This is a genomic window from Dechloromonas denitrificans (assembly GCF_020510685.1).
GTDB classification, from domain to species: domain Bacteria; phylum Pseudomonadota; class Gammaproteobacteria; order Burkholderiales; family Rhodocyclaceae; genus Azonexus; species Azonexus denitrificans_A.
Genome location: NZ_CP075185.1, coordinates 1,538,389 through 1,592,395, shown reverse-complemented (window position 1 = coordinate 1,592,395; position 54,007 = coordinate 1,538,389). Strand labels below are relative to the sequence as shown.

Here is a 54,007-nt window from a genome sequence, read left to right as displayed (position 1 = left end):
CCCTTTCATCGCTGTCAATTGCGGCGCCCTGACCCGGGAACTGCTGGCCAGCGAATTGTTCGGCTATAGCGAAGGCGCCTTCACCGGCGCCCGGCGCGGCGGCCTGCCCGGCAAGTTCGAGCAGGCCGACCACGGCACCCTCTTCCTCGACGAAATCGGCGAAATGCCGCTCGACATGCAGCCGCACCTACTGCGCGTCCTCCAGGACGGCATTGTGGTCAGGCTGGGCGACACCAGGGAACGCAAGGTCGCGGTCCGCATCATTGCGGCGACCAATCGCGATCTGAAGGCAGACGCGGAGGCCGGCCGCTTCCGGGAAGATCTCTTTCACCGGCTCTGTGTCGTCAGCCTTAATTTGCCGCCCCTGCGCGACCGGCCGGCCGATACGGAGGCGATCATCGGCCGCCTCAACCAGCGCCTGGCGCAAAAATATGGCTGCCCGCCGAAAAGCCTGGCGCCGGACGTCCTGCACCACCTGCTGCGGTATCGCTGGCCGGGCAACATCCGCGAATTGCAGAATGTCTTCGAAGCGATGTTCGCGCTCAGTGACGGCGATTACATCGATGGTTCGCTGCTTCCCCCGCATATCGCCGCCAACGCCATCGATGCCGCCCTGCCGCCTGACGAAATCCGGCCGGCGATGACGGCTGGGCGACTGGCCGAAATGGAGCGCAGCGCAATCAACGCCGCCGTCGCCAGCGCCCACGGCAATCTCTCGATGGCGGCACGGACCCTGGGGATTTCGCGCAGCACGCTCTACGTCAAATTGGCCGCAATGCGGACGTGAAGAAAATGGTCGGCGGCGAATGAGCGGCGCCCGATAACGGACTGCGCACAAAAAAAGCCCCGGAATTGCTTCCGGGGCTAACCGAGGTTACTACAGAGAGAACGGTTTGCCGTCAGGCGTAAGTCGGGGCGAATGCGGCTTCCGGGTTGGCAGCCGGGCCCTTATCGGTCCAGTACGGCGAAAGTTTGCGCAGTTGGGCGATGATCGGCGGCACGGCGGCGATCACGCGGTCGACTTCGGCTTCGGTGTTGTAACGGGACAGCGAGAAGCGGATCGTGCCGTGCGCCGCGGTGTAGGGAATGCCCATCGCCCGCATGACATGCGACGGTTCGAGCGAGCCCGAGGTACAGGCCGAGCCGGAACTGCCGGCGATGCCCATCTTGTTCAACAGCAACAGGATGGCCTCGCCCTCGATGTACTCGAAGGCGATGTTGCAGGTATTGGGCAGGCGGTTACTCACGTCGCCGGTCGCGAAACAATGGGTGATCTGGCTTAGCAGGCCTTTTTCCAGCTTGTCGCGCAGCGCCTTGACCGAGGTGTTTTCCTCGGCCATGTGCTCCATGGCCAGTTCGCACGCCTTGCCAAGACCGACGATGGACGCCGAGTTCTCGGTGCCGGCGCGGCGACCGCGTTCCTGATGGCCGCCACGGAGCAGCGGGCGGAAACGGCAGCCGCGGCGCAGGTAGAGGACGCCGATACCTTTCGGGGCATGCAGCTTGTGGCCGGACAGCGACAGCATGTCGATCTTGGTGTTCTTCAGGTCGATGGGAATCTTGCCGACCGCCTGCACCGCATCGGTATGGAACATGATGCCCTTGGCCGAAGCCAGTTCGGCCATTTCCTCGACCGGGAAGATGGTCCCGGTCTCGTTGTTGGCCCACATCACCGAAACGATGGCGACCCGGTCGTTCAACAGGGACTTGTATTCGTCCATATCGAGCCGGCCCTTCTTGTCCACCTTCAGCTTGTGGACGATGTAGCCCTCCTTCTCCAGCCACTCGCACAGCGTCAGGATGGCCGGGTGCTCGACGACGGTGGTGATCACCGTGTTGCGCTCCGGCTGGGCCTTGATGGCGGACAGGATGGCGGTGGAGTCGGACTCGGTGCCGCAGGAATTGAAGATGATTTCCGAGTCATGCTCGGCGCCGAGCAGCGCCTGGACCTGACTGCGGGCCTTCTTCAGCGCCTTGCCGACTTCACTGCCGAAGGCGTGAATCGACGAGGCGTTGCCGAAATGCTCGGTGAAGAACGGAAGCATCGCTTCCACCACGGCGGGGTCGCAGCGCGTGGTGGCATTGTTGTCGAGATAGATCGGTTCCATGGCGGTTCCTTTAGCTGTTAGTTATTAGCTATCAGGATCGAGCAAAACCCAGCCCACTCGATCCTAATAGCTCGATCCTCGATCCTAGACTTCCGCCGGCATGTGCGAGGACGGCAAGACCTGCACCAGTTCGCCGAGGGCCTCGATCATCTTCTGCTGGATGCCGCCAAGGGTTGCCGCTTCCATCATGCAACCGGAGCAGGCGCCCTTCAGATGGACAAAGATCTTCTTGCCCTGGACGTCGGCCAGTTCCACGTCGCCGTGGTCGCGCTGCAGCATCGGCCGGACGGACTCGAGAATTTCCTCGATCTTCTTGATCTTCTGGACCAGCGTCAGCTTGGCGCTCGGCGGCTTGGGGGCTTCCGGCGTCGCCGGGCAGGCTACCGGCGGCGAGGTTTCGCCGGAACCCGGGCGGGCCGCCTTGACCTTGGCCAGGATTTCCTCGATGCCTTCATGACAGGAAGCGCAACCGCCGCCGGCCTTGGTATAGAAGGTGACTTCCTCGACCGTGTGCAGATCGTTGGCCTTGACCACGTCTTCGATCATCACCGCATCGATGGCGAAGCACTTGCAGATCAGCGCGCCTTCTTCGTGATCGTCGTTCCACACTTCGCCCCGGTAGTTGGCGATGGCGGCTTGCAGCGCCTCGCGGCCCATTACCGAGCAGTGCATCTTTTCCGGCGGCAGGCCGTCGAGGAAATCGGCGATGTTCTGGTTGGAGATTTCCAGCGCCTGGTCGAGCGTCTTGCCCTTGACCATTTCGGTCAGCGCCGACGACGAGGCGATGGCCGAGCCGCAGCCGAAGGTCTGGAAGTGCGCGTCCTCGATGATCTCGGTTTCCGGGTCAACCTTGAGCATCAGGCGCAGCGCGTCGCCGCACTGGATCGAGCCGACATCGCCGATGCCGTTGGCTTCTTCAAGCGGGCCGGAGTTGCGCGGGTTGAAGAAGTGCTCGCGAACCTTGTCAGAATATTCCCACATGCTATCTGCTCCTTAGACCGAGAACGACGAGCCGCAGGAACACTGCGCGCTGGCATTCGGATTGTCGAATTTGAAACCGGTGTGGGTCAGCGTATCGACGAAATCGACGGTGACGTTGTCGATCATCGGCATGGTCAGCGCATCGACCAGGACCTTGACGCCTTCGACTTCCAGCTCCCAGTCGTCTTCGGCCTTGTCGGTTTCCAGCTTCATGCCGTATTGCAGTCCGGAGCAACCGCCCCCCGAGATGGTCAGGCGCAGACCGATCACGGGCGTTTCGGAACCGCGGATAAAGCGTTGAACAGCTTTGATGGCAGCAGGTGTCAGATTGATCATGGCGATTCTCCCAGAGTAGATGAGCACTTCATTGCAAGCCCTGTGCCATGCCGGAATAAATCGCTAAACAATTGAATATATTGGATTGTTGCGGCAAACGGCTTTGTCGTTTTTGCGACAATCAACCGAGAACGTGTTCGTAAGCCCGGCGCAGCAGGTTGCGCTCGACCTCGCTCAAGTGCCGCGATTCGGTAATCGCGATGAAGCGGCCGCCGGTCCGTTCGGCCGCGGCGAACGGCGGATCGATGCCGACGAACGAGGCGAGCAGCACCGGCACATCGCCGGTCGGCGTATCGACCCAGGCGCTGAACTCGGGCACCGGCTCGATGGCATCTTCCGGCAGGCCGAGATGGATTTCGGCTTCGCGAAGCAGCGCCGTCGGGTGAAACTGGATGGTCGGCGAGTAGTCTTCATCGCGCAGCGCCGACAGCGGCGGCAAGGGATGAAAAGCGACAATCCCCGAACTCAGGCACAAAAACCGGACACGGCCGCTGGTGCCGTGTTTGTGCAGCAGGACGAGACGCGGCTGGAGCGGCATAGCTTAGCGGGAGAACTCGGCGAGCACGGCATCACCGCGCAATTTCTCGGGAAGCCCCCAAACCTGCACGGCTTCGACATAGCTGCCCTCCTTCGCGGGATGCGGCAGCAAGACCTGATATTCAGCGAAAATCCGGCGATCGGGAAAAATCGTCACCGTGCCGTAGCGCGCCTGGCCACGCCAGGTCCCGATCAGGTTGATTTCCTGCGAATACGGATCGACCGTCTCGACGAAGGTCGCCTGGGCCCAGACCGGCTCGTCGCCGATCGACAGGCCGAGTTTTTCCACCTGCCGGCGCAAGGCGGCACAAACGATATCGCCGAGCGCCGGATCGGGCAGAGCCGCCATGTTCAGGCCGGCGCGTAGGTGTAGCAGTTCTTCGGACAGACGCGGCCGCAGGAACCGCAGCCGATGCAGTCGGCGGCATTGGCCAGCGACATGACCATCATGTTGTCGTCTTCGTTGTCATCGTCGTCATCGAGTTCGCGCTCGACCAGATCGAGGACATTGCGCGGACAGACCTTGTAACAGCGGCCGCAACCGATGCACTTGGATTGATCGAGGCTGGTGGCGAATTGCGGCGTCCATTCGGCGCCGCCACGGGTGAGTCCGGTAATCATGCAGGTTGTCCTTTCTGGGCGGCGGCCAGGCGGGCCGTCGCGTCGGCCCAGGCCTGGCAGGCCTCGTAAGTCGATTGGGAAAGCCCGGGAATCTCCTGGTAGCCCGCCGGCAGGCGGTCTTCCACGAGGTCGTGCATTTGCGAAGCCCATTCGGAGGCGATGCGCTTCAGTTTCCTGACCTCTTTGTCGAGGGCGGCGATTTCTTCGTCAGTCATGCTGCCCCCGCCGCTTACAGTCCGGCGACGGCCGGGTACTGGCCGATACGCTCGAGTGCGATGCCGAGCAACTTGTCGGCGTCATCCTTCATTTTCGACAGACTGGGGAAGCCGAAGCGATGCACATCGCGCAAGGTCTTTTCGACGGCGACCAGCTTGCCGACGGTGATGATCGCCCGGCCGAAACCTTCGTGCGTCAGATGGACCAGCGGCACGGCCAGCAGCTTGCATTCCTTCTCGATCAGCACGGCGATGGCGTTGTAGAACGCCTTGACGCGCGAAATCGTTTCGTCGTCCGGGTCGCCGATCAAGGGAATGGTCGCCTTGCGCTCCTTGGTCAGGATGTAGGGATCAAGGATCTTTTCGACGGTCCACCCGGTATAGGTGCCGTAGGTGTCCAGGGCGCGCATCTGGCGGGCCATTTCCTTGACGAAATCGGTTTCGAAGATGGGATCAGCGCTCATGGTTAAACTCCTGTTGTGAAACATTGGTTTGGTTTGATACGGGAATAAGTTGCGGGGCGGGCGACAGGCCGGGGGTGTAGTCGATCGCGATGCGGGCGACGACCAGCGAGCCGGCGAAACCAGCCGCCCCGCCGAGCGCCATCGCCGCATCGCTGCCGGCGATGGAAGCGCCGGCAGCGATGCCGACCAGCGTCGCCAGTGCTGGAAAGAGATAGCCGAGCAGTGCGGCCAGCGACAGGCCGGATTCCGGCAGGCCGATGTTCACGAAGTCGCCCTCCTTCAAGCCATTGGCCGCCGGCAGGTTGAGCATGGCGGCCAGCCCGCCGTTGGCCGCCTTGCAGATGCAGCAATGGCCGCCATGGCCGCAAACACCGCAGGCCGTGGTCTCGACGACGATGGTCGCGCGACCGTCGTCGATGCGCTTGACCATGCCCCAGTGTTCGATCAGTTTGGCGCTCATCCTTCCCACCCCTCTTCTTCCATGGTGCTGAAGCGGTCGTCGGCTTTGGCCTTGGCCTGAGCCGCCAGGGCGCGGTCGATCCAGGCGACGCCGCCCTCGCTCATGGCGCGGGAAATTTCGCCGAGCAGATCGTCCACCGCATCGACCTCGTTGATGCGGATCGGCTGAACGCCCTTGGCCATCAGCTTCTTGATCGCCGAGGCGCCGATTGCCATGACATAGACCGCGGCGCAGCCCGCGAGGAAATCGACCTTGGCGGCCAGCTTGTCCTCGTTGCCGTCCATCGCCTCTTCGGCGAATTCGGCAACGCCGACCAGCGTCGCCTTGTCCGGCGTCACTTCATAGACGGCGAAACCCTCGGCGGCGCCGAAGTGCTGATTGACGCGGGTCCGGTCGGTGGAGGCGAAGGCGACCTTGATCACGGCTTCCGGCTCCTGCTTAATGGACCAGACCAGCTGTAGCCGACGCGATGACATGTTGTTCAGCGGGGCGGGTATCGGCCCAGTAGATTGATCGATAGGGTTCGAGTTCATGGTGTTGTCCCAGCATCAGGTTGGCGAGATCGAACAGGGCTTGCCGCGTGCCGCGGTAGCCCACCCAGGTGCGGGCATAACCGCCCACGTGGTCGTACTGCGGAAAACCGGCGCGCAGCAACGGCAAGCCGAGCCGGCGGGCCGTTTCGGCGGCGTGCGAGTTGGCGACGATGAACTGCGCAGCGCCGGCCCGCGCCTCTTTTTCCATGTCTTCCAGATCGCCGATGATGACTTTGGCGATCGGCAGACTGCTCAGGCTGTCGTGCTTGTGCGGACTGACCGCGCTGACGATCTCGGCGCCCATGCCGGTCAGGAAGCGGGCCTGCATGCCGAGCAGGTCGGGATCGGCGGCCAGCGCGACGCGGGCGAAACCGATCATGAAATGGCTGTCGACCATCGCGTCCTGCAACTGGGCGCGGTGGCGCTCGATCTTCTCGGGCACCGGCTTGCCGGAAATTTCGGCGAGCGCTTCGGTGAAGTCGTCGCAGTCCTCCAGCCCGAGCAGCCCGGCGAAACGGTAGTCGGGCACCGCGGTGCGGCTCTTCAGGATGTCGGCCGCCTTGTGCAGCGAGGGGCCGATGACCAGCGTTGCAATCGACTCGCCCATGATCTCGATTTCCGAGCGCGGCGTGCCACCGATGGTCAGCGACGAGGTTTCCGCCTCGGTCAGGTGGCCGTCCAGCGAATCGCCGATGTCCGGCAGGACGATGGGGCGCAGGCCGAACGCCTCGATCCACTCCTTGATCGCTTCGATATCGCCCGGCGTCAGCATCGCCGAAGCCAGCACATTGACCTGCTTCGGCCGCTTGCCGACGCTGCTGCTTTGCGGGACCAGCGTCTCGATCAGCGATTCGATGGCCAGCGCATAACCGCTTTCCAGACAGCCGACGTAGTCCGGCGTATTGACCGGGACCACGGCGACATGGGCGAATTCGGGATGGGCCGTGCGAAAATCGCGAACCGCCCGGCGAATGTCGGTACCCTGCGTTTCCGACAGGCCGGTGGTCACCAGGCCGATGATGTCCGGCTTGCTCTTGTCGGACAGCGTACGCAAGGCCTCAATGATGTTCTCGTCGGCGCCCATGATGGTCGACACCTGATCCATCGCCGTCGTCTGCAGCGGAATCGGCTCGCGGAAGTGGCGCACGAAGAAGACTTTGCCGAACGCCGTGCAACCTTGCGAACCATGCATCAGCGGCAGGCTGCGGGCGAGACCGAGAAAGGCCAGCGAGGCGCCGATCGGCTGGCTGACCTTCAGCGGATTAACCGCCAGTGCCTTCTTGGAATGGATGATTTCGGTCATTTGGACATCGCCCGGTTGAGAACACCCACTTCTCAGCAAGGAACGCGCCAAGCGACTATTCAAATAAAATCAGTTACTTGCAAAAACCGCACTGTGTAGCAAAGACAACAAATGCCAACCGAAGGCGAATGACACAGGCGATGCGGCGGCAATACACGAAATTCGGCATAGCCATCCGCCGCGCTTTGGTGCGATGCTTGAGCCAGCCGCTCCTACCATGTCATGCGAATGATCGGCAGGGCGCCCCGCATATCAACCCGATGAGCTTGCCGTGACCACCGCTGCCAACGCCTCCCCCCTCGCCGACCATCGTCGTCTGGTGCTCAATCTGCAGAGCCCGGCGGCCTTCGACCAGCCGGTCGAGGACATCGCCTGCATCGAGACGCACATCTCCTCGGTGGTGCTGGCCGGTCAGCATGCCTACAAACTGAAGAAACCGCTCGACCTCGGCTTTCTCGATTTCACCACGCTGGCCAAGCGCCAGGCGGCCTGCGCCGAGGAAGTCAGGCTGAACCGACGGACGGCGCCCGACCTGTATCTTGACGTCGTGCCGATCACCGGCAGCCTGGCGGCGCCGCATATCGGCGGCAGCGGCGAAGCCATCGACTACGCCGTGCGCATGCGGCGCTTCGCCCAATCCTGCCTGCTCACCGAGGTTTTGGCGGATCGGGGGCTGGCGCCGGAATTGATTGATCGCCTGGCCCACCACGTCGCCGCGTTCCATGACCAAGCGGCGGTCGCCCGGCGCGGCGACGGTTTTGGCGATGCGGCAGCGGTGCATTTCCCGGTCCGCCAGAACTTCAGGCAATTGCCTGAACTGGTCGACGACGCGGCACTGCTCGCCCTGGCCAAGCGCGTCGAGAACTGGAGCGAGGCCCGCTTCGCCGACCTACAGGCAGTATTCGAGCGCCGCCTCGACCAGGGCCGGGTACGGGAATGCCACGGCGACCTGCATCTCGGCAACCTGATCCTGATCGACGGCGAACCGCAATTGTTCGACGCCATCGAGTTCAATCCGGCCCTGCGCTGGATCGACGTGGCGGCCGACATCGCCTTTCTCTGCATGGATTTGCAGAAACGCGGCTGCGCCTGGCTCGCCCACCGCTTCCTGAATGCCTGGCTGGAGCGCAGCGGCGATTACGACAGCCTGCTCGTCCTGCCCTACTACATCGCCTACCGGGCGATGGTGCGGGCCAAGATTGCCGCCATCCGCCTGAACCAGTTGGACGGCGCGGCGCGCGCCGCCGGCCTGGCCGAATGCCGCGACCATGTCGCGCTGGCGGCGGCGCAGATGCAGACGCCACGGCCTTTCCTGGCGATCACCTGCGGCCTCTCGGGGAGCGGCAAAACCAGTCAGTCGCAAGCCTTGCTCGAAGCGCGCGGCATCATCCGGCTGCGCGCCGATGTCGAGCGCAAGCGGTTATTCGGGCTGGCCCCGGAAGCGGCCAGCCATTCGCCGCCAAACGCCGGGCTGTATTCGGCCGAAGCCGGCAGCCGCACTTATGCCCGGCTCGGCGAACTGGCCCGCAGCGTCGTCGCCGCCGGCTATCCGGTACTGATCGATGCGACTTTCCTGAAACGCGCCCAGCGCGCTGCTTTCGCCGCGCTGGCCGGCGAATTGTCGCTGCCTTTTGTCATCCTGGCCTTCGCCGCGCCGCCCGCCGTGCTGCGCCAGCGCGTCCGGCAACGCATCGCGGCCGGCCGCGATGCTTCCGAGGCCGACGAAGCCATTCTCGACTACCAACTGGCGCACCACGAGATGCCCGGCACCGACGAAGCCAGCCGGACGCTGTCGATCGATTCAAGCGCGGCACCGGACTGGAACGTCCTGCTGCCGCAATTCGACGAGCTGGCCGGCGACCTCGCGTCGCCGGGTGATTAGTGCATTTTCTGCGGCGGCCAGGCGGGAATCTTCCAGCCGCGCGCCACGGCCAGCAAGCGCAAGCCGGTGATGATGCAGATGCCGGCGCCGGTCGAGATTTGCGGCGCGACATCCAGCGCATGCAAGCCGAGGAAAACCGGGCAGCCGATGAAGATGCACAGCGTGTAAGGCCGGTGGTCATGGAAGACCTTGGGGATCTCGTTGCACAGCACGTCGCGCAATACGCCGCCGAAGACGGCGGTGATCGCCCCCATCAACACCGCGATGATCGCCGGCATGCCGGCGACCAGGGCGAGCGAGGCGCCGGAAATGGCGAACAGCCCGAGGCCGAAGGCGTCAGCCACCTCGGTCAGCTTGTCCACCAGCTGATGCCGGCGCGCCTGCAACAACAGCGGGGCGGTCAGGGTCAGGGCCAGGACCAGCCAGACGTATTCCTGGTGCTGCACCCAAAACAGCGGCCGTCGGTCGAGCAGCACGTCGCGCAGCGTGCCGCCGCCGAAGGCGCTGACGAAGGTGACGGAAAACACGCCGATCACATCCATTCGCTTGCGCGTCGCCTCGATCAGGCCGGAAAGCGCAAAAGCAATGGTGGCGGCGACTTCAATTGCGATAAGAAGCGGTTCGATGTTCATTGATTCGATAAAAATGATTTACCCCCGGCGTCAGCCTGCGCCGACGCCGGGGGTATTTGGGCTGAATCCACCAGCCGGCGAAGTCAAACGCTTGGCGGCAAATTACTCGTAGGTGTAAAAGCCCTTGCCAGCCTTGCGGCCGAGATAGCCCGCCTCAACCATCTCGACCAGCAGCGGTGCCGGACGGTACTTCGGATCCTTGGTGCCCTCGAAGAGAACCTGCATCACGGCCAGCTCGACATCGAGGCCGATCATGTCGCACAGCGCCAGGGGGCCGATCGGGTGGTTGCAGCCCAGTTTCATCGCTTCGTCGATCGCCGCTGCCTCGGCCAGACCTTCGCCCAAAGCGAAGATCGCCTCGTTGATCATCGGGCAAAGCAGGCGGTTGACCACGAAGCCCGGGTTGTTCTTCACCTCGACAGCCGTCTTGCCGACGGCCTTCGACAGCGTTTCGACGGCGGCGTAGGTGGCATCGGAGGTTTGCAGGCCACGGATCACTTCGACCAGCGCCATCATCGGCACCGGGTTGAAGAAGTGCATGCCGATGACCTGGCTCGGACGCTGGGTCGACGCCGCCAGCTTGGTGATCGAGATCGACGAGGTATTCGACGCGATGATCGCTTCCGGCTTGGCCAGCGCATCCAGCTGCTTGAAGATCTTGATCTTCAATTCGAGGTTTTCGGTCGCCGCCTCGATGATCAGATCGACATCCTTCAAGGTCGCGACCTCAGTGGTGACGCTGATTTTGGCCAGCGCCGCCGCCTTTTGCTCGGCGCTCATTTTTTCCTTCTTGATCAGGCGATCGAGGCTGCCCGAAATGGTCGCCAGGCCCTTTTGCACGGCGCCTTCGGAGATGTCGGCCATGATCACATCAAAGCCGGACACGGCAAAAGCCTGGGCAATACCGTTACCCATGATGCCGGCGCCAACAATACCAATAGTCTTCACTTCCATGTGTATCTCTCCGAAAAGCGTTGCAGTTGATCATCCATACCGTAGCGTATGGCAGTCCGCTACTTTAACGCAGGTCGGCCAAGCAATCCAGTTCCCGAGCTTTTTTGCCACCACCGGCAGTGCACCGCAGCACGGCCGCCAGAACAGTAGCTTGTGAGGCTGGCGCGCAGGACTTATACTATTTTGGTGCACTGCAACAACAAGCAAATAACCAGAAGGATTACCCATGCCCCATACGAACTCGAAGGCCGAAGCCATCCATGACGCCCTGGAAACATTTCAGGAAGAACATCAGCACACGCCCGACACCCACGAAAAGGCCCGCCTGTTGTCGGACACAATCAAGGAATGGGAACACGAACAGGTAGAAGCAATGCACACGCCGGACAGCGCCGCCTGAGATCAAGATTCACGACGGGCAAGGAAAACCGTTTGCTTGCAGGAATCGCGGGCGGGAAGTGGCTAGAATACGCATCAATGAAATTCACCTTCCGGTCCATGACTTCACGTTGTCGTTCTTTGGCGTTCGCGGCGCTGGCCGGACTGCTGCTGTGCAGTTGCGCAGCCCCCAGAGGGACGCGTCCTTATCAGACGGAAACCTTCCCCAACGACACGCCGTTTCAGTATTACAGCAGCCGGCAACCGGACGGCGCCTGCGAAATCGCCAAGCGGGCTTTGCTCAGCCAGGGCTACCAGGTCGATGACAGCAAGCCGCTCAATATCCGCGGCGAGAAATTCTTCCGGCCGAAAACGGACGAGGCAACCCGGCTGACAATAACCCTGGTTTGTCTGCCGAGCAGCCTGGGTGCCGTCATCTACGCCAATGCGCTGGAAACCCAGTTTGAAATGAAATCCAAAGGCAACAGCGCCGGCCTCAGCGTTTCCGCGCTGGGTTCCGTCTCGCTGCCCTGGGCAATCGACAAGGACACGCTGGTCAAGGTCGGTGAAGAAACGGTGATTGCGCCGGAGTTTTACCAACGCTTGTTTGAACTGATCAAAACGCTGGATAGCTGACCACTTGACGTTCCAAGCAATCGTCCGCCCGTCTTCCTGCGGCTTTGACATGGCCGGTCAATGATTTCGCTGCGCTCACTGCCCCTTGCCCTAAAACAGGCCTTGGCCGGGCTTGCCGCCGATCCATCCAGCCGCCTCGCCGCCCTTCTCGGCCACCTGCGCCACCCGACCCGGCGCGGCGTCATCCGGAGCCTGGCCGTCGTACCCGGCCTGTTGCTGCTCTATGTCCTCATCCTGATTCCATTCACCCCAAGCATCAGCAACATCCGTAAGGTGTCGTCGGAACTGCCGGCCCAGATTCTCTCGGCGGACGGCCGCAAGCTGGCCGAGTTCAAGCAGTCCAACCGCGAATGGGTGAAGCTTGCCGATATCTCGCCACAGGTTATCAACGCGCTGATCGCCACCGAGGACCACCGCTTCTATCAGCATTTCGGCCTCGACTGGCGGCGCACCGCCTCAGCCGCGCTCAATACCTTCAGCGGCGACCGCCAGGGCGGCTCGACCTTGACCCAGCAACTGGCCCGCAACCTCTACCCCGAGGCGATCGGCCGCGCCCCGACACTGACGCGCAAGATCAAGGAAGCGATCACCGCGCTGAAGATCGAGGCCGTGCACAGCAAGGACGAAATCCTCGAAACCTACCTCAACACCGTACCTTTCCTATACAACGCCTACGGCATCGAGATGGCTGCCCGCACCTATTTCGACACCACGGCGGACCGCCTCGATGTGCTGCAAAGCGCAACGCTGGTCGGCATGCTCAAGGGCAACAGTTACTACAATCCGGTACTCAACCCCGAGCGCGCCCTACTCCGCCGCAACATCGTGCTGGCGCAGATGGTCAAGCACCAGCATCTGACCCCGGCCAGCTTCGAATCCTTGAAAAAAAAACCGCTGCGCATCGATTTCGAGCGGCAAATCGAGCCGCCGGGACCGGCCCCGCATTTCGCCCGGCAGCTGCGCAAATGGCTGATCGTCTGGGCCGACCAGAACGGCTACAGCATCTACGGCGACGGGCTGGTGGTCCGCACCACCATCGATTCCCGCCTGCAGGCGGCGGCCAACCAGGCCGTGGCGCGGCAGGGCAAGCTGCTGCAGAACGTCGCCAATACGGCTTGGAGCAAGCGCGCCGCGTGGAGTCCGAGTTCCAGTCTGGTGCAGGCCTTCATCCGCGAAACGCCGGAATACGGCGCCGCCGTCGCCAGCGGACTGACGCCAGAACAGGCCATCAAGCATCTGGCCGCCGACAAGGCCTTCATGCAGACGCTGAAGCAGCAGAAGACGCTGATCCAGGCCGGCTTTCTCGCCCTCGACCCGGACAACGGCCACGTCAAGGCCTGGGTCGGCAGCCGCGATTTCGAGCAGGACGCCTTCGACCACGTCCAGCAGGCGCGCCGCCAGCCCGGCTCGACCTTCAAGCCTTTCGTCTATGGCGAGGCCTTCCGCCAGGGCGCCAGTCCGTCCGACACGCTGATCGACCAGGCCGTCGAAATCGCCGTCGGCGGCAACGAGATCTGGCGGCCGACTGACAGCGCGCCGCCAAGCGGCCAGCCGATCAGCCTGAGCGACGGGCTGGCCTATTCGAAAAACACCATCACCGCCCAGCTGATGCAACAGGTCGGCCCGGCCAAAGTGGCCAAACTGGCCCGCAACATGGGCGTCCGCCAGAGCAAGCTCGATCCGGTGCCGTCGCTGGCACTGGGCACCAGCCCCGTCACCCTGAAGGAAATGGTCGCCGCCTACGGCACCATCGCCAACGGTGGCGGCTATCTCGAACCGCTACTGGTCACCCGCATCGAAGACCGCGACGGCCGGGTCATCGAGGAATTCAGCCCGGAAGAGCCGGCGCGTGCGCTGCCGCGCAGCGTCGCCTACACCCTGCTCGACAGCATGCGCGGCGTCATCGACCGGGGAACCGGCAGCAGCATCCGCAGCCGTTACGGCATCCGTGCCGACGTCGCCGGCAAGACCGGCACGACGCAGGACAACGCCGACGGCTGGTTCATCCTGATGCACCGGCAACTCGTCGCCGGGGCCTGGGTCGGCTTCAACGACAACCGCGTCACGCTGCGTAGCGACTACTGGGGCCAAGGCGCCCATAGCGCCCTGCCGATCGTCGGCGACTTCTTCGCCGGCGCCCTGCGCACCCGCATCATCGACCCGCGCATCCGCTTTGCGGCGCCGGAAGAAAGCGGCCTGTTCAAGACCGTCAAGGACTGGGTCCTCAACCTGTTCTCGCCAAAGCCGGAGAGCGAGCCCAAACCGCAACGCGCCGTCAAGCCACCCCCCAAACCGCAACCGCCCGCCGAACCCGCACCGCCGCTCGACGCGCCACCGGTTGAACCGCCGGTCGATCCATTGCAGGAAAAGATCGATCAGATCATGGCAGAGGGCAAGAAAGACAAAGACGACTCACCCTCATCGAATCAAGGCGTCGGAACACCTTCCTTGAGATAGTGCGGCGAACGTGGCCCGAACAAGATTCCGTTCGGCCGGCCTGCGGCAAGGAGTCGCTGGCTGGTAATGCCGGCAATCGCATGTCCGCGATTGCTCAGGCTATCAGCGATTTGGCTGATCACGGCGGTGACCAGCATGCCGACCAGACCGCCGCCTGAGTTGTTGTTGCCTTCGTTGCTGGACGCCGTCGCGCTGCCTTCCCACAGGGTTTTTCCGGTGCGCAGATCGACCAGCTTGGCCTCTGCCGTCACCCGGGTTTCGCTGACAATCACGGCATAGGTCGTGCCGTATTGCCTGACATTGACGTACAGCGCGGCATCGGCGCCGAAGATTTCGCGCAGCTTGGCCAGCGGCACTTGCTGGATATCCGTCGGGGCAGTGAGGCCGTTCTGCTTGAAGGCCTCATCGACCAGCGTTACCGGCAGGACGTAGTAGCCCGACTCGGCCAGGGGCACGGTAGCCTGGGATAGCATGCTGTAGGTCGCATTGACATCCGGCGAACTGTTGACCGGCGGCAGAACCAGGATCGAGGCCGGACGGCTTGCCCGGAACTCGGCGTAGTCATACTTTGCCTGCGTCGCGCAGCCGCTGAGCAGGGAGATAGCCAAGAGGGTCAGCCCCAACTTGGCGGTCACGATATGTTTCATTGGAAACCTCTGATAAGCCATCAACGAGCAAATTTCTTGAGCAGGAAATCCATGAAAGTCGCGCTTTCCGGAAACTGGGTCCTTTCCGCCTCAAGGTTCTCGACCAAACGGTCAGAGCGCCCGGTCTTGCCGTAGAGCATGGCAAGGTGGGCCTGGAATCCGGGCGGCAGCGCCCGGCCTTTGGCCAGCGCCTGTTCGCGCTCAGCTTCGAGAGCCTGGATTTGCTCCTCGGGGCCTTTGTCGCCTTTGAAATGACCGTAAACCTCGGTTTGATAGCCGCCCCAGTAGTAAAGGGGTTGTTGTCGGGTAACGCAGCCGGCGAGTGCCGACATCGAGATTGCGGCGACGACGCAGAGTCGAACTTTTGTTAAGGATGTCATGGTCAGTCTCCGCAGCCTTACTTGGCAGGCTGCCAGGCCCCTGCTTCGACACCGGTCACCAGCGTATCGACGGCTTCGCGAATGGCCAGATCAAGCACTTTGCCATTCAGCGTCGAGTCATAACTGGCGGTGCCGCCAAAGCCGATGATTTCGCGATTCGACAGGCTGTATTCACCGGCCCCCTGGGCGGAATAGACGACCTCGGAGGTTTGGACATCAACGACGTTCAGCGCGACCTTGGCATAGGCGATCTGCTGCTTGCCACGCCCAAGAATCCCGAACAACTGGTGATCCCCGACTTCCTTGCGGCCAAACTCGGTTACGTCGCCCGTGATCACGTAGCGAGCGCCTTTCAGCGTTTGGCTGCTCTTGCTCAGTGCCGCCTCTTGCTTGATCTCGGACATGTTTTCACGGTCCAGGACGTTGAAGCGATTGGTTTGTTGCAGGTGCGTAATCAGGATCGTTTTGGCCTGACTGCCAAGACGATCGACGCCATCGGTAAAAATGCCGCGCATGAAGCTCGAGCGGTTATCGAATTTGCCAACGGAAATCGGATTGCGCTGGCCGGTATAAGCGCGACTGGCGGATACCGACTTGGTCACCGGCAGGCTGCGAGAGTCTTCGGTCGCGCAGCCGGTCAGGTTACCCGCCAGGCCGGCGACGATCGCCATCGTCATGATTGATTTATTCATTTTTACACCCAGTATGGAATGGTTGCGATGCAAATCGACGCGGATTCTATCACCTTGATTGCCACTCATTTGACCGCCCGGCGGTCATCTTCAGCAATTCACGGGAAAACCGAGGCAGCTCGTTGAATTCAATGTGAATACCCATTTCCGATGTTTCACGGACTGCCGCCCCCGAGACTCCGGGCGATATTTTTGCCCGCGAAGGAAAGGCAGAGGATGCCGGCTAGCGAGCCTGGTAGCGAACCCCGCGCCAGGCCGGAGTCGGCTTGACCTCGGGCGTGCCGCCATCGTAGCGCAGCAATTTGCCACCACCCGGCGTTGTCTCAAACTTGATTCTTAGCGTCTGTGGCTCATCGCCGGCCACGATAAAGTTGTTTTGTCCGGTTTCCTGGGCGTAACGTAGCGCGTACTCGTCTTCTTTCAGGCGCTTGATGCACCAAAGGCTTTCCCACCGGAATCCCTCGCGGAAGAGGCCGGTACACATGTAGGCCCAGGCATCCCGAAAACGTTGCTCGCTGGTATTGATCGGCGGACTGTCGGCAAGGAAAGCGTTTTCAAACGATGCAACGCTCTTCATCGAGCGCATCTGGCGCTGAATTTCGGCCTTGTGATACCAGGCTTTTCCGCTGTCCGGGAGCTGACGCAGCCATTCATCCACCGTGCGTTTCAAGGCCGGGGCGTTGCCCGTTTGCACGTATGCATCGACCCGCTGCAGGTATTCCTCATCGGAAATTCGGGTGCCTGTTTTGAGGTGGCGGTCCAGCCAACCGGGATGGCTGTCGGCGAGATGCGTCAAGGCATTTCCCTTGTTCAGTTCGAGCATCGTCGCGGCAAGCCGTTGAAAGCCCCGCGGATCGAACCCGGCCTTTGCGGCAATTGAAATCCCGACATCGTCAGCCTCATCTTCATGGGCCCGGCTGTAGGACATCAGTTGGGTGGTCGCCCACTGGACGATTTGCGTCTTCTGATCCGGGCTGACATATCCCCGCCCGATATCCTTTCGGATCTTGCTCTCAAGGCTTTTCAACGCATTGATTTTCTGGGCCTTGTGGCCGCCCAGGATATGCGCGTACTCATGCCCCAACAACGCTCCCAAGGCATCGGCATCATCGGCTGTGGCTTCCAGGATGCCGATGGTTATAAAGACATCGTTGCCGTCGGTGTAGGCGTTGTAATCCGGTGAAAGCAGCAACTGGAGACTGGGGCTGACATTCGCCGCGTTTCGGATGCGCCGATTGACGTCGACCAAGTTCCTCAGCATGCGGATCTTGGTTTTCATCTCGCTTCCGTCCGTGCCGGCCTTCGCCCTTTGTTCGAGATTCGCCAGGGCATCGCCAGCGCGCACGATCTGGAGTTCGCCAGCATGCACGGCAACGACGCTGGCCAATGAACAGGCAATAACAATCAACACCCGCCAGATATGCATAAACCTTAGTCCTTGCTATGAACAGACTGCGGCACTTTATCAGCAAAGCATGGCCAGATATTCCATGCAGATGCCCGCCCCGCCCTCCCGACTATGCGTTGTTGGAAAAAAACGGCAACAGCGCCTTGGCCGCCTCGATTCGGTGACGAGGGCTGGCCGACGAATCGTTCATCACGGCCAGCAGGAAGCTCTGCGGATCGCTGTAATGGTTGCCGACATGGCGCAGTGAATTCGGGTGGCCCGCGTCAGGACTGCGCGGGCTGGCCGCTTCGTCCGGCTGACTGGCCGGTCGCTCGGGGGAAGACAGGCCGGCAGCATCCGATTCGGCCGGCGCCAGCAGAATGCCGAGCGCCCGCTGGAAATCGGCGACCTTGATGCTTGCCAGGCCGGCCAGGATGCTCGCCTGCCGGTCCATATTCGGCGCCATTTCCAGCCCGGGCTCTTCGATGAACATGCCGCCCAGGCTCGGGTCGATGAATGCCGACCATTTTCCGGTCACCGTGTGCCGGGCCGGCGCCAGATTGATCACGGCCGGTGCGGTGTCATTGGGCAGATCGGCCGCCGGACGGAATTGACGATGGTTCAGCGGAATATCGGCCAGATATTTGCGGCCGAGGGCATCGAGAAAGCTCTGGACCTCTGCCACCGCCACCGGCTCGGCCAGCGAGAACCACAGCCGAAAACCCTTGCGCCCGGAAACCGCGATGGCCGGGGCCGGCAAATCCAGTTCATCCTGGACCGCCTGATAGAGATTTGCCACCTCGCCCCAATCGCCCGGCTTGTCGAAAACGACGACCATGGCCCGGGCCATCCCATCCGGGCTGACCAGTTGGAGCGCCACCGTTTTTTCGCCGGCCAGGCTTGCCGCGACGATTTCCGGCGTCAATGTGCCGGCGGCGGAATACGCCGGGTTGCCGCTGGCGTCGGCGTGCTGACTGTGCCAGTGCTGGTCGTCGAGAAAATAAAGCCGCTGCAGCTCGGTAATCAGTTTGCTCATGCATCACCCAAAGAGAAGGTCCGGAAGCGTTGGTGGCGCTTGCCAAGCAAACGCCACCAACCTGAGCTTACCTCAGACTCCGCGCTGCCACCTTCCCATACGCCGCCGGTCAGGCCGCCAGCACGCTGCCCGGACCGCTCTGCCTGGCCCACGGCGCCGGCTTGCGCACCGCGGCCCAGACCGGGCTTTCCATCGACAGCGCCAGCTGGCGGGCCAGTTCGACCATGCCGGTATAGCCGGCGTAGCCGAATTCGCGCTCCTGATTGATGTCGAGGAAGGGAATGCGGGCCTTCAGGGCGGTGTAGAGGTTACGGCCACCGGCGATCAGGATGTCGGCCTGGTACTCGTGATAGGTCGATAACAAGGCTTTCGGGCTGCCGTCGTCGATCATCTTGGTATCCTCGCCCATCAGTTCGCGAATGCGCGCCTTGTCTTCCTCGGTCGACTTCTTGGTGCCGGTGGCCACCACTTTCATGCCGAGATCCTGCAGCGCCGAGACGATGGACCACGACTTGACGCCGCCGGTATAGAGCAGCACGCGCTTGTCCTTGAGGCGAACGCGCCAGGGTTCGAGGGCGGCGTGCGACCTCGCTTCCTCGCGGGCGATGACCGCCTCGGTGCGGGCCGTCAGGTCCGGATCGCCGATCAGCCGGGCGAAATCGCGCAGCGCGTTGGAAACATCCTGGACGCCGTAGAAACTGCCTTCGAAGAACGGAATGCCGAAATTGTCTTCCATCTTGCGCGCCACGTTGAGCAGCGCCTTGGCGCAAACCACCATATTGACCCTGGCGCGGTGCATGGTCTGCACTTCATGGAAGCGGGCATCGCCGGACAGGGTGCATAGAATGCGCAGGCCGAGTTCGTCGAACAGCGGCGCGACATGCCAGAACTCGCCGGCGATGTTGTATTCGCCGATCAGATTGACGTCGTAGGTCGGCAGACCGTCGGCGCGCGGCGCGGCAGGAGCCGGCTCGGCGGTGCCGATGACGTGCTTGAACATGGCCTCGCCGGCCAGCCGGTTGCCGAGATTCTTGGTGCCGTAGAAGCCGGCGGCATCGACCGGCACCACCGGGATGCCGGCCCGCTCGCTGGCCGCCTTGCAGACGGCCTCGACATCGTCGCCGACCAGCGCGGTGACGCAGGTGTTATAGACGAAGACCGCCGTCGGCGCATAGCTGTCGATGGCCTGCTTGATGGCATGAAACAACCGCTTCTCGCCACGCCCCATCACCACATCGGTTTCCGACAGGTCGGTGGTCATGCCGATGCGGTACAGCGTCACGCCGGATGAACGCGTGCCGCGGTTGTCCCACGACGAGCCGGCACAGGCGATCGGCCCGTGCACGATGTGGGCGACATCGGCAATCGGCAGCAGCGCGATCTGCGCGCCGTCGAAGGAACAACCGCCGGCCGTGGCGCCCGGCTTGGGCTTGGCGCAACCGGACTTTTCCTTCTTGTTGTGGCTACAGGCTGGCTCATCGAGCAAGGCCTGGATTTCGCTGGCTTTCATGCTGATCTCCCGAGGTCTGAACAGCATTTAGCAAGACGGGTGCCACCTTCAATTCATTGTTTTATATAACTTATCTACGGATCAATATTGTCTCGAACACGACAAGCCACCGATCTTGCGACAAAAGCGGGGCAATGTTCGGTCAAGGGCTTGTCGAAGCTTGCCGCAAGGCTCTACAGTAAAAGCGGGGGAAGTTACCAACTTGTCATTGTTTCGCGAAAGGAAACAGAAATGCGCAGCGTATTGTTACCGGTTGACGGCTCCCGTCACGCCTTTGAAGCGGCTCTTTACGTGATCGGCTTTGCCCGGACGCACGGTGCGCCAGCCGTCCATGTCGTCACCGTCGAACCGGCGCCGGCCGCCTGGCAAACCCACGGCATGGAATCGGAAGAAATCCAGAACCTGCTCTCGGCCCGGGCGCACAGTGCGATGAAGCCGGTGGTGAACGCGCTGAACGAAGCGGGGATTGCCCACCGCACTTACGTCAAGCTCGGCGACCCCGCGGAAACCATCGCCGCGCTGGCCGAAGAGCTCGGCTGCGACACCATCGTCATGGGCACCCGCGGCATCGGCGGCCTGGCCGCCCTGGCCCTCGGCTCGGTAACGCGCAAGGTGCTGCATCTGGCGACGGTGCCGGTGGTCTGCGTCAAGGCCAGCGGCGACTGAGACCTGGACCATCGTCGCCCCGGCGGCACTACCCGGCGGCGAATCGCCGCTTACTTTTCGACGAACGCCCGCTCGATCACGTAATCGCCCATTTCGCCGATATGCGGCGAAATTTTGAAGCCGTGCGCGTCGAGCATGGCCGAGGTGTCCTTCAGCATGGCCGGACTGCCACAGATCATGCCGCGGTCGTGCTCGGGATCGAGCGGCGATTCGCCGATATCGGCGAAGAACTTTCCGGAATGGATCAGATCGGTCAACCGGCCTTCGTTGCGGAAAGGCTCGCGGGTGACGGTCGGGTAATAGATCAGCTTCTCGCGCACCCAGTCGCCGAAGAATTCGTGATCCGAAAGTTCTTCCTCGATGTAGTCGTGATAGGCCAGTTCATTGGTCCAGCGCACGCCGTGGATCAGGATCACCTTGTCGAAACGTTCGTAGGTTTCCGGTTCGTGGATCAGGCTCATGAACGGCGCCAGCCCGGTGCCGGTGGCGAACATGAACAGCCGCTTGCCCGGCTTGAGGTCGCGCAGGACCAGCGTCCCGGTCGGCTTGCGGCTGATCAGCACCGGGTCGCCGACCTGCAAATGCTGCAGGCGCGAAGTCAGCGGGCCGTTTTCGACCTTGATGCTGAAGAATTCCAGATGCTCTTCGTGACTGGCGCTGGCGATGCTGTAGGCCCGGGTCAGCGGCCGGCCATCGACTTCGAGACCGATCATGACAAATTGACCGCTGACGAAACGCAGGCTCTGGCTGCGCGTGCAACGGAAGGTGAACAAGGTGTCGTTCCAGTGGTGAACGGACAGGACGGTCTCGGTGCTATAGGCGCTCATAAAGGTAGTTCAGTCAGGTTAAAAATGATCAGGGTTGAAAACGGTAACCGATGCCAATTTCAGTCAGGATATGGCGCGGCTGGGCAGGATGGATTTCGATCTTCTGGCGCAAATGGCCAACATAAACGCGGAGATATTCGTGGTTATCGGCGGCCTGGCCACCCCAGACCTGGACCAGCAACTGGCGATGCGTCAGGACCCGTCCCGGGTTGCCGGCCATCGCCAGGAGCAGGCGATATTCGATCTGGGAAAGCTTGATCGGCTGACCGGCCTTGCTCACCGTGCGGCCGACGCAGTCGATGATGAAATCGCCGAACTCGATGATCGGATTGCTCTCCAGGCGCTGAACCGGCGCCCGGCGCAGCAAGGCGCGAACGCGGGCAAGCAATTCGGGAACGCCAAACGGTTTGGTCAGATAGTCATCGGCCCCGCTATCGAGCGCCTCGACCTTGCCTTTCTCGTCGGCCCGGGCCGAAACGATCAGGATGGGCACCGTGGACCAGCCCCGAAAATCGCGGATGAATTCGCTGCCGTCGCGATCGGGCAAGCCGAGATCGAGCATCACCAGATGCGGCTTGTGCCTTGCCGCCTCGCTGGCGCCCCAGCCGGCCGTGCCGGCCTCGAAGACGCGATAGCCCTCGGCTTCCAGGGCCGAGGACACGAACTCGCGTATCCGCTTGTCGTCTTCGATCAGCAGAATCCGTTCCGGCTCGCTCATGCCTCGTCCTCCAGTGCCAGACAGGGCGCCTGGCCAAGCGGCAGGCGGAGATGAAAGCAACTGCCGCCGCCTTTGCGCCGGTTCGCCGTCAATCTGCCGTGGTGCGCTTCGGCGATATTCTTGACGATCGCCAGCCCGAGTCCGGCGCCGGGAACGCTTGATTCGGCATGGCCGCGCTGGAAAAGCCCGAACAAGGCTTCGACATTCTCGGTCGGCAAGCCCTCCCCCCGGTCGCCGACGGCGATATCGAGCTCATCGCCGAGCCGCCGGATAGCCAGTTCGACCGGGCTGTCGGCAGGCGAGTACTTGATCGCGTTCTCGAGAAGATTCCACAGCGCCCGCTCGATCAACACCGCGTCGATCAGCACAGGGGGCAGATCCGGGTCAATGCTCAGGCCGATCTGCCGGGCCTCGGCGATCGACTTGATCTGCTGCAGCGTCACCCCGACCACCTCCTCGATCGGTTGCCAGGCCAGGTTCAGTTCGACGCCGCCGGATTGCAGACGGGCCATGTCGAGCAGATTATTGACGAACTGGAAGATCGATTGCGCCTGCTCGCGCAAGCCGGACAACAGGGCATGCTGCTTTTCCGGCGGCAGCATCGGCGCCAGCATCAGGGTGTCCGCCGTGCCGACCAGGGCGGTCAGCGGAGTCCGCATGTCATGCGACAACGAGGAAAGGATGGTGTTGCGCAAGGTCGCTGCGGCATGCCGCAGTTCGACTTCCTGAGCGACCTCGGCGTAATGCGTTCGCTCCAGCGCGACCGCGATCAGCGACCCGACGGTCTCCAGAAACTCCCGCTGAGACTGGGTTTCCAACTGGCTGGCAGCGACCTCGAAGCAAATCACCCCATGCCCGGACTCGGCCGTCAGCAGCGGCAATAACGCAACGACGTTGGCGGCGACGGCGGTCGGCCGGGTCAGCAATTGCCGGCGCTCCCGGCTGGCCTGAATCAGGGCGGCATCGGCCAAGGCATTGGCGGCCGAATGCACCTGCTCCGGCCCGATCAGGTGGGCGTGCCGGGCAGCAAAGTTTCGTTCGAGAAAGCGCAAGCTGGTTTCGAGTACCGCTTCGCTCGAGCGCGTCGCGGTAAGTTGCCGGGCGAACTCGTAAAGCGCCTTGTTCTGCGCTGCCTGAGCCTCGACCACTTCGCTGTGGCTGCGCAGATTGGCGGTAACGTGGCCAACCAGCAATGCCACCACCAGCATGATGACCGCCGACAGCAGATACTGGATCTCCGTAATCGCCAGCGAAAAATGGGGCGGCACAAAGACATAGGCAAAAACGAGGGAACCGAAAACTGCCGCAAAAATGGCGACGCCCCGACCGTAGCGGACCCCGTTCAGAACCACGGCCAGAACGTAGAGCAGCGCGACATTCGAAAGATCGAGCACGCCGCGCAGCGGCGTCGTCAGCAGCGTTCCCGCCAGGATGTACAGCGTCGCGGCGAGATATCCCCGGATCGATCGTCGTTTGCCGATCAATCGAGAGAAGGCCACGTCTTCCTCGCTGCTGCTATATTCATGGGGCACCCCAAACCGGAATGTTCCGATGCTAGTGGATGCGATATAAAAGCGCCGTAAAAAATCGGCGGAACCAAAAAAACGCCGCCCGCCGTTGCTTCGGCGGACGGCGTTAGCCATCGCTGGCCGGCCTAGCCGGCCGGATCTATCAGCCTGTTGCTCAGTGCGCCACGGCCTCGCCGACGACCGGCGCGACAACGGCCTTGTGCGGTGCCTGGGGGTGCCAGCCGAGGACCGCCAGCATGAAGAAGAAGCCGACGACGTAAGCAAGCGTCACATGCCAGCCATGCTTCAGCCACTGGGCAGCCGACTTGGCCTCCGGGAACATGCTGGACAAGGCAACGCCGGCCGACGAGCCAAACCACAACAGCGACCCGCCGAAGCCGACGGCATAGGCCAGGAAGCCCCAGTCGAAACCACCCTGGCGTAGCGCCAGGGCCGTCAGCGGGATATTGTCGAAGACCGCGGAAACGAAACCCAGCGTCAGCGCGGACTGCCAGGAGGCGGCCGGGAGTGCTTCGACCGGCATCATCGAGGCGCAGGTGACCAGCGACAGCAGGAAGACAGAACCCTTGACGGCATCCGGCAGCAGTTCCCAGTCGTGGCGCCGCACCGGGATGGTCAGGATGATCGCAACCCAGACCGCAGCACCGATGAAGGGAAAGCTGTCGGCCAACACCGGAAATTTGATGTTGATGGTGACATTCGTGACGATCGCAAACGCCAGCATCAGGAAGACGATGAAAATGCGCCCCCAATCGACATGCGTATTGGCATGCGCATGTTTGATCATCGGCGAATAGGCATGCTGCTGCTTGGCAGCGAAGTAGGCGGTAATCAACAAGGCGACGCCGGCGGCGACATAGGCATGGAGGACTGCCGCGGGGCTGATGCCGTCGATCCACATCATCGTCGTCGTCGTATCGCCGACCACCGAACCCGAACCGCCGGCATTGGAAGCGGCGACGATGGCGGCCAGGAAACCGATATGGACCTTGGCCTTGAACAATTGATGGGCCATGGCGCCGCCGATCAACGCCGCCGCGATATTGTCGAGAAAACTCGAAATCACGAAGACCATGACCAGCAAGACGAAACCGCCCTTCCAGTCATCCGGCAGGAACTTGGGCAGGACAACCGGCACATGGCTCTTCTCGAAGTGCCGGGCGAGCAGCGCGAAGCCGGTGAGCAGGCAGAACAGGTTGGCCAGCGTCACCCACTCATGGCCGAGATGGCCGGCAAAGCCGGCGACGCCGACCCCGGTCTTGAAGCCGGTGACGATGATCTTGTACAGGCTGATCGTCGCCAGACCGGTCAGCGCCACGTAGAGCGTGGCGTTATGGAACAGCGCGACGCCGAGCAAGGTCAGCGCGAACAGGATGAATTCCACCGGAATTCCGCCCAGCGTCGGCAAATCACCGGCGGCAAAGGCGGAAACGGGGAAGAGGACCAGCAGGGACAACAAACGATACATGACTGTTCTCTCGTTGAAATATTTTTGAGTGCGACATTCTACGTGCCCCCAGTCACCCAACGAGAGAATCGCAGCCTTACCCCATCGTCTTCAGATGCTGGATGATCTCGCCGGCCATCGGTTGGGCGTCGCCGTAGAGCATGCGGCAATTGTCGGTGTAGAACAGGGCATTCTCAACCCCGGAATAACCCGTACCCTTGCCGCGCTTGATCACGATGACGTTGTGCGCCTGATCGGCATTGAGGATCGGCATGCCGTAGATCGGGCTGGCCTTGTCGGTGCGGGCGCTCGGATTGACCACGTCGTTGGCGCCGATGATCAGCGCGACGTCGGCCTGGCCGAACTCGCCGTTGATTTCCTCGAGATCGAAGATCTTGTCGTAGGGCACGCCGGCCTCGGCCAGCAGCACGTTCATGTGGCCCGGCATGCGCCCGGCCACCGGGTGGATGGCGAACTTCACCTCGACCCCGGCTTCCTCGAGAATCGAGGTCATTTCCCAGACCTTGTGCTGGGCATGCGCCACCGCCATGCCGTAACCGGGCACGATGATGACCTTGCCGGCGTAGCGCATCAGCGCCGCGGCATCGAGCGCGGAGAGTTCCTTCATCGTCCCTTCGATCGCTGCGCCGCCACCGCTCGCCACCATCGGGGTGAACAGGATGTTGGAGATCGGCCGGTTCATCGCCTTGGCCATCAGCTGGGTGAGCAGCGTGCCGGCGGCGCCGACGACGATGCCGGCGATGATCAGCGCCGGGTTGCCGAGGACGTAGCCCTCGAAACCGACGGCCAGGCCGGTGAAGGCGTTGAACAGCGAGATCACCACCGGCATGTCGGCACCACCGATCGGCAGCGTGACGATCAGGCCGAGGACCAGCGCGACGGCGAAGAAGACGTAGATCAGCTCGGGGTTGGCCGGGGCCAGGGCGATCATCGCCGCACCGAGGCCAAGGGCACTGAGGGCGAGGACGACATTGACGACGTTCTGGGCCGGCAGCCGGTAGGCTTTCTTCATCAGGCCCTGCAGCTTGGCGTAAGCGACACAGGAGCCGGTGAAGGAGACCGAGCCGATCAGCGCGCCGAGCACGGCCAGCGTCGTGGCGACCGGGCTATGCACGTCGCCCTTGGCGAACTCGATGGCGGCAATCGCCGCCGCTGCACCGCCACCCATGCCGTTGTAGATGGCGACCATCTGCGGCATGTCGGTCATCTTGACCCGCTGGCCGGAAATCCAGGCGGCCGAAGCGCCGAGGCCGAGGGCGAGGGCCATCAGCGCGAGGTTCTGCAGGCCGGGCACGAGGAAGGTGCCGGCGATGGCGATGAGCATGCCGTAGCCGGCCCAGACGATGCCTTTCCGGGCACTGGCCGGGGAACTCATGCCTTTCAGGCCGAGGATGAAGAGCAGTGCGCCGACAAACCAGGCGCCTTGGACGTAGATCGGGAGCGTCATGCTCAGGCTTCCTTTTTCTTGAACATGGCGAGCATGCGCTCGGTGACGACGTAACCGCCGGCGGCATTGGCGGCGCCGAGGGCGACGGCGAAGAAGCCGATGGCCTGTTGCACGACGGTGTCGGCGGTGCCGAGCATGAGCATGGCGCCGACGACGACGACGCCGTGGATGAAGTTGGAACCGGACATCAGCGGCGTGTGCAGGATGACCGGCACTTTGGCGATGATCTCGTAGCCGGTGAAGGCGGCGAGCATGAAGATGTATAAGGCGAGCAGGCCGTCCATCAGGCTTCTCCAAAAACTTGTTTGACGGTTGGATGAACGGTGACGCCATCCTTGCAGAGCAGCGTGCCGGCGACGACTTCGTCTTCCCAGTCGAACGCCAGTTCGCCATCCTTGATCCACGGCGAGAGGAAGTTGTAGAGGTTCTTGGCGTACAGCTCGGAGGCGTGGGTCGGCATGCGGGACGGCAGGTTCAACGGGCCGTGGATGTTCACGTCGTTGGCGATGACGTGCTCGCCGGGCTGGGTCAGCGCGCAGTTGCCGCCGGATTCGGCGGCCATGTCGACGATGATGGCGCCGTATTTCATCCGGCCGATCATCTCGGTGGTGATGATGATCGGCGCTTTCTTGCCGGGGATGGCAGCGGTGCTGATCACCACGTCGGCGGCGGCGACGGCCTTGGCGAGTTTCTCGGTCTGCTGCGCCTTCTCCTCGGCGGTCAGGTCGCGGGCGTAGCCGCCGGCGCCGTCGGCCGAGACGCCGGTATCGACGAACTTGGCGCCGAGCGATTCGATCTGTTCCTTGGCGGCGGCGCGCACGTCATAGGCTTCGACCATCGCCCCGAGGCGCTTGCAGGTGGCGATCGCCTGCAGGCCGGCGACGCCGGCGCCGATCACCAGCACGCGGGCCGGCCGGATGGTGCCGGCGGCGGTGGTCAGCATCGGGAAGAACTTGGTACAGCGGGCAGCGGCGATCAGGCCGCATTGGTAGCCGGCACAGGCGCCCTGGCTGGACAGGGCGTCCATGCTCTGGGCGCGCGAGATGCGGGGGAGCAGTTCGAGGGAGAAGGCGGTGATCTTGCGGGCGTTGAGGGCGGCGAGGCGGGCCTGGTCTTCGAAGGGTTTCAACAGGCCGATCAGCACCGACCCCTCGGGCAAGGCGGCGATCTCTGCCGCCGACGGCGGCGTGACGCGGAGAATCAGTTGGGCTTGGCCGTAAACCGCGGGCAAGTCCTGGCCGAAGGCCGCCTGCTCGAAGCCGCCATCCATGAAATGGCTGTCCAGTGCGACATTGTTTTCCAGTACTACTTTCGCCCCCAGTGCCTGAAACTTCTTGCTCGTTTCCGGCACGATGGCGACGCGATGTTCTCCTGGCGCGCTTTCGCGCACCACACCTATGGTTATCGACATATTGTTGTTTAGTCTTCTTCGTTCATGTCCCGACGCGGGACGGTTTCAGGGTCAGCAATGATTCCCCGGTAGATCTCGATCCGGTCGCCGGCCTTCAGCGCGGCATCGAGCTTGACCAGGCGGCCGAACACCCCGACTTTCTGGGCGCTCAGGTCAATGTGGGGAAACTGTTTGAGGATGCCGGAACGATCAATGGCTTCCTTGACCGACGATTCGTCCGGCACCTCGATGTTCAGCCAGATTTGCTGACCGGGTTCGGAATAGGCGACACCGATTTGCATCTCGATTTACCTCCTTCAATTGGTCGTCTGCAAAGGTTTCCCCTTGCTGTCACGACCGTAGATACGCGGTTTGAAATAGGTATCGATGATCGGCGTCATCGAGTTCATCAGCAGCACCGCGAAGGCCACCCCTTCCGGATAACCCGCCCAGGTTCGGATGACGTAGGTGAGTACGCCGCAACCGAAGCCGAAAATCAGCTGGCCGCGCGGCGAGTTCGGCGAAGTCACGTAGTCGGTGGCGATGAAGAAGGCGCCGAGCATCGCCCCGCCCGACAGCAGGTGGGCGCCCATATCGAGATAACGCGCCGGATCGACGGCATGCAGGATGGCGGCGGGAAGCGCAATGCCGGCCAGCATCGCCACGGGGATGTGCCAGGTGATGATGCGCAGGAACATCATCGCCACACCGCCGGCAATAACCAGCCAGGCGGCGGTTTCGCCGAGGCTGCCGGGACGGTTGCCGATGAACGACAGGGCCGGCGCATGCTGCAGCGATTCGAGCAGGCTGATGCCGCGCGACAGCTCGGTCTTGCCGAAGCCCAGCGTCGTCGCGCTGGTCACCGCGTCGAGGGCCGGCGGCATGCCTTTGAGGATGATCAGCAAGCCGTCCAGTACGCCCGGTGCGCCGATGCTGAACATCGGCAGCGGCGCAACCCATGCCGTCATCTGGACCGGAAACGAAATGAGCAGCGCCACCCGCGCCACCATGGCCGGGTTGAACAGGTTCTGGCCGAGCCCGCCGAACGCCTGCTTGCCCAGCATCGTCGCGAACAACCCGCCGAATACGCCGATCCACCACGGCGCCCAGGGTGGTAGCGAAACGGCGAGCAGCCAGCCGGTCAGGATGGCCGAGCCATCGAGCAGCACCGGCGCCGCTGTACGGTTCTGCCAGCGCAGGCTGAAGGCTTCGCCGAGCATCGCCGAGGCGATGGTGATGCCCCAGAGAAAGAAGGCCGGCCAGCCATAAAGCCAGAAGCCGTAAATGGTAGCCGGCGCCAGGGCGAGCATGACCAGGCTCATGATCCGCCCGGGGCTGTTGGTCGTCGTGGTATGCGGCGCGGCGACGGTCATTCCGTACGCTTGGCTCATGCTGAAGCTCCCTGAGTCTGTTCGGTAACTGGTGGCGCAGCAGTCGCCGCCTTGGCGGCTTCGCGCTCGGCCTTGCGGCGGGCCGCGGCTTCTGCCTTTTCCCGGTTCTCGCGTTCGATCCGGGCGGTCTTGGCTTCGGCCAGACGCCGGGTCGCTTCGGTGCGCAGCTTGGTCCGCTCGGCCGCCGTCAGTTCGCCTTTGGCGTGACTGAAATACTGGACCAGCGGGATATGCGACGGACAGACGTAGGCACAGCAGCCGCAGGAGATGCAATCCTGCAGGGCATAGGCCTCGGCGCCCTCAAGGTCGCCGACCCGGATGCGGGCCGCCATTTCGAGCGGCAGCAAGCCCATCGGACAGGCCTTGGTACAACTGCCGCAGCGGATGCACGGGCCGGCTTCGGGAACGAAGGCCTCGGCCGCATTGAAGGCGAGGATGCCGGAAGCGCCCTTGACGATGGGAATCCGGTCATGCAGCAGTGGCGTCCCCATCATCGGACCGCCGAGGATCAGGCGGGCCGGCGCCTCTCTCAGACCGACGAAGGCGAACAGGTCGCTGATCATCGTGCCGAGCGGCGCATAGAGATTGCCGGGATTGGCGATGGCACCGCCGTTCAGGGTAATGATGCGCTCGACCAGCGGCTGGCCGAGACGGATCGCCTTATGCACGGCAGCGCAGGTCGAGACGTTATGGACCAGCACGCCGACTTCGGCGGCCCGGGCGTCGGATGGCACTTCCTTGCCGGTCAGCGTCTGGATCAACTGCTTGTCCGAACCCATCGGATACCACGCCGGCACCGGCCGAATCTTGACTTCCGGGTAGGCTGCGGCGGCCCTGCGCATCGCCGCGATGGCTTCCGGCTTGTTGTCCTCGATGCCGACCAACGCATCCGTCGCGCCAATGGCATGCATGACGAGGCGCGCGCCGTCGATCACCATCTCCGGGAAGTCGCGCATGATGCGGTCGTCGCTCGACAGGTAGGGTTCGCATTCGCCGCCATTGACGATCAGCGTCGACACCTTGAGGCGCTTGCCCAGCGCGAATTTCACGGCGGCCGGGAAGGTCGCGCCGCCGAGACCGACGACGCCGGCCAGTGCGGCGCGGCGGGCGATTTCCTCGGGCGCCGCCGAGAACGGATCGGCCAGCGGCTCGCTGTCGAACCAGCGGTCGGCCCCGTCGGAATCGATGGTGATCGCCTTGAACGGCAGGCCGGACGGATGCGGCGCGGTGACTTCGCCGACCGCGCTGATCGTGCCGGAAACCGAGGCGTGAATCGGCGCCGAGATGTTGCCCTGGGCTTCGGCGATCAGTTGCCCCTTGAGCACTTTCTGGCCCACCAGCACGACGGGCCGGGCCGCACCGCCGACATGCTGGTGCAACGGCATGAAGACGCGGGGGGGCGACGGGAAGAGGCGGAGCGGCGCATCGGCGGCCGGACGCTTGTGGTCTTCCGGATGAACGCCCCAGTTCGGCGTCTTCAGAAAGCGGTCGAGAAATCCCATCGTCGTGTCCTCAGTTGTGGGCGGACGCCGGCTTCGGCCAGGTCCAGTGTTGCAGCGTGACCGGAATGGGCGCCATGCCGAGCGCTTCGGTCGGACAGACGTCGATGCACGACGAACAGCCGGTACAGGCTTCGCGGATGACGTTGTGAATCTGCTTGGCGGCGCCGATGATCGCGTCGGTCGGACAGACCTTCATGCAACGGCAGCAGCCGATGCAGATTTCCTCGGTCACTTCGGCGATCTGCGGCCCGCTGTCGGAAACTTTGGAGAGATCGACCTTGACGCCGAGCTTGGCGGCCAGGGCTTCGACGGTCGCCTTGCCGCCCGGCGGACAGAGGGTGACCGGCGCTTCGCCCTTGGCCAGCGCCGCCGCCGCCTGGGCGCAGCCGACGTAACCGCACTGGCCGCACTGCGAGCCGGGCAGCATCGCCTGCAGCTCGGCCTCGATCGGGTTTTCTTCGACCGCCAGGTAGCGCGACGCGACACCGAGCACGCTCCCCAGGGTCAGGCCCATGACTGCGAGACTTCCTACCGACATCAACATGAGATTCTCCTTCCTGCCAAACTGGTTTAACGATTAGCTCGTGGCAATGCCCGAGAAGCCCATGAACGCCATGGCCAGCATGCCGGCAACGATGAAGGCGATCGGCGGACCTGCGAACAGGCGCGGCACGTTGGCCAGCACGAGACGCTCGCGCAGGCCGGCGAAAATGATCATGACCAGGCTGTAGCCGACGGCCGAGGCAAAGGCGAACATCGTCGAACTCATGAAGCCCATCTTGCCTTCGACCAGCAGCAGCGCGACACCGAGCACGGCGCAGTTGGTGGTGATCAGCGGCAGGTAGATGCCGAGCATCTGGAACAGCGTCGGCGACACCTTCTTGATCGTCATCTCGGTGAATTGCACGGCGCTGGCGATAACCAGAATGAAGGTCACGGTGCGCAGGAAACCGAGGTTGTAGGCATCGAGCAGGTAGGTCTGGACCGCCCAGTCGGCCATCGATGAGACAGTAATGACGAAGGTGGTCGCCAGCCCCATGCCGGCCGCCGTATCGACCCGGGTCGTCACCCCCATGAACGAGCAGAGTCCGAGGAAGCGGGCCAGGATCACGTTGTTCACCAGGGCCGCGCCGATCATCATCAAGGCAAAATCTCTCATCGTCTTCCCCTATTCCTAAACAGTTCCACAGGTTTCGTCAGCCCGCGCCCGGCGCAGGATGCGCGGCACCAGATCGCCCCGGGCGGCGAGACGCCGGGCATTGAAGCGCGCCGCGATCAGGCCGAGCAGCAAGCCGCCGGCCATCCCGAATATCGTCGTCAGATCCTCGCCATAGGCGGCCTGGGTCAGCGAGCCGGCCGTCAGCGCAAAGAGCAGCGGCAAGCCGTAGGCGGTCAGCGACGCCTTAAGCAGCGAGCCTTCGCTGACCCCGACCACCAGGCGATCGCCTTCGCGATAGCCGGCGCCCGGGTTATCGACCACGAAGCGCCGTTGCTGCAGGCGGCTGGTCACTGTGCCGATGCCGGCTGCTTCGCGGGCCTCGATGCCGCAACTGGCACTCGAGGCACAGTGGCCGCAGCTGGTGGTCTGTTCCGGTTCAAGCCAGAGCTGGTCGTCCGTCACGCGAACGACCCGGGCTATCCCCTCGACCGAGCGCTGGGCGGCATTCGGTATCACCGGTAATGAAGTCATGGTTTGAGTACTCATCGATCACACGGCATGCGCGCCGGTCATCTGGATTTCCTTGCCGGCCCGCAGGTCGAGCAGGCGTTTGACGACGACGAGCAGGCCGGTGACGATGAAGCCGCCGGGCGGCAGGATCATCATCAGGACGCCCATGTCGGACGGCAGCAGACGCATTTCGATGACCTTGAAAGTCGGGCCGAGGAGCAGCGAGGCATCCGCGAACAGCGTGCCGGAGCCGATGATTTCGCGCACCGCGCCGACCGAAGTCAGGGCGATAGTGAAACCGAGGCCCATGAACAGGCCATCGAGCAAGGCGGGAACCGGCGACCGCTTGGCGGCGAAGGCTTCCAGCCGGGCCAGCGGCAGGCAGTTCGAGACGATCAACGGAATGAACAGGCCGAGCACCTTGTACAACTCGTGCATCCAGGCATTCATCCCGAGATCGACCACGGTGACCATGGCGGCGACGATCAGGATATAGACCGGAATCCGCACTTCGGTGGTGATCCGGTTACGGAAGATGGCCACCAGCCAGCTCGAAGCCGCCATCACCACCGCCGTCGCCAGGCCCATGCCGAAACCGTTGGTGGCGCTGGTCGTCATCGCCATCGCCGGGCACATGCCGAGCAGCATGCTGAAGACGCCGTTGTTGTCCCACAGGCCGTCCTTGATGATCGTCTTGTAGTCGCTGTTTGCCATGTCAGTCAGCCTCCGTCAAACGGGTTTTGTTCTCTGCAAAAAATTCGAGTCCGCTGCGAATGGCGACCATCACGCCGCGCGGTGTGATCGTCGCGCCGGCGAACTGGTCGAAGTCGCCACCATCCTTTTTCACCTTCCAGCGCTCGAGCGGCGGATTGCCCATCGAGAGCCCGGTGAAGCGCTCGATCCACGGCCCTTTCTTGACCTCGATCTTGTCGCCCAGGCCCGGTGTTTCCTTGTGCGCCAGAACGCGCACGCCGAGCAGCTTGCCCGCGGCATCGATGCCCATCATCAGCTTGATTTCGCCGGCGTAGCCGGTACCGAAAATCTCGTAAGCCACCCCGGTCACCTTGCCGTTCTTCCGGGCGCGAAAAACGGTCAAGGCCTTGCCCTCGGCATTCACCATGGCTACCGTATCGGTCACCGGATTGTTGTCGTGCAACTCGTCCGGCAAGACCTGGCTCAACGAATTCTGCTTGTCCTCGATGGCGCGCGCCTCGATGTCGTCGAGCGTGATCTCGTTGGTGATAGCCAGGAGCAACCCGAATCCCAGACAGAACAGGCAGAGAATCACGCCATGTTTGAACATCTTGGTCTGGCTGGGGACGGGCACTTCGGTCGCAGTTTGGGTAGTAGTCATGATCGAAATGTGGGTTGGCTTGCTACCCATCTAGCAGCTTCTATGCCAATAACCAGAGAAGCGACTTCACCCCCCGAAACCCGAAGAAATATTCCCGATTCCCAAAAATGGGGACAAGAAAAGGCCGCTTTCGCCCGGCCGGAAGCCTGACGCACGAAATTGGTGCGTTTTCAGCCCACCAAAATGTCGTCAATCCGACAGAAATTACGTCGCATTTCCTCCTTCCCTCGGCCAGCAGTGCATTTAGCTGAGCATCTCGAATCGACGGCATGGAACCTGCTTGGCTGGAACAAATATATTTCAGGAGTCATTCAATGACTGCACCAGAGCGTGTCAAGCAATCCAGCGAATCGTCGACCTGGCTCGTACTGCCCTCCGAGGCCTATCGTCAGGCGGTAGACCAGGCCGATCTGGCGATTTCGATCACCGACGCCAAGGCCAACATCCTTTTTGCCAACGAAGCCTTCAGCCGGGTCACCGGTTACAGCCGCGAAGAGATCGTCGGCAAGAACGAAGCCGTTCTGTCCAACCATACGACGCCGGCCGCCACCTATCAGGCGATGTGGAAGGAGCTGGCGGCGCAGCGCCCGTGGTCGGGCAAGCTGCTCAACCGGCGCAAGGATGGCGATATCTATCTGGCCGAACTGAACATCTCGCCGGTAGTAGACAGTACCGGCAAGACCACCCACTACCTCGGCATGCACCGCGACGTCACCGAGCTGCATCGCCTGGAACGCGTCGTCCGCAATCAGAAACAGCTGATCGAATCGGTCGTCGACGCGGCGCCGATCGCCTTTGCGCTGCTCGACCCGACCGGCCGCATCGTTCTCGACAACCAGGAATACAAGAAGCTGGTCACTGACCTGCGCGTCAAGGAACCGGCCCACACGCTGCTCGATAGCCTGGCTCCGGACTGGCGCGAGGCCCTCGCCGAAGACCCGGGGCAATGCACCTTCGTCAATCGCGAGGCGCGCATCGACCGCCCGGCCGGGCGCGCCCGCTGGCTCTCGGTGACCTCGTCGGTGATCGACATCCAGAGCGACTGCGCCGACAGCTATTTCTGCGCCGCCGGCCAACCCGGCCTGCTGCTCGCCATGGCCGACATCACCAACCTGCGCGACGAACAGGAGCGCACCCGCGCCGCCGTGCTGCAGGCCGTGCTGGCCGAAGAGGAACGTACCGCAGCGATCCGCGAAGGCTTGTCGGCGGCGATTTTCCGGCTGGAAGAGCCGATGAACGTGATGGCCTCCGCCCTCTCCGTCCTGCAGCGCCGCGACCCGGCCGCGGCCAGCGTGCTGCAGCAGGCGCTGACCGGCAGCCGCGAGCATCTCGAGTCGCTGCGCCAGGTCATCCCGCCGCGCGCCCAGGAGATCGTGGTCAGCGTCAACCTCAATGAAATCCTGCGCGATGTGCTCGAAGTCAGCACGCCGCGCCTGCTCGGCGCCGGCATCACCGTCGACTGGCAACCAGCGGCGACGCTGCCGACCATCCTCGGCCGCCCGCTGCAATTGCGCATGCTGTTCAAGGCGCTGATGGACAACGCCATCGAAGCGATGAACGTCAAGGGCTGGAAGCGGCGCGAGCTGACGCTGACCAGCGTCGTCGAACACGACCGCATCGTGATCATCGTCGCCGACAGCGGCCCGGGCATTCCAGAAGACTGGCGGCACAAGGCGTTCGAGCCGTTCTTCACGGCCAAGGGCGGCAGCGGCCGGCATATCGGCACCGGCCTGTCGCGCGTCCAGCAGGTGGTCGCCGACCACGGCGGCATCATCGATCTCGACGAAAGCCCAAGCGGCGGCTGCGCGGCCATCGTCGAGTTTCGCCTCGACGGCGACCCGATCTAATAACAATAAATAGCGAGCACAGCATGCACGAACACATCATCCACAGCGCCGACGCCGAGTGCCCGCCCCCCGGGGGCTACTGCCGAACGCATGAACTCAACATCATGCTGCTCTCGGCGCTCTATGCCGTCAGCCGCGTCCTCAGCCGCTCGTTGGCCTTCAAGGAATCGCTCCGCGACGTGCTGCGCGTGCTGCATGACGAAGCCGGCCTGACACGCGGCCTGATCAGCGTGGTCGATCCGGAAACCGGCAACCTGAACATCCATACCATCTACAACCCGAACGGCCCGGACTCGGACGACGCCCAGTACGGCCCGGGCGAAGGCATGATCGGCCTGGTCCTCGAAAAACCACGGACGATTAAGCTGGCGCGCGTCGCCGACGAGCCGCGCTTTCTCAACCGGCAGAAGGTCTATCAACCGGAACTGCCGTTCATCGCCGTGCCGATCAAGGTCGGCGGCAACCTGCAGGGCGTTCTCGCCGTCCAGCCGGAAGCCGAGGAAGACGGCCTGCTCGAGGAACGCGCCCAGTTCGTCGAAATGGTCGCCAACCTGATCGGCCAGAGCCTGCGCCTGTCGCTCGAAGTGGCGCAGGAGAAATCAACCCTGGTCGAGGAGCGCGACCTGTTGCGCCGCACCGTTCGTCATCAGTTCGGTTTCGATAGCATGGTCGGGCGTTCGGCGGTGATGCGCCGGGTTTTCGATCAGGCGCGGATGGTCGCCAAATGGAACACCACCGTGCTGATCCGCGGCGAGACCGGGACCGGCAAGGAACTGATCGCCAACGCCATCCACTACAACTCGCCGCGCGCCCGCAATGCGCTGGTCCGCCTGAACTGCGCCGCGCTGCCGGAAAACCTGCTCGAATCCGAGCTGTTCGGCCACGAACGCGGTGCCTTCACCGGCGCCGTCGAGTCGCGCAAGGGCCGCTTCGAGCAGGCGCATGGCGGCACCCTGTTCCTCGACGAAATCGGCGAAGTCTCCTCGGCTTTCCAGGCCAAGCTGCTGCGTATCCTGCAGGAAGGCGAATTCGAGCGGGTCGGCGGCAGCCGGACCATCAAGGTCGATGTCCGGATCATTGCCGCGACGCACCGCGATCTGGAAACCGCCGTCGATATGGGCGACTTCCGCGAAGACTTGTTCTACCGGCTGAACGTCATGCCGCTCTTCCTGCCGCCGCTGCGCGAGCGGATCGAGGACATTCCGGAAATCGCCCGCCACCTGCTGACCAAGATCGGCAACGACCAGAAGCGCAAGCTCAGCCTGACCGACATGGCCCAGCGCCGGCTGGCCAACCATGAGTGGCCGGGCAATGTGCGCGAACTGGAAAACTGTCTGGAACGCGCCGCCGTGCTCTCCGAGGACGGCCATATCGACGTCGATCTGATCCGTTTCCCGAGCGCCCGCGACCGCGCCCCCGGCAAGCCGGCGCGGGCCGGCGGCAGCGTCGCCCCGGCCCCGATTTTCAGCCCGAACGCCGAGGTCGATATCGACGACCCCAACCTCTCGGAAAAGGAACGGGTCATCGCCGCGCTCGAACAGGCCGGCTGGGTCCAGGCCAAGGCGGCACGGATTCTCGGCATGACGCCGCGGCAGATCGCCTACCGCATCCAGACGCTGAACATCGAGGTCAAGCAGTTCTGAAGGCCGGCCGCTTTCAGTTCACCCGAAACGGCAGGAACTGGGTGTTGATCCGCTCATAGACCCCGTTGCGCAAGATGGCATCGAGCGCCTTGTCGAGCGACGCCTTGAGATCGGCTCGGTGCGGATTGATGCCGAAAGACGCGGCGCCCTCCAGTTCGGCGGCGTGCAGCACGCTGGGGGTCAGGCCGAACTGCAGGAACTTCGGGTTCTTCTGCAGCCCCAAACTGGTCATCAGGGGCACGACCACCGCCTGGGCGACGCCGGCCGACAGTTGTTCGAGCATCTGGCCATCGCTTTGCGCACTGACCACGTCCCAGCCCTGCGCCTTGAGATAGCGCTCATGCGCCGAGCCGCGAAAGGTCGAAACGCGGATGCCGCGCTGCCCCGGATCGATACCCGGGCGGGCGAACCACAGCGAAATCGAACGATAGACGGATTTGCTGAAAAGGATCTTCTCGGCCCGCTCCGGCGTATTCAGCAAGCCGACCGCGGCGATATCGAAATTCCCGGCCGCCAGATCATCAATCAGATAGTCGAGGCGGGTCACCTGGAATTGGCACCGCACCTTCATTTCCTCGCACAACGCCTGGGCAATCGTATAGCTGAAGCCGGTCAGATTGCCGCGGCTGTCGCGATAAGCCATCGGCGGCGCATCATCGAGTACGGCAACCCGCAGCACCTTGTCTTCCGCCTGCGCCAGTGGCGCTATCAGACCGCAAAGCAACCCCAGGCTGACGGTCAAAAGGAATCGGCAAACAGCCATTGATCAAGCCTGGCGACGTAATTAAAGGCACATCGTAGCATCGGAACGCGGCCGGGAAAAAAGCCGGCAAATAATCCGGCAGACGCCGACTTTTTCGTTATAATGCGCGCCCCACGCGTTCTTAGCTCAGTTGGTAGAGCGTCTGCCTTACACGCAGAATGTCGGCGGTTCGAGCCCGTCAGGACGCACCAGGTTTGCCCATGTGGCTCAGTGGTAGAGCACTCCCTTGGTAAGGGAGAGGTCGGCAGTTCGATCCTGCCCATGGGCACCACCTTTTTGGTTGGTGTCGCCGGTTTTGTCGCAAACATGACATAGCCGCATCGCGACAAGCCACTGAATCCATTGGATTCCAAGCTGGCATTACCCTTGCAATGACTCTCCCATCAACCAGGAGAGCTTCATGCCAAAACCCAAGAAACACGTACTAGTCTGCGTCCAGGGCCGCCCGGCCGGCCATCCGCGCGGTTCCTGCCAGGACAAAGCCTGCGCCCAGACCTGGCAGGCCTTCTCGGACGAATTCACCGCCCGCAACCTGTGGGCCTCCGGCTTCCAGCTGACCAATACCGGCTGCCTCGGCCCCTGCCATCTCGGCCCGAGCATCCTGGTCTATCCGGAAGGCGTGATGTACACCGGGGTCAAGCCGGAAGATGTCGGCGTGATCATCGACGAGCACCTGATGTTCGATCAACCGGTCGAGCGCCTGCTGGCGCCGGCTGATGTCTGGAGCTGAGACGATGAGCGCGATTCCCTACGAGATTGGCGACATGGTCTATGCCGCCGAAGACATCCTGAACGATGGCGGCATGCCCGGCGTGGACGAGGAAGAAGGCCTGATCGCCGCAGCCGGATCACGCGGCGTGGTGGTGCATTTCGGGGTTGCCGAAATGGACGAGAGCAAGGAAATCTATCTGGTGCGCTTCGAAAGCGGCCCGGACGGCCTGCTCGGCAACCCGGTCGGTTGCCTGCCGGAAGAGCTGACCCAGGAAGAACCGATCAGCGCCTGAGGGCAAGCCATGGCCAGAATCGGCATATTTTTCGGTACCGACACCGGCCGCACCCGGCTGGTCGCCAAGCAGATCGCCAAGAAATTGGGCGATGCGGCGGCGACCCCGGTCAATATCGGGCGGACGACGCTTGATGACTTTCTCGCCTGCGAGCTGCTGATTCTCGGCAGCTCGACGCTCGGGGCCGGGGAATTGCCGGGGCTGTCGACCGGCCTCAGCCAGCCGAGCTGGGAGGAATTCCTGCCGCAACTGGCCGACACCGACCTGGCCGGCAAGGTCGTTGCGATTTTCGGCCTGGGCGACCAGAAGAAGTACCCGGACGAATTCGTCGACGCCATCGGCATCATTCACGATGCGCTGGTAGCGCGCGGCGCCCGGGCCATCGGCTACTGGCCGACGGCCGGTTACCAGTTCGCCGCCTCGCAGGCCGTCGATGGCGAACATTTCCTCGGCCTGGCCCTCGACCAGATCAATCAGCCGCTGCTCAGCGAAGAACGGATCGATCGCTGGCTGGCGCAAATTCGACCGGAGCTGCAGCCATGAACGTCAATCCCTGGGCCGCCCCCAAGGCCCGCGAAATCCGCCGCGTCCTGGTCTCGCTCGACGAGCGCATCGCCCAGGCCTGCGATATCGCCGAAGACAGCGGCGACCCGAACATGGTCACCCTGCACCACACCGAGCTGAACAAATTGCGCGCCCATGTCTTCCTGCATGGTCAGCGTGCCGGCACCTACGGCATTTTCTACGAGTACCCGCACCCGGTACCGGGCATTCTCGAAAGCGAGGAAAACATCCCCTTGCCCAAGGTGCTGGAAAGTCTCGCCCTGCATTTCGACGCCTGAGCGCTGACCCAGCCGACACCTTCTGTCGGCTTGTCGACATCGTTGTATAGTTAACAACATAACGAAGTCGCAAACCCCACCAAAACCCGCCCAAACCGATCTATTCAGCTTGCTTTCCGACTGGCACCGGACTTGCTAATACTGAGTATCGTTATATAACTTTGTATATCTTGCTTATGAAACCGGAAACGCCATCCGCCACCCGTTCGCCTGCCACCAACCTCGGAAAAAGCCGGAAAAACCGCCAGGCGGAGCGCCTGCCGGCCTGGGGCAGCCACCTGCCGGACGAATGGCTGGACGCGGTCGACGCCCCGCTCTATTTCGCGCAATACAGCGAATACGAAATCAGCGCCGATCGCACGGTGGGTTACGACGCCGACGATCAGGCCTGCTTCACCGCCTACCGTTTCGAACTGACCGAGTTGGCCTCGGACGACGACGAGGAGTTCTACCAAGTCGTCACCTACAGCGAGGAACTGGCCGCCTGGCGCCTGCGCGACGAGCGCTGGCTGGTCTATCGCCGGAGCAGCGCCAGCGACTGCCGCTCGCCCCGCGGCTTCTACGCCTTCAGCCAGACGATGCCACGCTAAACCGGAGCCTGGCCAGCATCTCAAATTGGGAAGGCTTATCGGTATTTGCTTGCTTACTGATTTTGTTATTTACAGCCACATCAACTGTTCTGGGGGAACGTATGCCAAGACTCATTTCTGAAAAACAAGCGATAGAGCATGGTCACAAGTTTGCTCTTCGACTACTACCTGCACTGCTGGCCGCAGCATTCTCAATGCAATCTGCCGCTGACACCACAGACAGCAAGACTGGCAGCGCCGCAGCAGAGAGCAACGTATTCACACTTGGCCAGATCACCGTCAGTGCCAAGCGTGAAGACGAGACGCCGCTTGGAACCGCTACGCTGGATCGTGAGCAGATTTTGGATTTCAGCCGGGATGCTCTGCCCGAAGCGTTGAATATCATCCCGGGGGTAACGACGACGGCTGGCTCGGGAAGCCGTAACGAATCGCTCATCAGTATCCGTGGCTTTGATCGCTGGCAGGTTCCATTGTTCATGGATGGTATTCGCCTGTATTTGCCGGCTGACAACCGGATCGACTTTGACCGCTTCCTGACGCCCGACTTGTCTGAAATCCAGGTGTCGAAAGGCTATGTCTCCGTTCTCAACGGCCCGGATGGGATGGGCGGCGCGATCAATCTGGTGACGCGCAAACCGGTTAAACCTTTCGAGGGAGAGGCACGCGCTTCGGCCTCGTTCGGCAATGATGGCAAGTACAGCGGCAATACCGAGTACGTTAGTGTCGGCGGACGGCAGGAGTCATATTATCTTCAGGCCAGCGTTGAACAACGCGACATGGACCACTGGCGGGTATCGAATGACTTCAAGCCGACGGTTGCCGAAAACGGCGGCGACCGTGACAACACCAGCAAGAAGGACTGGCGAGTCAATCTGAAAGCCGGCTTTACACCAAATGCCACCGATGAATATTCGCTGAATTTCGTCAAGCAGGAAGGTGAAAAACACGGCATCGGCGCGGTAACCGGGACATCGACGATCAGCACTTGGGACTGGCCGACCTGGGACACCTCCAGTCTTTATTGGTTGTCGCATACCCAGCTTTCCGACAAGACCTATCTGAAGACCCGTGCGTACTACAACACCTTTGAAAACACCTTGGTTGCGTACACCAACGTTTCACTGAATACCCAGAATTTCGTCAGCTATTACGACGACAACGCCAAGGGCTTCAGCGTCGAAGTTGGCACCGATTATTTTGCTCAGCAGACCCTCAAGGCAGCTCTCCACTATCGTCGAGATGAGCATAAGGAGTGGCAATACACCCGTGCAGCGACGACGACTACGCCTGCCAACTTTACCGAACCAGCCCAAAAAACGGTCGAGGATACCGTCTCCGTGGCTATTGAGGACACATGGCACATCACGTCGAAGTTCGATCTAGTTGGCGGGATCAGTCGCGATACCCGTTATTCGAAGCAGGCGGAGGAGTTTGCAAGTCCCGGCGGCTCGATTCCCTCGCGACTTTTCAATCAACCCATCTCGGACAGCTATGCGACGAATTATCAGGCTGCCGGCATCTATCGCTACAGCAATACGGGCAAGGCCCATCTCTCTGTTTCCGATCGCACACGATTCCCGACGATGTTCGAGCGCTTCAGCTCTCGCTTTGGTGGTGCCATTTCAAACCCCTGGATCAAGCCCGAACGGGCCACGAATATTGAACTGGGCATTGCCGATGTCCTGATGTCAGGCATTCGTGGTGAAGCGGCAATTTTCCATAGCGAAGTCAAGGATGCCATTCAGTCGGTTCCCATCGTCTATAACGGGACGACCTATAGTCAGAGTCAAAACGTCGGCGAAGCAACATTCAAGGGCGTCGAACTGGGTCTAACGGCTGCCGTGTCGTCCTCGCTCGAAGTGGGGGGAAACTACAGCTACATCGATACGCAGTTGAACAACCCGAACGATTCAACTGCCCGCCTGACGACCACGCCGCAGCACAAGGCTTTCATCTACGCCAAGTGGCGCCCGATCAGCGGACTGACCGTCATTCCGGCTTTGGAGCACGCCAGCGACCGTTGGTCCAGCAAGGCCGTCGGTACCGGCTATGTCAAAACAGGTGCCTACGATCTGCTGAGCCTCAAGTTGGAATATCTGCTCATGCGCGACTGGTCGGTTTCTCTGACCGGCCGCAATCTGACCGACAAAAATTATCAGTTGGTCGATGGCTATCCGCAGGAAGGGCGCAATTTTGTCCTAGCCACCCGCTTCCAGTTCTAGGAGGTCACATGAACCACCTGATCAAGCCCGCCATTGCCGCCGTCGTGCAACGCGACAACGGCGGTATCGACGACCTCGTCGCCGGCTTCGCCATTTCCCTGATCAACCGCGGCTGGCGGGTTCGCGGCCTGGTCCAGGAGATGCACCAGGGCCGGCACGGCTGCGCGTTTTCGCTGGTCGATCTCGACGACGGCAAGCTCTACCCGATCACCCACGACCTCGGCCAGCATTCCACTTCCTGCCGCCTCGACACCGCCGGCATCGCCGAGGCCAGCGCGGTTTTGCGCCGCATCGCCGAGGAAGGAGCCAATCTCGCCGTCTTCAACCGTTTTTCCGGACTGGAAGCGCATGGCGAAGGCTTCAGCGCCGAGATGCTGGAGATCATGAGCCGGGAGATTCCCTGCCTGTGCGTCGTGCCGGAAAAGCATCTGGCAGCCTGGCGCCAATTTACCGGCGGGCTGGCAATAGAACTCGAAGGCAACCGTGCCGCGCTGGAAAGCTGGTTTTTCGCGACACCGGTCCAGCCATCGGCAACGGGCGTTCACATGCCGTTCATCGGTCGGACAAAAACACTGCATCAGACGGGAGAACACGCATGAACGTCCCTTTCAAGAACAGCCGCCGGCAATTCATCCAGGGCGCCGGCCTGCTCGGCCTGAGCCTGGCCGGCCCAGCTTTCGCCGCGCCGCAGACCGTGACCGTCGTCACCAGCTACGCGGACGAATTCGTCTCGCGGATCGAAGCCGCTTTCGAAAAGGCTTACCCGCAATACCGCCTGCGCGTCGTCTGGCGCATGCCGAACGATGCCGCGCCCTACCTGCAGCAGCCCGGCCACGGCGGCGCCGACGTCTACTGGTCGGCCTCGCCGCGCACCTTTGCCCGCCTCGCCACGGCGGGCGTCTGGCGCAAGCTGCCGATCGACCGCCAGGCGCTGCCCGACCATGTCGGCCAGACCGAGCTGGCCGACCCGGCCGGCTTCTACACGGCCAGCGAAATCGCCGGCTTCGGCTTTGTCGTTGCGCCGTCCGCGCTGGCCGCCCGCGGCCTGCCGCTGCCGACCGACTGGGACGACCTGACCGATCCGCGCCTGGCCGGGCTGATCGCCCTGCCCGTCCCGGCCCGGGTCGGCTTCGCCCCGCCGATGGTCGAAATCGTCCTCCAGGCCTACGGCTGGCAGCGCGGCTGGGCGCTGTGGAGCGAAATTTCGGCCAATGCCCGCCAGGTCGACCGCGGCTCGACCTTCGTGACCGATGAGATCACCGCCGGCCGCTGCGCCGTTGGCTTGTCGATCGATTTCTTCGTCAATTCGGCGATTGCCAACGGGGCGCCGCTCAGCTTCATCTACCCGCGCCACACCGGCCTCAATCCGGCCCATGTCGCCGTCACCCGCGATTGTGCCAACCCCGACGGCGCCGCCGCCTTCGTCAATTTCCTGCTGTCGACGGGCGGCCAGAAGCTGCTCGCTCACCCGGACATCCGCCGCCTGCCGATCCGACCCGACGCCTATGCCGGCTTGCCGAAAACCTCCTTCAACCCCTTTGCCGCAGCCGCTGCCGGCGGCCTGCAATTCGACAGCGCCGCCGCCCGCCCGCGCCTGGCCACGTCGGCCAGCCTGTTCCAGCAGATGCTGATCGAACCGCACGACGAATTGACCGGGCTGTGGCGCCGCCTGCAGGCAGCCGAGCAGGCCGGCAAGCCAGTGCCGGCCGTCCGCACCTTGCTCAGCACGCCGCCGCTCGACGAAGCCGCCGCCAACGATCCGGCCCTTCACCGCCTGATCGGCCAGCGCCTGGAAGGCGAAAACCCCGGCACACCGACGCCGGCGGAAATCGCCTGGAGCGCCGCCGCCAGCCGCAACCGCACGGCGGCCCGCCAACTACTCGAGGAGGCCGGAGCATGAGAGCGCCTATCCTCCTTCTGCTTGGCGCCTGCCTGCTGGCACCGCTGGCCCGCGCCGATGAACCCGCGCCGGCGACCGACCGCGAAGTCCTCAGTCGGCCGTTGGCCGGCCTGAACGGCGACGAAAACGAACGCTTCCGGCGGGGCCGCAGCCTGTTCCGCCAGAGCTGGGTAATCGCCCCGGCCAACGACACCACCGTCGACGGCCTCGGCCCGCTTTACAACCGCCTGGCCTGCATCTCCTGCCACGCCAAGAACGGCCGGGGCGGCGCCCCGGAACAGCCGGCCGAGCGCATGCAGTCGATGCTCGTCCGCCTCTCGATCCCCGGCCGCAATGCGCAGGGTGGGCCGCTGCCGCACCCGGCCTACGGCGACCAGTTGAACGAGGAAGGGATTCCCGGCGTGCCCGGCGAAGGCCGCGCCCAACTGCATTGGCGCCACAAGCAGGTACGCCTGGCGGACGGCAGCGCGGTGGCCCTGCGCTGGCCGAGCGTGCGCTTCTCCGAACTGGCCTACGGCCCGCTCGGCAAGGTGCTGGTTTCGCTGCGCGTTTCGCCGCACGTCGCCGGTCTCGGCCTGCTCGATGCCGTCGACGACAAGACGCTGGCGGCGCTGGCCGCCGAGAAGAAAGCGGATGGTGTGCGCGGCACGGTCAATCGCGTCACCGACCGGGCGACCGGCCAGCAGGTGGCCGGCCGCTTCGGCCTCAAGGCCAACATGCCCAACCTGAAACAGCAGATCGCCGGCGCCTTCATCGGCGACATGGGCATCACCTCGCCGCTGTTCCCCGGCGAAAACTGCACCCCGGCACAATCGGCCTGCAGTACCGCGCCCAACGGCGGCAAGCCGGAGCTGAGTGAGGTGCAACTGGCCGAGATCGAGTTCTACCTGGCCAACCTCGCCCCGCCACCCCGCCGGCAGAGCGACGACCCGACGGTCAAGAAAGGCGCCGCGCTATTCGCCGAACTGGGCTGCGCCACCTGCCATCGCCCGGCGCTGCTGACCGGCGAGGTGGCGCACAATCCGCGCCTGTCGCGCCAGGTTTTCGCACCCTACACCGACCTACTGCTGCACGACATGGGGGCGCCACTGGCCGATGGCCGTCCGGACCATCTGGCCAGCGGCCGCCAGTGGCGCACCGCACCGCTGTGGGGCCTCGGCGCGCTGCAGGCGATCAACGAGAACACCGGCCTGCTGCACGACGGCCGGGCGAGGACCGCCGAGGAAGCCATCCTCTGGCACGGCGGCGAAGCCGAAACCGCCCGCCGCCGCTACGCCCGGGCCAGCCGGGAGCAACGCCAGGCCGTGCAGGCCTTCCTGCAATCGCTGTAAACCGCCGGAGCGGGGGACAAGCAATGGTTTTTTGGTTAGGCCGAGCGCGGCAGTTGTTTGTCCCGGGCCTGGCGAGCCCGAAGTTCCGGCTCGCGGTTAACCGCTGCCGCGGATTTCTGCATCAAGGCCACCAAGGCGGCCGTCAGAGCCGTCAGGCCCCAGAACATGAAAAACCCCACGGAATAGACCACCATCGGACTCCACGAAACAGGCTCACCGAACAGATAGAGGAGCTGCGGGTCGATCACCGCGAAAAATACCGTTTCACCGAGGATGGCGGTAAAGAACGACAGGGCGAGCAAGTTGATCCATTTCGACATAGCGGTCTCCCGAAGAGATTGATCGAAGCAGTTTCAAACCGTGCCGGCAAATTGGTTTTCCGGCCCCGATTCGACAACGCCTTGCGGCAAAGTTCCAGCAACAGCCAGAACGCCTCGCGCCAAGGCGGGGGCGAGGCCTGATCCATCAATCCGCTGCAACGGCAGGGCAGCAGGGAACATTTTCCCGGCCCAACAAAAAAAGCGGCCGCGCCCCCCCTGAAAGGGTGTTGCACTTTCTGAAGAAGCCCCAACGTGAAAAAAAGGGGGGGGTTCTTGGCCGAAGCTCTATAGCTTAGGTGTTGCTCAATCCCATCCGAACGACTTGGAACCCTTGAAATATTTCGCATACGGGCCTGTACGGATGTAATTGAATACTTCGTCCCTTTGTTCGCTCGTCAAAGATGCCCACATAGATAAATGCACAGATGCAGCGTATTTATCCAAATCAGGCGCATCGGGATAGCGGCTCCCAAACACTTTCAATAGGTCAGCCCCCTTCAACTCAGCCGTGCCGGTTCTGGCATGGTAAACCGTGTTCTTTATACGCAACCCCTGTATGACCAGTTCTTGAAGGCCAGATGAATCGTCATCCAACCATTGAACCGCCTTCGCATATTCATAATCAAGGTTGAGGTTGCTGTGGCGGTCAGAAGAATCACTACCAAATAAATAGTTTGTCCATGCCGCCGCTCTTTGGGCCACACGATTCCTATCCAAGCCTGGATTCTGTGATGATATGTAGGTGGTAATTGACATATACACAGTGAGCAACGCCACCTCTGAAATGCCATCTGCGTAGCTTAAAAGCCGCTTGGCTCGGCCAGAAAAAAACAGTTTTTTGATAGAGTCAAACATGGCTCTCCTGCTGAGGATTATTCATAGTACAAGACCATATTCAACAGAACAATGCAAAAAGGGAAGGGAACCCCGAAGGATTCCCTTGAATGCTATGCAGTGCGGACTTGGCCGAAGCAAAGTGAAAGCTGATCTGCTACTCACCAACCTTTTGTTGGCTACAATAGCTGGCCCAGTTCCGCCCCACGACTGGCTATGCTCTAGTGGGTGCTACACACTTTCAGAGCGGCTTGGGCCGCGACCGCCTTTTCCCGGCAAGCCAATAACGGTCAGGCCGGCACGCCGAGAATCACGTGGCTGGCCTTGATCAGCGCCGCGGCTTCGCTGCCTTCCTTCAAACCGAGTTCAAGCACCGCTTCGTTGGTCACCACGGCGTACACGATCGAACCACCGGGCAGGACGATGCCGACTTCGGTATTGACCGCGCCCTTCTGCACCTTGGCGACTTTTCCGGCCAACTGGTTACGGGCCGAGAACTTCACATTGGCCGGCCCGGCCAGCAGCATGACCCACGGTGCCTTGACATAGGCGACGGCCTCCTTGCCGACCGCCAGGCCGAGCGATTTGACGCTGCCCTCTGTCACGATTGCGACAATTTTGTCGCCGCCCGGCAGGGTCAGTTCGACTTCGGCATTGACGGCACCATCGACCAAGGCGCTGATCTTGCCCTTGAATACATTGCGTGCGCTGACGTTCATGAGGTTCTCCTGGCTGAGTTAAGGATTCTGGCCCGCTTTTCGCTATATACAAAATATACTAACGATTTATTGTCGGGTCAGCGACACTGTAGTCGCCTCCGTCTGGTAAAGACAACCATAGCGCCACACCGTTTTTCGGGTATTTGATCGGAACGAAGCTGGGTTATAGTCATCGCTGTATAACTTACGACATTACGAAACCATGGATACGATCCTGCACCGCCTGCGCGGCAAACTTGAAGTCGATACCGAGTTCGGCACCTTTCTTGGCGATACCCGCATCCGCCTGCTCGAAGCCATCGATCAACACGGTTCGATTTCCCAGGCAGCAAAAGCCGTGCCGCTGTCCTACAAGGCCGCCTGGGATGCCGTCGATGCAATGAACAACCTGGCCGACCAGCCGCTGGTGGTCCGCTCGACCGGGGGCAAGAACGGCGGCGGCACGCTGCTCACCGAACACGGCCGCAAGACCATCGCGCTCTACCGGGCGCTCGAGGCCGAATACCAGGCCGCCCTCGACCGCCTGTCGGCCAGCATGAACGACGGGCAAGCCAGCGACTTCCAGCAGTTTCGCCAACTGCTCAAGCGCATGTCGATGAAAACCAGCGCCCGCAACCAGTTCGCCGGCCATATCGTCGGCCTGCGCGAAGGCCATGTCGATTACGAAGTCCGCATCAAGCTCGATGACGAAAACGAGATCGTCGCCATCATCACCATCGACTCCGCCGAAAACCTCGGACTGAGCATCGGCATGGAAATCAACGCCCTGGTCAAATCCTCGTCGGTGCTGCTGCTCAGCGACCCGACCGTGAAGACCAGCGCCCGCAATCAACTGTGGGGCGAAATCACCCGGATCCACGACGGCCCGGTCAATGCCGAAATAACGCTCAGCCTGAAAAGCGGCAAATCGGTCTGCGCCGTCGTCACCCACGACAGCGTCGAGCATCTCGGGCTGGTCGTCGGCGGCCAGGCCTGCGCGGTGTTCAAGGCGTCGGCCGTCATTCTTTGCAAGTATTCCTGAAGCAGCCCGTCATGGCCGATCAGCCGGGACGCCGCAAGGCGACTGAACGGTCGGCCGCCCCCCGCCCATAACCCACTCCGGAGAACTCCATGCAACGCCTCGGCATCCTGATCCTTTCCCTGCTGGCCAGCGCCGGCGCCCTGGCCGACGAAGTCCAGGTCGCCGTCGCGGCCAACTTCACCGGCCCGATGCAGGTCATTTCGGCGCTCTTCGAGCGCGATACCGGGCACAAGGCGACGCTGTCCTTCGGCGCGACCGGCAAGTTCTATGCGCAGATCAAGAACGGCGCGCCCTTCGAAATCCTGCTCGCCGCCGACGACGAGACGCCGGCCCGGCTAATCAAGGAAGGCAACGCAGTGGACGGCAGTGCCTTCACCTACGCGATCGGCACGCTGGTGCTGTGGTCGGCCACCCCCCAGCTGATCGACGGCAAGGGTGAAATCCTGAAAAAAGGCGGTTTCAAGCATCTCGCCATCGCCAACCCGAAAACCGCCCCCTACGGCGCGGCAGCCGTGCAGGCGATGGGCAAGCTGGGCGTGCTCGACAACCTGAAGCCGCTCTTCGTCCAGGGCGAAAACATCTCCCAGACCCACCAGTTCGTCTCCACCGGCGCCGCCGAACTCGGCTTCGTCGCCTACTCCCAAGTCATCAACAACGACAAGATCGCCGCCGGTTCGGGTTGGATCGTACCGGCCAACCTCTACGACCCGATCCGCCAGGATGCGGTCATCCTCGCCAAGGGCAAGGACAAGGCGGCGGCAATTGCCCTGATGAGCTACCTGAAGAGCGAAGCCGCCCGGAAAGTCATCAAGTCCTTCGGCTACGCCCTGCGCTAAGCGCCCCGCCCGGCATGAACCCCTACACGCTGCCCGACAGCTTCCTGGAAAACCTGCTGCTTGAAGATGTCCCCTGCGGCGATGCGACCAGCTTCGCCCTGGCCATCGACCGACAACCGGGAAGACTGATCTGCCGCGCCCGCTACGCCATGCTGCTGTGCGGCAGCGAAGAGGTCGGGCGCCTGGCGCAACTGCGCGGCCTTCGCCTGATCGGCGCCAGCCGCGCAAGCGGCGAACGCCTGGCGGCCGGCGACGAGATACTGCGCCTCGAAGGCGAAGCCGGCGCCCTGCATGCCATCTGGAAAACGGCGCAAACCCTGATGGAGTACCTGTCGGGAATCGCCACCAGCACCGCCGAGATCGTCGCCGCCGCCCGGCGCGGCAATCCGGCGGCCAGCGTTGTATGCACCCGGAAGAACTTTCCCGGCACCAAGGCCGCGGCGATGAAGGCCGTGCTCTGCGCCGGGGCCAGCCCGCACCGCCTGAGCCTGTCGGAAACCCTGCTGGTTTTTGCCGAGCATCGCGCCTTTCTCGGCGACGAAGCGCCGCCGGCAACGCTAGCGCGGCTTCGCCGCCAGTGGCCGGAGCGGGCCGTCGTCGTCGAAGTGTCGAGCGAGGCCGAAGCGGCGCTCTGGGCGGCGGCCGGCGCCGACATCCTGCAACTGGAAAAAATGCCGCCCGAGGCGGTCGATCGCCTGCATCGCCAGCTTCCGGGCACGCGACTTGCTGCGGCTGGTGGCGTCAATGCCGCCAACGCCGAAGCCTATGCCCGCGCCGGGGCGCACATCCTGGTCACCAGCGCGCCGTATTTCGCTCCGCCGCGCGACGTGGCCGTGACGCTGACCGCCGCCCCGCCTGCCACCGAGCCCTGAACCATGAAAATCGCCATCGCCACCAAAGACTTCACCGCCGTCAGCGGCCATGCCGGACAAACCCGGCAATGGCTGGTTTACGACCTGACCGAGCACCGTGCCAACCAGATACTGCCCGCACCAAAACGGGTCGATCTGGACAAGGAACAGATCCTCCACACGTTTGCCGACGACGGCCCGCACCCGCTTGACGGCATCGATCTGGTGGTCTGCGCCAGCGCCGGCGACGGCTTCATCCGCCACATGAAAAAACGCGGCGCCGACGTGCTGCTCACCGGCGAAGCCGAGCCGGCCGAGGCGATCGCCCGCATCCTGGCCGGCGAAGCGCTGGCCGATCCGCGCTTTGATATCACCACCAGCCTCTGTAAACTGCGCGATCTGTTTTCCCGCCATTGACCATGGAAAGTGCCGATCTCAACGCCATCTGGCTGACCCTCAAGCTGGCCACGGTCGTGACCCTGCTGCTGCTCGTCATCGGCACGCCCATCGCCTGGTGGCTGGCCCGCACCCGTTCCGCCTTCAAGGGTGCGGTCGGGGCGCTGGTTGCCTTGCCGCTGGTCCTGCCGCCGACCGTGCTCGGCTTCTACCTGCTCGTCACCATGGGGCCGCACGGCCCGCTCGGCCAGCTGACCGAAGCGCTCGGCCTCGGCCTGCTGCCCTTCACCTTCCCCGGCCTGGTCATCGCCTCGGTGTTCTATTCCCTGCCCTTCGTCGTCCAGCCGATCCAGAACGCCTTCGAGGCAATCGGCGAGCGGCCGCTGGAAGTTGCCGCGACGCTGCGCGCCAGCCCGTGGGACACCTTCTGGTCGGTCGCCGTGCCGCTCGCCAAGCCCGGCTTCCTGAGCGGTGCCATTCTCGGCTTCGCCCACACCGTCGGCGAATTCGGCATCGTGCTGATGATCGGCGGCAATATTCCGGAGAAGACGCGCGTCGTCTCGGTGCAGATATATGACCATGTCGAGGCGATGGAATACACCCAGGCCCACTGGCTGTCCGGCGCCATGGTGCTGTTCAGCTTCCTGGTGCTGCTCGCCCTCTACACCTTCAACCCGGCTCGCCGCAAAGCCCTATGAGCGGCGAAATCCAGGCCAGATTCCGTATCGCGCGGCAGGACTTCACGCTGGATGTCGACCTGATGCTGCCCGGGCGCGGCATCAGCGGCCTGTTCGGCCACTCCGGCTCGGGCAAAACCACCGTGCTGCGCGCCCTGGCCGGACTGGAACGGGCACCGGACGGCTACCTGGCGATCGGCGACACGGTCTGGCAGGACGAAAGCCGGGGCCATTTCGTGCCGCCGCACCAGCGGGCGCTCGGCGTGGTCTTTCAGGAAGCCAGCCTGTTCCCCCATCTGTCGGTCCGTCGCAACATCGAATTCGGCGAGCGCCGCGCCCCGGCCCACGAACGCCGCTTCGCGCTGCCGGCGGTGGCCGAGCTGCTCGGCATCGGTCATTTGCTCGACCGTCCGCCCGGCCAGCTGTCCGGCGGCGAATGCCAGCGCGTGGCGATTGCCCGCGCCCTGCTCGCCGCGCCGCAAATCCTGCTGATGGACGAACCGCTGGCAGCGCTCGACCTGAAACGCAAGCTGGAAATCCTGCCCTACCTGGAACGCCTGCACCGCGAACTGTCGATCCCGATCATCTACGTCAGCCACAGCCCGGACGAAGTCGCCCGGCTGGCCGACCATCTGGTACTGCTCGACGCGGGCCGGGTGGTGGCCAGCGGGCCGCTCAACGCCGTGCTCAGCCGCATCGACCTGCCGGCCGTCTTCGCCGACGATGCCGGCGTGGTCATCGAAGCCCGCGTCGCGGCGCACGAAGCCGACGACCTGACCCGCCTCGAATTCGCCGGCGGGGCGATTTTCGTCTCGCGCCACGACGAGCCGGTCGGCACGCCGCTGCGCTGTCGCATCCATGCCCGCGATGTCAGCCTGGCGCTGCTCCCCCAGGTGCAGACCAGCATCCTCAATTGCGTCGCCGCCGTCGTCGTCGATCAGGCGCCGACCGACACTCCGGGTCATGTCCTGGTCAAACTCGATGTCGCCGGCGAACCCTTGCTCGCCCGCATTACCCGGCGCTCGGCCGAGCGCCTCGATATCCGCCCCGGCCTGGCGCTGCGCGCCCAGATCAAGGCCGTGGCCTTGCTCGCCTAGGCGCCGAGCAGCTTGCGGATGAAGTTCTCGACATACGCCGGGCGCAGCGGCTTGATGATGTAACCGACGGCGCCGAGGCCGGCCGACTGGGCAACCAGCATCTTGTCGGCGCAGCCGGTGACCATGATCACCGCGGTCTGCGGACTGGCCTCGACGATTTGCGGCAAGGCCTCCAGGCCGCCCATCACCGGCATGTTGATATCGAGACAGAGGATCCGTGGCTGGTGATTCTTGGCCGCCAGAATCGCTTCCCCACCGGTCGCCACCGACTGGACAACCTGCAGGCCGCAGGCTTCGAGCAGCCCCTTGAGCACCAGACGGACCGAGCCGTTGTCGTCGGCAATCACCGCCGTGCCCCGCCGGCGCACCCTGACCTCACCAGGAGGCACTGCGCCCGCCTGGTTCACGGCCGTGCGCGTTTCTTCGACGGCACGCAGTTCGTCGATGATCTGCGCCTGGCTGAACGGCTTGCGAATGAAGCCCGAGGCGCCCGCATCGGCGGCCTTTTCCTCGATGTCGGACTCGCTGGAAGCGGTCATGAAGACGACGTCGATTTGCGGCATTTCGGCCTGGATGACCTTCAGGATGGTCAAGCCGTCGCGCCCCGGCATGTGGTAATCGAGACAAACGAGATCCGGCGCGGTCTGACGGATCAGTTCCTCGATACCGTTGCCGTCGGCAAAAGCCCCGACGACCTCGTGCCCCGCGCTGGTAAACAACGCGGCCAGTACCTTGCGCATGGAAAGGTTGTCATCAACGATCAAGATCCGCAGCAAACCGAACTCCGAAAAACAGGTAATTTTGGTGGGGTGACAGATTAACAGAAGTCGGCGGCGCCCATGCACCATCTGGTGCGGGTTTCGGGTGTTTAGCCGAGGCTCCGCGCGGGGCGCGGCGAGAGACACAAGGAAATCAGCGCATTCGCCTGATGCACGGTCAAACCGAACAGGATCAGGCCGCTCCCCAGCCACAGGCGCCAGCCGATCGTCTCGCCATTGAACAGA

At 63.0% G+C, this 54,007-nt stretch carries 63 protein-coding genes and 2 tRNA genes (2 of these 65 running past the window's edge); 25 read left to right on the top strand and 40 right to left on the bottom strand.

Features of this window, described 5'->3' with window-relative positions:
• On the top strand, positions 1-787 hold the 3' end of the coding sequence (locus KI611_RS07700) for a sigma-54-dependent Fis family transcriptional regulator (protein ID WP_226419237.1). Its footprint begins 1,181 nt before the window's first position; only the last 787 of its 1,968 coding nucleotides appear in the window; its start codon lies beyond the left edge, outside the window; its stop codon occupies positions 785-787.
• A 112-nt stretch (positions 788-899) separates the two neighbouring features.
• Here the strand turns inward: KI611_RS07700 and nifS are convergent, their stop codons facing one another.
• The 11 genes from nifS to nifN all read right to left on the bottom strand — a co-directional run bounded on the left by nifS (position 900) and on the right by nifN (position 7,558).
• A complete protein-coding gene (gene nifS / locus KI611_RS07695; protein ID WP_226419236.1) occupies positions 900-2,108 on the bottom strand; it encodes a cysteine desulfurase NifS in 1,209 nt (402 codons plus the stop codon).
• An 84-nt stretch (positions 2,109-2,192) separates the two neighbouring features.
• Positions 2,193-3,089 carry a Fe-S cluster assembly protein NifU gene (gene nifU, locus KI611_RS07690; protein WP_226419235.1) on the bottom strand — a complete coding sequence of 299 codons (897 nt, stop codon included), beginning with the start codon at positions 3,087-3,089 and terminating at the stop codon, positions 2,193-2,195.
• A 12-nt stretch (positions 3,090-3,101) separates the two neighbouring features.
• Positions 3,102-3,425, bottom strand: a complete 324-nt coding sequence (locus KI611_RS07685) for a HesB/IscA family protein (RefSeq protein WP_226419234.1) — start codon at positions 3,423-3,425, stop codon at positions 3,102-3,104.
• 121 nt (positions 3,426-3,546) lie between these two features.
• Complete coding sequence (locus KI611_RS07680; RefSeq protein WP_226419233.1) at positions 3,547-3,963, bottom strand: hypothetical protein; 417 nt, start codon at positions 3,961-3,963, stop codon at positions 3,547-3,549.
• Positions 3,964-3,966: 3 nt separating this feature from the next.
• Entirely contained in the window at positions 3,967-4,311 is a 345-nt protein-coding gene (locus KI611_RS07675) for a hypothetical protein (RefSeq protein ID WP_226419232.1), read from the bottom strand.
• A 2-nt stretch (positions 4,312-4,313) separates the two neighbouring features.
• Positions 4,314-4,583, bottom strand: coding sequence for a ferredoxin III, nif-specific (fdxB, locus tag KI611_RS07670; protein ID WP_226419231.1), 270 nt, complete (start codon positions 4,581-4,583; stop codon positions 4,314-4,316).
• Positions 4,580-4,798 carry a CCE_0567 family metalloprotein gene (locus KI611_RS07665; RefSeq protein ID WP_226419230.1) on the bottom strand — a complete coding sequence of 73 codons (219 nt, stop codon included), beginning with the start codon at positions 4,796-4,798 and terminating at the stop codon, positions 4,580-4,582. Before KI611_RS07665 ends, fdxB begins: the two co-directional genes overlap by 4 nt.
• A gap of 14 nt (positions 4,799-4,812) precedes the next feature.
• Positions 4,813-5,262: a NifX-associated nitrogen fixation protein gene (locus KI611_RS07660; protein WP_226419229.1), complete on the bottom strand. Its 450-nt coding sequence runs from the start codon at positions 5,260-5,262 to the stop codon at positions 4,813-4,815.
• Positions 5,252-5,722 carry a SoxR reducing system RseC family protein gene (locus KI611_RS07655; protein ID WP_226419228.1) on the bottom strand — a complete coding sequence of 157 codons (471 nt, stop codon included), beginning with the start codon at positions 5,720-5,722 and terminating at the stop codon, positions 5,252-5,254. The genes KI611_RS07660 and KI611_RS07655 overlap by 11 nt, the downstream gene beginning before the upstream one ends.
• Positions 5,719-6,198, bottom strand: coding sequence for a NifB/NifX family molybdenum-iron cluster-binding protein (locus KI611_RS07650; protein ID WP_226419227.1), 480 nt, complete (start codon positions 6,196-6,198; stop codon positions 5,719-5,721). Before KI611_RS07650 ends, KI611_RS07655 begins: the two co-directional genes overlap by 4 nt.
• Complete coding sequence (nifN, locus tag KI611_RS07645; RefSeq protein WP_226419226.1) at positions 6,161-7,558, bottom strand: nitrogenase iron-molybdenum cofactor biosynthesis protein NifN; 1,398 nt, start codon at positions 7,556-7,558, stop codon at positions 6,161-6,163. Before nifN ends, KI611_RS07650 begins: the two co-directional genes overlap by 38 nt.
• A 271-nt stretch (positions 7,559-7,829) precedes the next feature.
• Between nifN and KI611_RS07640 the strand changes: the two genes are divergently transcribed.
• On the top strand, positions 7,830-9,440 hold the full coding sequence (locus KI611_RS07640; protein ID WP_226419225.1) for an AAA family ATPase: 1,611 nt from the start codon (positions 7,830-7,832) through the stop codon (positions 9,438-9,440).
• On the opposite strand, the gene KI611_RS07635 is transcribed toward KI611_RS07640, so the two are convergent.
• Together KI611_RS07635 and KI611_RS07630 are read right to left on the bottom strand one after the other, a co-directional pair.
• Positions 9,437-10,072, bottom strand: a complete 636-nt coding sequence (locus tag KI611_RS07635; RefSeq protein ID WP_226419224.1) for a trimeric intracellular cation channel family protein — start codon at positions 10,070-10,072, stop codon at positions 9,437-9,439. The genes KI611_RS07640 and KI611_RS07635 overlap by 4 nt on opposite strands.
• Positions 10,073-10,174: 102 nt before the next feature.
• Positions 10,175-11,026, bottom strand: coding sequence for a 3-hydroxybutyryl-CoA dehydrogenase (locus tag KI611_RS07630; protein WP_226419223.1), 852 nt, complete (start codon positions 11,024-11,026; stop codon positions 10,175-10,177).
• A gap of 226 nt (positions 11,027-11,252) precedes the next feature.
• Between KI611_RS07630 and KI611_RS07625 the strand changes: the two genes are divergently transcribed.
• The 3 genes from KI611_RS07625 (at position 11,253) to KI611_RS07615 (ending at position 14,497) form a co-directional block, all read left to right on the top strand.
• Positions 11,253-11,426, top strand: coding sequence for a hypothetical protein (locus KI611_RS07625; protein ID WP_226419222.1), 174 nt, complete (start codon positions 11,253-11,255; stop codon positions 11,424-11,426).
• A gap of 77 nt (positions 11,427-11,503) precedes the next feature.
• Positions 11,504-12,040 (top strand): DUF2242 domain-containing protein, encoded by a 537-nt coding sequence (locus tag KI611_RS07620; RefSeq protein WP_226419221.1) that lies wholly within the window; start codon positions 11,504-11,506, stop codon positions 12,038-12,040.
• Positions 12,041-12,100: 60 nt separating this feature from the next.
• Complete coding sequence (locus tag KI611_RS07615; RefSeq protein WP_226419220.1) at positions 12,101-14,497, top strand: penicillin-binding protein 1A; 2,397 nt, start codon at positions 12,101-12,103, stop codon at positions 14,495-14,497.
• Here the strand turns inward: KI611_RS07615 and KI611_RS07610 are convergent.
• The 6 genes from KI611_RS07610 to nifE all read right to left on the bottom strand — a co-directional run bounded on the left by KI611_RS07610 (position 14,467) and on the right by nifE (position 20,149).
• On the bottom strand, positions 14,467-15,144 hold the full coding sequence (locus tag KI611_RS07610) for a DUF799 domain-containing protein (RefSeq protein ID WP_226419219.1): 678 nt from the start codon (positions 15,142-15,144) through the stop codon (positions 14,467-14,469). The two genes, KI611_RS07615 and KI611_RS07610, sit on opposite strands and share 31 nt — an antisense overlap.
• A gap of 20 nt (positions 15,145-15,164) precedes the next feature.
• Positions 15,165-15,524: a DUF4810 domain-containing protein gene (locus tag KI611_RS07605; RefSeq protein ID WP_226419218.1), complete on the bottom strand. Its 360-nt coding sequence runs from the start codon at positions 15,522-15,524 to the stop codon at positions 15,165-15,167.
• Positions 15,525-15,541: 17 nt separating this feature from the next.
• The gene (locus tag KI611_RS07600; RefSeq protein WP_226419217.1) at positions 15,542-16,216 is read right to left on the bottom strand and encodes a CsgG/HfaB family protein; all 675 of its coding nucleotides are present in this window, start codon (positions 16,214-16,216) and stop codon (positions 15,542-15,544) included.
• A gap of 223 nt (positions 16,217-16,439) precedes the next feature.
• Positions 16,440-17,642, bottom strand: coding sequence for a M48 family metalloprotease (locus KI611_RS07595; protein ID WP_226419216.1), 1,203 nt, complete (start codon positions 17,640-17,642; stop codon positions 16,440-16,442).
• A 91-nt stretch (positions 17,643-17,733) separates the two neighbouring features.
• On the bottom strand, positions 17,734-18,639 hold the full coding sequence (locus KI611_RS07590) for a TOTE conflict system archaeo-eukaryotic primase domain-containing protein (protein WP_226419215.1): 906 nt from the start codon (positions 18,637-18,639) through the stop codon (positions 17,734-17,736).
• Positions 18,640-18,748: 109 nt separating this feature from the next.
• On the bottom strand, positions 18,749-20,149 hold the full coding sequence (gene nifE, locus KI611_RS07585; protein ID WP_226419214.1) for a nitrogenase iron-molybdenum cofactor biosynthesis protein NifE: 1,401 nt from the start codon (positions 20,147-20,149) through the stop codon (positions 18,749-18,751).
• Between the two features lie 231 nt (positions 20,150-20,380).
• On the opposite strand from nifE, the gene KI611_RS07580 reads away from it, so the two are divergent.
• Positions 20,381-20,815 carry a universal stress protein gene (locus tag KI611_RS07580; protein ID WP_226419213.1) on the top strand — a complete coding sequence of 145 codons (435 nt, stop codon included), beginning with the start codon at positions 20,381-20,383 and terminating at the stop codon, positions 20,813-20,815.
• 50 nt (positions 20,816-20,865) lie between these two features.
• Here the strand turns inward: KI611_RS07580 and KI611_RS07575 are convergent, their stop codons facing one another.
• From KI611_RS07575 to rsxG, 15 genes are all read right to left on the bottom strand, one after another.
• On the bottom strand, positions 20,866-21,642 hold the full coding sequence (locus KI611_RS07575) for a ferredoxin--NADP reductase (RefSeq protein WP_226419212.1): 777 nt from the start codon (positions 21,640-21,642) through the stop codon (positions 20,866-20,868).
• A gap of 28 nt (positions 21,643-21,670) precedes the next feature.
• A complete protein-coding gene (locus tag KI611_RS07570; RefSeq protein ID WP_226419211.1) occupies positions 21,671-22,360 on the bottom strand; it encodes a response regulator in 690 nt (229 codons plus the stop codon).
• Positions 22,357-23,892: an ATP-binding protein gene (locus KI611_RS07565; protein WP_226419210.1), complete on the bottom strand. Its 1,536-nt coding sequence runs from the start codon at positions 23,890-23,892 to the stop codon at positions 22,357-22,359. Before KI611_RS07565 ends, KI611_RS07570 begins: the two co-directional genes overlap by 4 nt.
• Positions 23,893-24,043: 151 nt before the next feature.
• Entirely contained in the window at positions 24,044-25,357 is a 1,314-nt protein-coding gene (locus KI611_RS07560; protein WP_226419209.1) for a citrate transporter, read from the bottom strand.
• Between the two features lie 76 nt (positions 25,358-25,433).
• Positions 25,434-26,804, bottom strand: a complete 1,371-nt coding sequence (locus KI611_RS07555; RefSeq protein WP_226419208.1) for an NAD(P)(+) transhydrogenase (Re/Si-specific) subunit beta — start codon at positions 26,802-26,804, stop codon at positions 25,434-25,436.
• 2 nt (positions 26,805-26,806) lie between these two features.
• Positions 26,807-27,088 carry an NAD(P) transhydrogenase subunit alpha gene (locus tag KI611_RS07550; protein ID WP_226416651.1) on the bottom strand — a complete coding sequence of 94 codons (282 nt, stop codon included), beginning with the start codon at positions 27,086-27,088 and terminating at the stop codon, positions 26,807-26,809.
• On the bottom strand, positions 27,088-28,215 hold the full coding sequence (locus KI611_RS07545; protein WP_226419207.1) for an NAD(P) transhydrogenase subunit alpha: 1,128 nt from the start codon (positions 28,213-28,215) through the stop codon (positions 27,088-27,090). The genes KI611_RS07550 and KI611_RS07545 overlap by 1 nt, the downstream gene beginning before the upstream one ends.
• An 8-nt stretch (positions 28,216-28,223) precedes the next feature.
• Positions 28,224-28,496, bottom strand: coding sequence for an RnfH family protein (locus tag KI611_RS07540; RefSeq protein WP_226419206.1), 273 nt, complete (start codon positions 28,494-28,496; stop codon positions 28,224-28,226).
• Positions 28,497-28,511: 15 nt separating this feature from the next.
• Positions 28,512-29,585, bottom strand: coding sequence for an RnfABCDGE type electron transport complex subunit D (locus KI611_RS07535; protein ID WP_226419205.1), 1,074 nt, complete (start codon positions 29,583-29,585; stop codon positions 28,512-28,514).
• Positions 29,582-31,087: an electron transport complex subunit RsxC gene (rsxC, locus tag KI611_RS07530; protein WP_226419204.1), complete on the bottom strand. Its 1,506-nt coding sequence runs from the start codon at positions 31,085-31,087 to the stop codon at positions 29,582-29,584. Before rsxC ends, KI611_RS07535 begins: the two co-directional genes overlap by 4 nt.
• Positions 31,088-31,097: 10 nt before the next feature.
• Entirely contained in the window at positions 31,098-31,631 is a 534-nt protein-coding gene (locus tag KI611_RS07525) for an RnfABCDGE type electron transport complex subunit B (protein WP_226419203.1), read from the bottom strand.
• Positions 31,632-31,664: 33 nt separating this feature from the next.
• Complete coding sequence (gene rsxA, locus KI611_RS07520; RefSeq protein ID WP_226419202.1) at positions 31,665-32,246, bottom strand: electron transport complex subunit RsxA; 582 nt, start codon at positions 32,244-32,246, stop codon at positions 31,665-31,667.
• A 15-nt stretch (positions 32,247-32,261) separates the two neighbouring features.
• Positions 32,262-32,777, bottom strand: coding sequence for a SoxR reducing system RseC family protein (locus tag KI611_RS07515; protein ID WP_226419201.1), 516 nt, complete (start codon positions 32,775-32,777; stop codon positions 32,262-32,264).
• Positions 32,778-32,795: 18 nt separating this feature from the next.
• On the bottom strand, positions 32,796-33,470 hold the full coding sequence (locus KI611_RS07510; RefSeq protein ID WP_226419200.1) for an electron transport complex subunit E: 675 nt from the start codon (positions 33,468-33,470) through the stop codon (positions 32,796-32,798).
• A 1-nt stretch (position 33,471) separates the two neighbouring features.
• Positions 33,472-34,110, bottom strand: a complete 639-nt coding sequence (rsxG, locus tag KI611_RS07505) for an electron transport complex subunit RsxG (RefSeq protein ID WP_226419199.1) — start codon at positions 34,108-34,110, stop codon at positions 33,472-33,474.
• 314 nt (positions 34,111-34,424) lie between these two features.
• Between rsxG and nifL the strand changes: the two genes are divergently transcribed.
• Both nifL and nifA read left to right on the top strand, forming a co-directional pair.
• Entirely contained in the window at positions 34,425-35,957 is a 1,533-nt protein-coding gene (gene nifL / locus KI611_RS07500) for a nitrogen fixation negative regulator NifL (protein WP_226419198.1), read from the top strand.
• Between the two features lie 23 nt (positions 35,958-35,980).
• Complete coding sequence (gene nifA / locus KI611_RS07495; protein ID WP_226419197.1) at positions 35,981-37,600, top strand: nif-specific transcriptional activator NifA; 1,620 nt, start codon at positions 35,981-35,983, stop codon at positions 37,598-37,600.
• A gap of 13 nt (positions 37,601-37,613) precedes the next feature.
• Here the strand turns inward: nifA and KI611_RS07490 are convergent, their stop codons facing one another.
• The gene (locus tag KI611_RS07490) at positions 37,614-38,342 is read right to left on the bottom strand and encodes a substrate-binding periplasmic protein (RefSeq protein ID WP_226419196.1); all 729 of its coding nucleotides are present in this window, start codon (positions 38,340-38,342) and stop codon (positions 37,614-37,616) included.
• 136 nt (positions 38,343-38,478) lie between these two features.
• On the opposite strand from KI611_RS07490, the gene KI611_RS07485 reads away from it, so the two are divergent.
• The 11 genes from KI611_RS07485 (at position 38,479) to KI611_RS07435 (ending at position 46,252) form a co-directional block, all read left to right on the top strand.
• A tRNA-Val gene (locus KI611_RS07485) sits at positions 38,479-38,554 on the top strand.
• A gap of 5 nt (positions 38,555-38,559) precedes the next feature.
• A tRNA-Thr gene (locus KI611_RS07480) sits at positions 38,560-38,634 on the top strand.
• A gap of 129 nt (positions 38,635-38,763) precedes the next feature.
• Complete coding sequence (locus tag KI611_RS07475; protein WP_226419195.1) at positions 38,764-39,093, top strand: (2Fe-2S) ferredoxin domain-containing protein; 330 nt, start codon at positions 38,764-38,766, stop codon at positions 39,091-39,093.
• 4 nt (positions 39,094-39,097) lie between these two features.
• Positions 39,098-39,367, top strand: coding sequence for a nitrogen fixation protein NifZ (locus KI611_RS07470; RefSeq protein ID WP_226419194.1), 270 nt, complete (start codon positions 39,098-39,100; stop codon positions 39,365-39,367).
• A gap of 9 nt (positions 39,368-39,376) precedes the next feature.
• Positions 39,377-39,910 carry a flavodoxin gene (locus tag KI611_RS07465; RefSeq protein WP_226419193.1) on the top strand — a complete coding sequence of 178 codons (534 nt, stop codon included), beginning with the start codon at positions 39,377-39,379 and terminating at the stop codon, positions 39,908-39,910.
• On the top strand, positions 39,907-40,209 hold the full coding sequence (locus tag KI611_RS07460) for a hypothetical protein (protein ID WP_226419192.1): 303 nt from the start codon (positions 39,907-39,909) through the stop codon (positions 40,207-40,209). The genes KI611_RS07465 and KI611_RS07460 overlap by 4 nt, the downstream gene beginning before the upstream one ends.
• A gap of 176 nt (positions 40,210-40,385) precedes the next feature.
• Positions 40,386-40,799: a hypothetical protein gene (locus KI611_RS07455; protein ID WP_226419191.1), complete on the top strand. Its 414-nt coding sequence runs from the start codon at positions 40,386-40,388 to the stop codon at positions 40,797-40,799.
• A 101-nt stretch (positions 40,800-40,900) separates the two neighbouring features.
• Entirely contained in the window at positions 40,901-43,021 is a 2,121-nt protein-coding gene (locus tag KI611_RS07450; RefSeq protein WP_226419190.1) for a TonB-dependent receptor plug domain-containing protein, read from the top strand.
• A gap of 8 nt (positions 43,022-43,029) precedes the next feature.
• The gene (locus KI611_RS07445; protein WP_226419189.1) at positions 43,030-43,620 is read left to right on the top strand and encodes a DUF2478 domain-containing protein; all 591 of its coding nucleotides are present in this window, start codon (positions 43,030-43,032) and stop codon (positions 43,618-43,620) included.
• Entirely contained in the window at positions 43,617-44,921 is a 1,305-nt protein-coding gene (locus tag KI611_RS07440) for an ABC transporter substrate-binding protein (protein ID WP_226419188.1), read from the top strand. The genes KI611_RS07445 and KI611_RS07440 overlap by 4 nt, the downstream gene beginning before the upstream one ends.
• Entirely contained in the window at positions 44,918-46,252 is a 1,335-nt protein-coding gene (locus KI611_RS07435) for a di-heme oxidoredictase family protein (protein ID WP_226419187.1), read from the top strand. The genes KI611_RS07440 and KI611_RS07435 overlap by 4 nt, the downstream gene beginning before the upstream one ends.
• A 35-nt stretch (positions 46,253-46,287) precedes the next feature.
• Here the strand turns inward: KI611_RS07435 and KI611_RS07430 are convergent, their stop codons facing one another.
• The 3 genes from KI611_RS07430 to KI611_RS07420 all read right to left on the bottom strand — a co-directional run bounded on the left by KI611_RS07430 (position 46,288) and on the right by KI611_RS07420 (position 48,125).
• Complete coding sequence (locus tag KI611_RS07430; protein WP_226419186.1) at positions 46,288-46,572, bottom strand: hypothetical protein; 285 nt, start codon at positions 46,570-46,572, stop codon at positions 46,288-46,290.
• Positions 46,573-46,875: 303 nt separating this feature from the next.
• Positions 46,876-47,427, bottom strand: a complete 552-nt coding sequence (locus tag KI611_RS07425; RefSeq protein WP_226419185.1) for a hypothetical protein — start codon at positions 47,425-47,427, stop codon at positions 46,876-46,878.
• A 269-nt stretch (positions 47,428-47,696) separates the two neighbouring features.
• Positions 47,697-48,125 (bottom strand): TOBE domain-containing protein, encoded by a 429-nt coding sequence (locus KI611_RS07420; protein WP_226419184.1) that lies wholly within the window; start codon positions 48,123-48,125, stop codon positions 47,697-47,699.
• 202 nt (positions 48,126-48,327) lie between these two features.
• Between KI611_RS07420 and KI611_RS07415 the strand changes: the two genes are divergently transcribed.
• The 6 genes from KI611_RS07415 (at position 48,328) to modC (ending at position 53,003) form a co-directional block, all read left to right on the top strand.
• The gene (locus tag KI611_RS07415) at positions 48,328-49,146 is read left to right on the top strand and encodes a TOBE domain-containing protein (RefSeq protein ID WP_226419183.1); all 819 of its coding nucleotides are present in this window, start codon (positions 48,328-48,330) and stop codon (positions 49,144-49,146) included.
• A gap of 89 nt (positions 49,147-49,235) precedes the next feature.
• Positions 49,236-49,982, top strand: coding sequence for a molybdate ABC transporter substrate-binding protein (gene modA, locus KI611_RS07410; RefSeq protein ID WP_226419182.1), 747 nt, complete (start codon positions 49,236-49,238; stop codon positions 49,980-49,982).
• Between the two features lie 14 nt (positions 49,983-49,996).
• Complete coding sequence (gene modD, locus KI611_RS07405; RefSeq protein WP_226419181.1) at positions 49,997-50,854, top strand: ModD protein; 858 nt, start codon at positions 49,997-49,999, stop codon at positions 50,852-50,854.
• Positions 50,855-50,857: 3 nt separating this feature from the next.
• A complete protein-coding gene (locus tag KI611_RS07400) occupies positions 50,858-51,250 on the top strand; it encodes a NifB/NifX family molybdenum-iron cluster-binding protein (protein ID WP_226419180.1) in 393 nt (130 codons plus the stop codon).
• Between the two features lie 2 nt (positions 51,251-51,252).
• Positions 51,253-51,927: a molybdate ABC transporter permease subunit gene (modB, locus tag KI611_RS07395; protein ID WP_226419179.1), complete on the top strand. Its 675-nt coding sequence runs from the start codon at positions 51,253-51,255 to the stop codon at positions 51,925-51,927.
• Positions 51,924-53,003, top strand: coding sequence for a molybdenum ABC transporter ATP-binding protein (modC, locus tag KI611_RS07390; protein ID WP_226419178.1), 1,080 nt, complete (start codon positions 51,924-51,926; stop codon positions 53,001-53,003). The genes modB and modC overlap by 4 nt, the downstream gene beginning before the upstream one ends.
• Here modC and KI611_RS07385 read toward each other — a convergent pair.
• Both KI611_RS07385 and KI611_RS07380 read right to left on the bottom strand, forming a co-directional pair.
• Positions 53,000-53,779, bottom strand: a complete 780-nt coding sequence (locus KI611_RS07385) for a response regulator (protein WP_226419177.1) — start codon at positions 53,777-53,779, stop codon at positions 53,000-53,002. The two genes, modC and KI611_RS07385, sit on opposite strands and share 4 nt — an antisense overlap.
• 92 nt (positions 53,780-53,871) lie before the next feature.
• Positions 53,872-54,007, bottom strand: the final stretch of a protein-coding gene (locus tag KI611_RS07380; protein WP_226419176.1) for a DMT family transporter. Its footprint extends 770 nt past the window's final position; 136 of the gene's 906 nt are visible here — the last part of the coding sequence; its start codon lies off the right edge, out of view; it ends in the stop codon at positions 53,872-53,874.

What these genes read in the sequence shown, in the direction of transcription:
- nifS (WP_226419236.1), bottom strand. Translation starts at nt 2,108, where the DNA reads ATGGAACCGATCTATCTCGACAACAATGCCACCACGCGCTGCGACCCC.
- nifU (WP_226419235.1), bottom strand. Translation starts at nt 3,089, where the DNA reads ATGTGGGAATATTCTGACAAGGTTCGCGAGCACTTCTTCAACCCGCGC.
- KI611_RS07685 (WP_226419234.1), bottom strand. Translation starts at nt 3,425, where the DNA reads ATGATCAATCTGACACCTGCTGCCATCAAAGCTGTTCAACGCTTTATC.
- KI611_RS07680 (WP_226419233.1), bottom strand. Translation starts at nt 3,963, where the DNA reads ATGCCGCTCCAGCCGCGTCTCGTCCTGCTGCACAAACACGGCACCAGC.
- KI611_RS07675 (WP_226419232.1), bottom strand. Translation starts at nt 4,311, where the DNA reads ATGGCGGCTCTGCCCGATCCGGCGCTCGGCGATATCGTTTGTGCCGCC.
- fdxB (WP_226419231.1), bottom strand. Translation starts at nt 4,583, where the DNA reads ATGATTACCGGACTCACCCGTGGCGGCGCCGAATGGACGCCGCAATTC.
- KI611_RS07665 (WP_226419230.1), bottom strand. Translation starts at nt 4,798, where the DNA reads ATGACTGACGAAGAAATCGCCGCCCTCGACAAAGAGGTCAGGAAACTG.
- KI611_RS07660 (WP_226419229.1), bottom strand. Translation starts at nt 5,262, where the DNA reads ATGAGCGCTGATCCCATCTTCGAAACCGATTTCGTCAAGGAAATGGCC.
- KI611_RS07655 (WP_226419228.1), bottom strand. Translation starts at nt 5,722, where the DNA reads ATGAGCGCCAAACTGATCGAACACTGGGGCATGGTCAAGCGCATCGAC.
- KI611_RS07650 (WP_226419227.1), bottom strand. Translation starts at nt 6,198, where the DNA reads ATGTCATCGCGTCGGCTACAGCTGGTCTGGTCCATTAAGCAGGAGCCG.
- nifN (WP_226419226.1), bottom strand. Translation starts at nt 7,558, where the DNA reads ATGACCGAAATCATCCATTCCAAGAAGGCACTGGCGGTTAATCCGCTG.
- KI611_RS07635 (WP_226419224.1), bottom strand. Translation starts at nt 10,072, where the DNA reads ATGAACATCGAACCGCTTCTTATCGCAATTGAAGTCGCCGCCACCATT.
- KI611_RS07630 (WP_226419223.1), bottom strand. Translation starts at nt 11,026, where the DNA reads ATGGAAGTGAAGACTATTGGTATTGTTGGCGCCGGCATCATGGGTAAC.
- KI611_RS07625 (WP_226419222.1), top strand. Translation starts at nt 11,253, where the DNA reads ATGCCCCATACGAACTCGAAGGCCGAAGCCATCCATGACGCCCTGGAA.
- KI611_RS07620 (WP_226419221.1), top strand. Translation starts at nt 11,504, where the DNA reads ATGAAATTCACCTTCCGGTCCATGACTTCACGTTGTCGTTCTTTGGCG.
- KI611_RS07615 (WP_226419220.1), top strand. Translation starts at nt 12,101, where the DNA reads ATGATTTCGCTGCGCTCACTGCCCCTTGCCCTAAAACAGGCCTTGGCC.
- KI611_RS07610 (WP_226419219.1), bottom strand. Translation starts at nt 15,144, where the DNA reads ATGAAACATATCGTGACCGCCAAGTTGGGGCTGACCCTCTTGGCTATC.
- KI611_RS07605 (WP_226419218.1), bottom strand. Translation starts at nt 15,524, where the DNA reads ATGACATCCTTAACAAAAGTTCGACTCTGCGTCGTCGCCGCAATCTCG.
- KI611_RS07600 (WP_226419217.1), bottom strand. Translation starts at nt 16,216, where the DNA reads ATGAATAAATCAATCATGACGATGGCGATCGTCGCCGGCCTGGCGGGT.
- KI611_RS07595 (WP_226419216.1), bottom strand. Translation starts at nt 17,642, where the DNA reads ATGCATATCTGGCGGGTGTTGATTGTTATTGCCTGTTCATTGGCCAGC.
- KI611_RS07590 (WP_226419215.1), bottom strand. Translation starts at nt 18,639, where the DNA reads ATGAGCAAACTGATTACCGAGCTGCAGCGGCTTTATTTTCTCGACGAC.
- nifE (WP_226419214.1), bottom strand. Translation starts at nt 20,149, where the DNA reads ATGAAAGCCAGCGAAATCCAGGCCTTGCTCGATGAGCCAGCCTGTAGC.
- KI611_RS07580 (WP_226419213.1), top strand. Translation starts at nt 20,381, where the DNA reads ATGCGCAGCGTATTGTTACCGGTTGACGGCTCCCGTCACGCCTTTGAA.
- KI611_RS07575 (WP_226419212.1), bottom strand. Translation starts at nt 21,642, where the DNA reads ATGAGCGCCTATAGCACCGAGACCGTCCTGTCCGTTCACCACTGGAAC.
- KI611_RS07570 (WP_226419211.1), bottom strand. Translation starts at nt 22,360, where the DNA reads ATGAGCGAGCCGGAACGGATTCTGCTGATCGAAGACGACAAGCGGATA.
- KI611_RS07560 (WP_226419209.1), bottom strand. Translation starts at nt 25,357, where the DNA reads ATGTATCGTTTGTTGTCCCTGCTGGTCCTCTTCCCCGTTTCCGCCTTT.
- KI611_RS07555 (WP_226419208.1), bottom strand. Translation starts at nt 26,804, where the DNA reads ATGACGCTCCCGATCTACGTCCAAGGCGCCTGGTTTGTCGGCGCACTG.
- KI611_RS07550 (WP_226416651.1), bottom strand. Translation starts at nt 27,088, where the DNA reads ATGGACGGCCTGCTCGCCTTATACATCTTCATGCTCGCCGCCTTCACC.
- KI611_RS07545 (WP_226419207.1), bottom strand. Translation starts at nt 28,215, where the DNA reads ATGTCGATAACCATAGGTGTGGTGCGCGAAAGCGCGCCAGGAGAACAT.
- KI611_RS07540 (WP_226419206.1), bottom strand. Translation starts at nt 28,496, where the DNA reads ATGCAAATCGGTGTCGCCTATTCCGAACCCGGTCAGCAAATCTGGCTG.
- KI611_RS07535 (WP_226419205.1), bottom strand. Translation starts at nt 29,585, where the DNA reads ATGAGCCAAGCGTACGGAATGACCGTCGCCGCGCCGCATACCACGACG.
- rsxC (WP_226419204.1), bottom strand. Translation starts at nt 31,087, where the DNA reads ATGGGATTTCTCGACCGCTTTCTGAAGACGCCGAACTGGGGCGTTCAT.
- KI611_RS07525 (WP_226419203.1), bottom strand. Translation starts at nt 31,631, where the DNA reads ATGTTGATGTCGGTAGGAAGTCTCGCAGTCATGGGCCTGACCCTGGGG.
- rsxA (WP_226419202.1), bottom strand. Translation starts at nt 32,246, where the DNA reads ATGAGAGATTTTGCCTTGATGATGATCGGCGCGGCCCTGGTGAACAAC.
- KI611_RS07515 (WP_226419201.1), bottom strand. Translation starts at nt 32,777, where the DNA reads ATGACTTCATTACCGGTGATACCGAATGCCGCCCAGCGCTCGGTCGAG.
- KI611_RS07510 (WP_226419200.1), bottom strand. Translation starts at nt 33,470, where the DNA reads ATGGCAAACAGCGACTACAAGACGATCATCAAGGACGGCCTGTGGGAC.
- rsxG (WP_226419199.1), bottom strand. Translation starts at nt 34,110, where the DNA reads ATGACTACTACCCAAACTGCGACCGAAGTGCCCGTCCCCAGCCAGACC.
- nifL (WP_226419198.1), top strand. Translation starts at nt 34,425, where the DNA reads ATGACTGCACCAGAGCGTGTCAAGCAATCCAGCGAATCGTCGACCTGG.
- nifA (WP_226419197.1), top strand. Translation starts at nt 35,981, where the DNA reads ATGCACGAACACATCATCCACAGCGCCGACGCCGAGTGCCCGCCCCCC.
- KI611_RS07475 (WP_226419195.1), top strand. Translation starts at nt 38,764, where the DNA reads ATGCCAAAACCCAAGAAACACGTACTAGTCTGCGTCCAGGGCCGCCCG.
- KI611_RS07470 (WP_226419194.1), top strand. Translation starts at nt 39,098, where the DNA reads ATGAGCGCGATTCCCTACGAGATTGGCGACATGGTCTATGCCGCCGAA.
- KI611_RS07465 (WP_226419193.1), top strand. Translation starts at nt 39,377, where the DNA reads ATGGCCAGAATCGGCATATTTTTCGGTACCGACACCGGCCGCACCCGG.
- KI611_RS07460 (WP_226419192.1), top strand. Translation starts at nt 39,907, where the DNA reads ATGAACGTCAATCCCTGGGCCGCCCCCAAGGCCCGCGAAATCCGCCGC.
- KI611_RS07455 (WP_226419191.1), top strand. Translation starts at nt 40,386, where the DNA reads ATGAAACCGGAAACGCCATCCGCCACCCGTTCGCCTGCCACCAACCTC.
- KI611_RS07450 (WP_226419190.1), top strand. Translation starts at nt 40,901, where the DNA reads ATGCCAAGACTCATTTCTGAAAAACAAGCGATAGAGCATGGTCACAAG.
- KI611_RS07445 (WP_226419189.1), top strand. Translation starts at nt 43,030, where the DNA reads ATGAACCACCTGATCAAGCCCGCCATTGCCGCCGTCGTGCAACGCGAC.
- KI611_RS07440 (WP_226419188.1), top strand. Translation starts at nt 43,617, where the DNA reads ATGAACGTCCCTTTCAAGAACAGCCGCCGGCAATTCATCCAGGGCGCC.
- KI611_RS07435 (WP_226419187.1), top strand. Translation starts at nt 44,918, where the DNA reads ATGAGAGCGCCTATCCTCCTTCTGCTTGGCGCCTGCCTGCTGGCACCG.
- KI611_RS07430 (WP_226419186.1), bottom strand. Translation starts at nt 46,572, where the DNA reads ATGTCGAAATGGATCAACTTGCTCGCCCTGTCGTTCTTTACCGCCATC.
- KI611_RS07425 (WP_226419185.1), bottom strand. Translation starts at nt 47,427, where the DNA reads ATGTTTGACTCTATCAAAAAACTGTTTTTTTCTGGCCGAGCCAAGCGG.
- KI611_RS07420 (WP_226419184.1), bottom strand. Translation starts at nt 48,125, where the DNA reads ATGAACGTCAGCGCACGCAATGTATTCAAGGGCAAGATCAGCGCCTTG.
- KI611_RS07415 (WP_226419183.1), top strand. Translation starts at nt 48,328, where the DNA reads ATGGATACGATCCTGCACCGCCTGCGCGGCAAACTTGAAGTCGATACC.
- modA (WP_226419182.1), top strand. Translation starts at nt 49,236, where the DNA reads ATGCAACGCCTCGGCATCCTGATCCTTTCCCTGCTGGCCAGCGCCGGC.
- modD (WP_226419181.1), top strand. Translation starts at nt 49,997, where the DNA reads ATGAACCCCTACACGCTGCCCGACAGCTTCCTGGAAAACCTGCTGCTT.
- KI611_RS07400 (WP_226419180.1), top strand. Translation starts at nt 50,858, where the DNA reads ATGAAAATCGCCATCGCCACCAAAGACTTCACCGCCGTCAGCGGCCAT.
- modB (WP_226419179.1), top strand. Translation starts at nt 51,253, where the DNA reads ATGGAAAGTGCCGATCTCAACGCCATCTGGCTGACCCTCAAGCTGGCC.
- modC (WP_226419178.1), top strand. Translation starts at nt 51,924, where the DNA reads ATGAGCGGCGAAATCCAGGCCAGATTCCGTATCGCGCGGCAGGACTTC.